This window comes from Asanoa siamensis, from assembly GCF_016862555.1.
Taxonomy (GTDB): Bacteria; Actinomycetota; Actinomycetes; order Mycobacteriales; family Micromonosporaceae; genus Asanoa; species Asanoa siamensis.
The window spans coordinates 1-57,671 of record NZ_BONE01000051.1 but is presented as its reverse complement, the minus strand read 5'-3'; the positions used below and the strand labels follow the sequence as shown (position 1 = coordinate 57,671).

General features: G+C 68.8%; 48 protein-coding genes and 2 pseudogenes (1 of these 50 running past the window's edge). 23 read left to right on the top strand and 27 right to left on the bottom strand.

Going from position 1 to position 57,671, the window contains the following annotated elements:
* The 4 genes in view from Asi02nite_RS27520 to Asi02nite_RS27505 are tightly spaced (at most 7 nt apart) and all read left to right on the top strand, a layout consistent with a single transcriptional unit that may run on beyond the window.
* A protein-coding gene (locus Asi02nite_RS27520) for a TIGR02677 family protein (RefSeq protein WP_203716823.1) crosses the window boundary here: on the top strand, positions 1–834 show its 3' portion. It extends 723 nt beyond the left edge of the window; 834 of the gene's 1,557 nt are visible here — the last part of the coding sequence; the start codon falls outside the window, past its left edge; the stop codon is at positions 832–834.
* Positions 831–2,159 (top strand): TIGR02678 family protein, encoded by a 1,329-nt coding sequence (locus Asi02nite_RS27515; protein ID WP_203716822.1) that lies wholly within the window; start codon positions 831–833, stop codon positions 2,157–2,159. Before Asi02nite_RS27520 ends, Asi02nite_RS27515 begins: the two co-directional genes overlap by 4 nt.
* 7 nt (positions 2,160–2,166) lie before the next feature.
* Positions 2,167–6,177, top strand: coding sequence for a TIGR02680 family protein (locus tag Asi02nite_RS27510; RefSeq protein WP_239127150.1), 4,011 nt, complete (start codon positions 2,167–2,169; stop codon positions 6,175–6,177).
* A complete protein-coding gene (locus tag Asi02nite_RS27505; protein WP_203716821.1) occupies positions 6,170–7,348 on the top strand; it encodes a TIGR02679 family protein in 1,179 nt (392 codons plus the stop codon). The genes Asi02nite_RS27510 and Asi02nite_RS27505 overlap by 8 nt, the downstream gene beginning before the upstream one ends.
* A 371-nt stretch (positions 7,349–7,719) precedes the next feature.
* On the opposite strand, the gene Asi02nite_RS27500 is transcribed toward Asi02nite_RS27505, so the two are convergent.
* The 4 genes and pseudogenes from Asi02nite_RS27500 to Asi02nite_RS27485 form a co-directional block, all read right to left on the bottom strand.
* Positions 7,720–8,577, bottom strand: coding sequence for a cytochrome c biogenesis CcdA family protein (locus Asi02nite_RS27500; RefSeq protein WP_203716820.1), 858 nt, complete (start codon positions 8,575–8,577; stop codon positions 7,720–7,722).
* Between the two features lie 6 nt (positions 8,578–8,583).
* Positions 8,584–9,162 (bottom strand): annotated as a pseudogene (locus Asi02nite_RS27495) (redoxin family protein).
* Between the two features lie 389 nt (positions 9,163–9,551).
* On the bottom strand, positions 9,552–10,340 hold the full coding sequence (locus Asi02nite_RS27490) for an ABC transporter permease subunit (RefSeq protein ID WP_203716819.1): 789 nt from the start codon (positions 10,338–10,340) through the stop codon (positions 9,552–9,554).
* A complete protein-coding gene (locus tag Asi02nite_RS27485) occupies positions 10,333–11,247 on the bottom strand; it encodes an ABC transporter ATP-binding protein (protein WP_203716818.1) in 915 nt (304 codons plus the stop codon). The genes Asi02nite_RS27490 and Asi02nite_RS27485 overlap by 8 nt, the downstream gene beginning before the upstream one ends.
* A gap of 148 nt (positions 11,248–11,395) precedes the next feature.
* Here Asi02nite_RS27485 and Asi02nite_RS27480 point away from each other — a divergent pair, with 148 nt between their 5' ends.
* Positions 11,396–11,776: a GbsR/MarR family transcriptional regulator gene (locus Asi02nite_RS27480; protein WP_239127148.1), complete on the top strand. Its 381-nt coding sequence runs from the start codon at positions 11,396–11,398 to the stop codon at positions 11,774–11,776.
* A gap of 903 nt (positions 11,777–12,679) precedes the next feature.
* Here the strand turns inward: Asi02nite_RS27480 and Asi02nite_RS27475 are convergent.
* The 3 genes from Asi02nite_RS27475 to Asi02nite_RS27465 form a co-directional block, all read right to left on the bottom strand.
* A complete protein-coding gene (locus tag Asi02nite_RS27475; protein ID WP_275410393.1) occupies positions 12,680–12,994 on the bottom strand; it encodes a type II toxin-antitoxin system PemK/MazF family toxin in 315 nt (104 codons plus the stop codon).
* A complete protein-coding gene (locus tag Asi02nite_RS27470; RefSeq protein ID WP_203716816.1) occupies positions 12,991–13,239 on the bottom strand; it encodes a hypothetical protein in 249 nt (82 codons plus the stop codon). The genes Asi02nite_RS27475 and Asi02nite_RS27470 overlap by 4 nt, the downstream gene beginning before the upstream one ends.
* 773 nt (positions 13,240–14,012) lie before the next feature.
* Positions 14,013–16,328 carry a helicase-associated domain-containing protein gene (locus tag Asi02nite_RS27465; RefSeq protein ID WP_203716815.1) on the bottom strand — a complete coding sequence of 772 codons (2,316 nt, stop codon included), beginning with the start codon at positions 16,326–16,328 and terminating at the stop codon, positions 14,013–14,015.
* A 1,189-nt stretch (positions 16,329–17,517) separates the two neighbouring features.
* Between Asi02nite_RS27465 and Asi02nite_RS27460 the strand changes: the two genes are divergently transcribed.
* The gene (locus Asi02nite_RS27460; protein ID WP_203716814.1) at positions 17,518–17,943 is read left to right on the top strand and encodes a hypothetical protein; all 426 of its coding nucleotides are present in this window, start codon (positions 17,518–17,520) and stop codon (positions 17,941–17,943) included.
* A 255-nt stretch (positions 17,944–18,198) separates the two neighbouring features.
* Positions 18,199–18,774, top strand: a complete 576-nt coding sequence (locus tag Asi02nite_RS27455) for a hypothetical protein (RefSeq protein ID WP_203716813.1) — start codon at positions 18,199–18,201, stop codon at positions 18,772–18,774.
* A gap of 134 nt (positions 18,775–18,908) precedes the next feature.
* Here Asi02nite_RS27455 and Asi02nite_RS27450 read toward each other — a convergent pair whose 3' ends face one another.
* Positions 18,909–19,358, bottom strand: coding sequence for a hypothetical protein (locus Asi02nite_RS27450; RefSeq protein WP_239127147.1), 450 nt, complete (start codon positions 19,356–19,358; stop codon positions 18,909–18,911).
* 152 nt (positions 19,359–19,510) lie between these two features.
* Between Asi02nite_RS27450 and Asi02nite_RS27445 the strand changes: the two are divergent.
* A pseudogene (locus Asi02nite_RS27445) lies at positions 19,511–20,718 on the top strand (IS3 family transposase).
* Between the two features lie 15 nt (positions 20,719–20,733).
* Here the strand turns inward: Asi02nite_RS27445 and Asi02nite_RS27440 are convergent.
* The 3 genes from Asi02nite_RS27440 to Asi02nite_RS27430 form a co-directional block, all read right to left on the bottom strand.
* A complete protein-coding gene (locus tag Asi02nite_RS27440; RefSeq protein WP_203716831.1) occupies positions 20,734–21,120 on the bottom strand; it encodes an NUDIX hydrolase in 387 nt (128 codons plus the stop codon).
* A gap of 242 nt (positions 21,121–21,362) precedes the next feature.
* Positions 21,363–21,695 (bottom strand): PPC domain-containing DNA-binding protein, encoded by a 333-nt coding sequence (locus Asi02nite_RS27435; protein WP_203716812.1) that lies wholly within the window; start codon positions 21,693–21,695, stop codon positions 21,363–21,365.
* A complete protein-coding gene (locus Asi02nite_RS27430; protein WP_203716811.1) occupies positions 21,692–22,678 on the bottom strand; it encodes a hypothetical protein in 987 nt (328 codons plus the stop codon). The genes Asi02nite_RS27435 and Asi02nite_RS27430 overlap by 4 nt, the downstream gene beginning before the upstream one ends.
* Positions 22,679–23,360: 682 nt before the next feature.
* On the opposite strand from Asi02nite_RS27430, the gene Asi02nite_RS27425 reads away from it, so the two are divergent.
* The 3 genes from Asi02nite_RS27425 (at position 23,361) to Asi02nite_RS27415 (ending at position 28,654) form a co-directional block, all read left to right on the top strand.
* On the top strand, positions 23,361–23,495 hold the full coding sequence (locus tag Asi02nite_RS27425) for an FxLD family lanthipeptide (RefSeq protein WP_203716810.1): 135 nt from the start codon (positions 23,361–23,363) through the stop codon (positions 23,493–23,495).
* Between the two features lie 88 nt (positions 23,496–23,583).
* Positions 23,584–26,082: a lantibiotic dehydratase family protein gene (locus Asi02nite_RS27420; RefSeq protein WP_203716809.1), complete on the top strand. Its 2,499-nt coding sequence runs from the start codon at positions 23,584–23,586 to the stop codon at positions 26,080–26,082.
* Positions 26,000–28,654, top strand: a complete 2,655-nt coding sequence (locus tag Asi02nite_RS27415) for an AfsR/SARP family transcriptional regulator (RefSeq protein WP_203716808.1) — start codon at positions 26,000–26,002, stop codon at positions 28,652–28,654. Before Asi02nite_RS27420 ends, Asi02nite_RS27415 begins: the two co-directional genes overlap by 83 nt.
* A 241-nt stretch (positions 28,655–28,895) precedes the next feature.
* Here the strand turns inward: Asi02nite_RS27415 and Asi02nite_RS27410 are convergent, their stop codons facing one another.
* Positions 28,896–30,704 (bottom strand): S9 family peptidase, encoded by a 1,809-nt coding sequence (locus Asi02nite_RS27410; RefSeq protein WP_203716807.1) that lies wholly within the window; start codon positions 30,702–30,704, stop codon positions 28,896–28,898.
* Between the two features lie 32 nt (positions 30,705–30,736).
* Here Asi02nite_RS27410 and Asi02nite_RS27405 point away from each other — a divergent pair, with 32 nt between their 5' ends.
* Positions 30,737–31,711 (top strand): GNAT family N-acetyltransferase, encoded by a 975-nt coding sequence (locus Asi02nite_RS27405; protein ID WP_203716806.1) that lies wholly within the window; start codon positions 30,737–30,739, stop codon positions 31,709–31,711.
* A 414-nt stretch (positions 31,712–32,125) separates the two neighbouring features.
* Here the strand turns inward: Asi02nite_RS27405 and Asi02nite_RS27400 are convergent, their stop codons facing one another.
* Positions 32,126–32,542: a PRC-barrel domain-containing protein gene (locus Asi02nite_RS27400; protein ID WP_203716805.1), complete on the bottom strand. Its 417-nt coding sequence runs from the start codon at positions 32,540–32,542 to the stop codon at positions 32,126–32,128.
* A 214-nt stretch (positions 32,543–32,756) separates the two neighbouring features.
* On the opposite strand from Asi02nite_RS27400, the gene Asi02nite_RS27395 reads away from it, so the two are divergent.
* The 4 genes from Asi02nite_RS27395 (at position 32,757) to Asi02nite_RS27380 (ending at position 36,909) form a co-directional block, all read left to right on the top strand.
* Entirely contained in the window at positions 32,757–33,380 is a 624-nt protein-coding gene (locus tag Asi02nite_RS27395; RefSeq protein WP_203716804.1) for a fasciclin domain-containing protein, read from the top strand.
* Between the two features lie 81 nt (positions 33,381–33,461).
* A complete protein-coding gene (locus tag Asi02nite_RS27390; RefSeq protein WP_203716803.1) occupies positions 33,462–34,982 on the top strand; it encodes a molybdopterin-dependent oxidoreductase in 1,521 nt (506 codons plus the stop codon).
* 196 nt (positions 34,983–35,178) lie between these two features.
* Positions 35,179–36,051 (top strand): DUF4394 domain-containing protein, encoded by an 873-nt coding sequence (locus tag Asi02nite_RS27385; protein WP_203716802.1) that lies wholly within the window; start codon positions 35,179–35,181, stop codon positions 36,049–36,051.
* A 90-nt stretch (positions 36,052–36,141) separates the two neighbouring features.
* Positions 36,142–36,909, top strand: a complete 768-nt coding sequence (locus Asi02nite_RS27380; protein ID WP_203716801.1) for an AfsR/SARP family transcriptional regulator — start codon at positions 36,142–36,144, stop codon at positions 36,907–36,909.
* Positions 36,910–36,950: 41 nt separating this feature from the next.
* Here the strand turns inward: Asi02nite_RS27380 and Asi02nite_RS27375 are convergent, their stop codons facing one another.
* The 4 genes from Asi02nite_RS27375 to Asi02nite_RS27360 form a co-directional block, all read right to left on the bottom strand.
* Positions 36,951–37,607, bottom strand: a complete 657-nt coding sequence (locus Asi02nite_RS27375) for a class F sortase (protein ID WP_203716800.1) — start codon at positions 37,605–37,607, stop codon at positions 36,951–36,953.
* Positions 37,608–37,613: 6 nt separating this feature from the next.
* Positions 37,614–38,399 (bottom strand): GVDTG sorting domain-containing protein, encoded by a 786-nt coding sequence (locus tag Asi02nite_RS27370; RefSeq protein ID WP_203716799.1) that lies wholly within the window; start codon positions 38,397–38,399, stop codon positions 37,614–37,616.
* Between the two features lie 93 nt (positions 38,400–38,492).
* On the bottom strand, positions 38,493–39,986 hold the full coding sequence (locus tag Asi02nite_RS27365) for a serine/threonine-protein kinase (protein WP_203716798.1): 1,494 nt from the start codon (positions 39,984–39,986) through the stop codon (positions 38,493–38,495).
* A 52-nt stretch (positions 39,987–40,038) separates the two neighbouring features.
* Positions 40,039–40,830: a ferritin family protein gene (locus Asi02nite_RS27360; RefSeq protein WP_203716797.1), complete on the bottom strand. Its 792-nt coding sequence runs from the start codon at positions 40,828–40,830 to the stop codon at positions 40,039–40,041.
* A 107-nt stretch (positions 40,831–40,937) separates the two neighbouring features.
* Between Asi02nite_RS27360 and sigK the strand changes: the two genes are divergently transcribed.
* The 3 genes from sigK (at position 40,938) to Asi02nite_RS27345 (ending at position 42,535) form a co-directional block, all read left to right on the top strand.
* The gene (gene sigK / locus Asi02nite_RS27355; protein ID WP_203716796.1) at positions 40,938–41,561 is read left to right on the top strand and encodes an ECF RNA polymerase sigma factor SigK; all 624 of its coding nucleotides are present in this window, start codon (positions 40,938–40,940) and stop codon (positions 41,559–41,561) included.
* Positions 41,558–42,295 (top strand): anti-sigma factor, encoded by a 738-nt coding sequence (locus tag Asi02nite_RS27350; protein WP_203716795.1) that lies wholly within the window; start codon positions 41,558–41,560, stop codon positions 42,293–42,295. The genes sigK and Asi02nite_RS27350 overlap by 4 nt, the downstream gene beginning before the upstream one ends.
* A gap of 66 nt (positions 42,296–42,361) precedes the next feature.
* Positions 42,362–42,535, top strand: a complete 174-nt coding sequence (locus tag Asi02nite_RS27345) for a hypothetical protein (protein WP_203716794.1) — start codon at positions 42,362–42,364, stop codon at positions 42,533–42,535.
* A 27-nt stretch (positions 42,536–42,562) separates the two neighbouring features.
* Here the strand turns inward: Asi02nite_RS27345 and Asi02nite_RS27340 are convergent, their stop codons facing one another.
* On the bottom strand, positions 42,563–42,958 hold the full coding sequence (locus Asi02nite_RS27340) for an STAS domain-containing protein (RefSeq protein ID WP_203716793.1): 396 nt from the start codon (positions 42,956–42,958) through the stop codon (positions 42,563–42,565).
* Positions 42,959–43,098: 140 nt separating this feature from the next.
* Between Asi02nite_RS27340 and Asi02nite_RS27335 the strand changes: the two genes are divergently transcribed.
* From Asi02nite_RS27335 to Asi02nite_RS42810, 3 genes are read left to right on the top strand one after another with little or no spacing between them, the layout of a single operon-like run.
* Positions 43,099–43,509: a response regulator gene (locus Asi02nite_RS27335; RefSeq protein ID WP_308440182.1), complete on the top strand. Its 411-nt coding sequence runs from the start codon at positions 43,099–43,101 to the stop codon at positions 43,507–43,509.
* Positions 43,510–45,477, top strand: coding sequence for a GAF domain-containing SpoIIE family protein phosphatase (locus tag Asi02nite_RS27330; RefSeq protein ID WP_275410392.1), 1,968 nt, complete (start codon positions 43,510–43,512; stop codon positions 45,475–45,477).
* Complete coding sequence (locus tag Asi02nite_RS42810) at positions 45,378–45,815, top strand: ATP-binding protein (protein WP_203716790.1); 438 nt, start codon at positions 45,378–45,380, stop codon at positions 45,813–45,815. Before Asi02nite_RS27330 ends, Asi02nite_RS42810 begins: the two co-directional genes overlap by 100 nt.
* 95 nt (positions 45,816–45,910) lie before the next feature.
* Here Asi02nite_RS42810 and Asi02nite_RS27320 read toward each other — a convergent pair whose 3' ends face one another.
* The 5 genes from Asi02nite_RS27320 to Asi02nite_RS27300 all read right to left on the bottom strand — a co-directional run bounded on the left by Asi02nite_RS27320 (position 45,911) and on the right by Asi02nite_RS27300 (position 52,100).
* Positions 45,911–47,140, bottom strand: coding sequence for an EAL domain-containing protein (locus Asi02nite_RS27320; RefSeq protein ID WP_203716789.1), 1,230 nt, complete (start codon positions 47,138–47,140; stop codon positions 45,911–45,913).
* A 219-nt stretch (positions 47,141–47,359) separates the two neighbouring features.
* Positions 47,360–49,189 carry an alkyl/aryl-sulfatase gene (locus tag Asi02nite_RS27315; protein ID WP_239127145.1) on the bottom strand — a complete coding sequence of 610 codons (1,830 nt, stop codon included), beginning with the start codon at positions 49,187–49,189 and terminating at the stop codon, positions 47,360–47,362.
* A gap of 607 nt (positions 49,190–49,796) precedes the next feature.
* On the bottom strand, positions 49,797–50,531 hold the full coding sequence (locus Asi02nite_RS27310; protein ID WP_203716787.1) for an HpcH/HpaI aldolase family protein: 735 nt from the start codon (positions 50,529–50,531) through the stop codon (positions 49,797–49,799).
* 393 nt (positions 50,532–50,924) lie between these two features.
* Entirely contained in the window at positions 50,925–51,482 is a 558-nt protein-coding gene (locus Asi02nite_RS27305; RefSeq protein WP_203716786.1) for an NUDIX hydrolase, read from the bottom strand.
* 6 nt (positions 51,483–51,488) lie between these two features.
* Entirely contained in the window at positions 51,489–52,100 is a 612-nt protein-coding gene (locus Asi02nite_RS27300) for an adenosylhomocysteinase (protein ID WP_203716785.1), read from the bottom strand.
* Between the two features lie 133 nt (positions 52,101–52,233).
* On the opposite strand from Asi02nite_RS27300, the gene Asi02nite_RS42420 reads away from it, so the two are divergent.
* The gene (locus Asi02nite_RS42420; protein WP_275410391.1) at positions 52,234–52,356 is read left to right on the top strand and encodes a hypothetical protein; all 123 of its coding nucleotides are present in this window, start codon (positions 52,234–52,236) and stop codon (positions 52,354–52,356) included.
* A gap of 512 nt (positions 52,357–52,868) precedes the next feature.
* On the opposite strand, the gene Asi02nite_RS41835 is transcribed toward Asi02nite_RS42420, so the two are convergent.
* The 4 genes from Asi02nite_RS41835 to Asi02nite_RS27285 form a co-directional block, all read right to left on the bottom strand.
* Entirely contained in the window at positions 52,869–53,768 is a 900-nt protein-coding gene (locus tag Asi02nite_RS41835) for a carbamoyltransferase C-terminal domain-containing protein (RefSeq protein WP_239127143.1), read from the bottom strand.
* Positions 53,765–54,586, bottom strand: a complete 822-nt coding sequence (locus tag Asi02nite_RS41830) for a carbamoyltransferase N-terminal domain-containing protein (protein WP_239127141.1) — start codon at positions 54,584–54,586, stop codon at positions 53,765–53,767. Before Asi02nite_RS41830 ends, Asi02nite_RS41835 begins: the two co-directional genes overlap by 4 nt.
* Positions 54,587–54,615: 29 nt before the next feature.
* The gene (locus Asi02nite_RS27290; protein ID WP_203716784.1) at positions 54,616–55,542 is read right to left on the bottom strand and encodes a thymidylate synthase; all 927 of its coding nucleotides are present in this window, start codon (positions 55,540–55,542) and stop codon (positions 54,616–54,618) included.
* A 616-nt stretch (positions 55,543–56,158) separates the two neighbouring features.
* The gene (locus tag Asi02nite_RS27285) at positions 56,159–57,040 is read right to left on the bottom strand and encodes a hypothetical protein (RefSeq protein ID WP_203716783.1); all 882 of its coding nucleotides are present in this window, start codon (positions 57,038–57,040) and stop codon (positions 56,159–56,161) included.
* Positions 57,041–57,671: the final 631 nt, after the last annotated feature.

Sequence of the window (57,671 nt, the reverse complement as noted above, 5' to 3'; positions counted from 1 at the left end):
GGCCTCGAGCGACTCGTGGAGGCGGCGGCCGAGGCGGACGATCGACTCTTCACGACACCCGTCGGGCGGCTCGATGACTGGCGCCGCCGCTGGGCCGGCCTGCGTTCGTGGCTGGCGCCCCCGGGCGCCGACGCGCCGAGCGAGGCCGACCGGCTGTCCGGTGCGACGATCGAGGCGATCGGTGATGTCCTGGCGCTGTTACGCCGGGTCACCGACGCCCGTCGTGGCGGGGTGAGCCGGGAGTCGCAGCTGCGGCACCTGGCCGCCTGGTTCACCGATGCCGGTTCCGCGGAGGCGGCGCATGCGCTGTTCGACGCGGTGTTCGGCCTGGGCGGGCCGCGGCATGTCGCGGTCGCGCACGACGATCCTGAGTCGATCGCGACGCGGCTGTCGTGGTGGGACGCTCCCGCGGTGGAGCTGTCGCGCACGTTGGTGCAGTTCGGGCGGGCCCCGGGGCAGGGCAACGGCCGGCCCGCGCGGGTCGACCGTTCCGACGCGGCGCGGCGACACCTGCGCGAGCGCCAGTTGGTGGAGGAACGGCGGCAGGTCGAGGCCGCGACGGCGTTGGCCGACAACGATGCCGACCTCGACGAGGCGCAAGCCGGGGTGTTGCGCCGGCTGCTGGACATCGCGCTCGCCTCACGCTCCGCCGGCCGGGCTGACGCGCCGCTGGCCGCCGCGGCCTTCGGCGTCCGGCTCACCCTCACCCCCACACCAGGGAGGTTCACGACCGTGTCCACGAAGTTCGGCCGGCTGCACCTCGCCGGCTACGCCCTCACCATCGCGGATGCGGCCCACACGAGGGCCACCCCGAGGCAGCGGAGCGCGACGTGAGGTTCGCCGCTGACATTTCCGAGCTCGAGTTGGGCGACTACCAGCGGGCAGTGCGCCTGCTGCTGCGCAGCCCGCTGATCACGGCGGCATGGCCCGACGAGCGAGCGCTGCCGAGAATCCGGCGGTTCTCCGCACAGCTCCGTCAGGATTTCTCCGCAGCGTTCGGATACCGCCTCGAACTCCACGGCAGCACCGCCCGGTTGGTCCGCGCCCTCGACACCCTCGACCCGCAACGGCCCGCCGTCACCCGCACCGGCCGGCCCTTCGACCGGCGCCGCTACGCGTACCTCTGCCTGGCCCTGGCCGTGCTCGGCCGGGCCGGCATCCAGATCACCCTGAGCGAGCTGGCCGACGCCGTCGCCAGCGACGCCAACCGGATCACCGGGTTGGGGTTCGACGCCGACGCCGGGCCCGACCGCCGGGCGTTGGTCGACGCTGTCGGCTGGCTGGAAGAGCGGGGAGCGCTGCGGCTCACCGACGGCTCGACCGCGTCCTGGGCGGGCGACCCTGGAGTGGGTGAGGCGCTGTACGACATCGCCCGCGACGTCACGCTCGCGTTATTCCGGCCGGCCCGGGTGCTGCAACACCTCGGCTCGGTCACAGAACTGCTCGAGCGGTCGATGAGCGACAGCGGCAACGCCGAGCGTCGGGCCGCCGCGCAGGCCGCGCGTCGGGCCGTCGTTGACTCCCCGGTCGTCTATTACGCCGACGTGCCGCCAGACGTGGTGAACCACCTACGTGGGCCAGCGCTCCCGGCCGACATCCACCGGCTCACCGGGCTGCGGGTCGAACGCCGGGCCGAAGGTGTGCTGCTGGTCGACACGTCCAGGCTGTCGGTGGAGCAGTTCCCGGGCACCGGTTCCGTGGCGCAGGCCGCGGTGCTGCTCGCGACGGCGATGGCCGACCGTGCCATCGACCCCGACCGCCGCCGGGTACGCCGGATGGCCGCTCCCGACCGCGCGGCCGGCCAGGCCGCGCTGGCGGGCCAGGTCGACGCCGGGCTCCCGGCTCCGGTCCGGATGGACGGCGACCCCCCGGCCACGTCGCCGGAGCACGGGCGGGGGCATGAGTCCGACGACGTCGCCCGCCACCCGTTCATCACGGACAGCTTCCTGACCGAGACGGTCGTCGACATACTCGACCGGTACGGGTCGGCGTTCGGCGCCGCCTGGCATGCCGAACCCGACCGACTGCGCACCGAGGCGGTCGCGCTGCTGGCGCGGTTCGGCGCGGTGACGCCCGTGCCAGGCGGGGTGCTCGTGCTGCCCTTGACCGGCCGCTACCGCAACACCGTCGCCCACGTCCGCCAACGCGCCCTCTTCTAGGATTGACGTGTCACGATTTTCGCCGACCCGCGCCGGGGTGATCAACCTCTGGGACTACCGCGACGAGGAGTTCCTGTTCGTCGACGGCTGGCTCGTGCTACGCGGCCCGAACGGTTCCGGCAAGACCAAGGCGCTCGAGGTGCTGTTCCCCTTCGTGCTCGACGGGCGCATCGAGCCACGTCGCTTGAACCCGTTCGCGGGCGAGGACCGCACCATGAAGTCCAACCTCCTCTACCGGGGCCAGGAGTCGGCCCACGCGTACGTGTGGATGGAGTTCGGCGACGGCTCCCGGCACGTGACGATCGGCATCGGCCTGCGGGCGCACCGCCACAACGACCGCGTCACCCGCTGGCACTTCGTCACCGACGGCCGCATCGGCGTCGACCTGTCCCTGCTCGACGTCGATGACCGGCCGTTGACCCGCAAAGATCTGATCGAGTCTCTGGGGCCGGAAGCCGTCCGTGACTCGGCTGAGGAATACCGCCATCTGGTCGACGCGACACTGTTCGGGTTGGGCCCGGCCCGCTACGAGCAGCTGCTGGATCTGGTCCTGACGTTGCGCAAGCCCCAGCTCGCGAAGGACCTCAACCCGGTGGAGTTGTCCCGTACCCTGCAACGGGGGCTCCGCCCGCTCGACGACCACCTGCTGGTGGAAGCCGCGCGCTCCTTCGATGACATGGAAGCCGTCGCCCGTACCCTCGAAGGGTTGATCGAGGCGGACCGCGCCACCGCCGCCTTCCTCGGCGTGTACGCCACCTACCTGCGCACCCACGCGCGGGCCGCCGCTGACGCGCTGACCGCCCGGCGCGCGGACGCCGACGCCCGGCGGGCCGAGCTGAACGCCACGCGGTCGGCCGCCACCACCGCCGAGGAGGCGGTCCGCGCGGCCGACGAGCGGCTGCGGGCGGTGGCCGGCGAACCGGGCCGCCTGCGCGCCCACCTGGACGCGTTGAGGAGCTCGGCAGCATACCGGTCGCACGAGCAGCTCGCTGACCTGGAACGGCACGTCGACGACCTGGCGGCGGCCGAGCGACGGGCCGACCTCGCCGCGGCCGGCGAGGTCAGCTCGACAGCCCGCCGCCGGGACGAGTGGGAGCGCGCCCTGGTCGCGATGCGGGACGCGCGGGCGCTGACCGGCCGGCTGGCCACCGAGCTGGGGGCTGACGCGGACGCCGCTGGCATCGTGTGGGAGGACGGCGACGGCGATCCAGGCGGGCTCGCCACGCGGGTCTCGGCGCGGGCCGCCGGGCGGCGCGCCGACGTCAGGACGGTCCGGCAGCATGCCGACCGGCTCGATCAGTCCGGGCGGGAACGCGCCGCCGCGGCTGACGCCGACCGGTCCGCGCGCGACGCGCTCGACGCCGCGGCGGCCGCACACGTCACGGCCGAGAATGGGGTACGGGTCGCGCGGCAGGAGGTGGTCGACGGCGTCCACCGATGGGCGGCCGACCATGCCGGCATGCTGACCGAACTCGCCGTACCCGACGTGGTCGACCTCCTCGTGGCGTCCGTCGACGCGGCGTCGCTTCGCGAGTCCTACAGCGACGCCGTCGCCGCCCCCGTGGCCGCGCGCCGCGAGGTGATCGCGGCGCTCGACGCGCGCCTGGCCACCCTTGACGGCGAACGTGCCGCGATCATCTCGGAGCGCGACGAGATCGCCGCCGAGCGCGACGACGCGCCGCCGCCGTCGCCTACGCGCCCGGCGGAACGGTCGGCACGGGCGGGGGCGCCGCTGTGGCAGCTCGTGCGTTTCGCCGATGACGTGGCCGAGCCCGACGCGGCCGGCATAGAGGCCGCGCTGCACGCGGCGGGGCTGCTCGACGCCTGGCTTCATCCGTCCGCCGAGGAGACGTCCGCGGCCCTCGACGGCGGGGTGCGGGACGCGTACCTGCGGGCGGGGTCACCGGTCGCGGGACCGAGCCTCGCCGACGTCCTGGTGCCGGAGGTTCAGGAGAGCGTCTCCGCGGACCGCATCGTCGAGGTGCTGCGGTCGATCGCGCTCGACGGGTGGGACGGAGTGGCCGCGTCGGGCCGATGGGGGCAGGGGGCCGGTGTCGGACGGTTCGCCAAAGATCGGTGCGAATACATCGGGGCCACTGCCAGGGCCGCTCGCCGGGCCGCCCGCATCGCCGATTGTGACCGGCGCATCGCCGAGCTCGACGGCGTCCGCACCACGCTCGACGCCGAACGTCGCGCCGTCGTCGACGTGCTGGCGCAGGTTCAGAGTGCGGCGGCGGCGTTGCCGCCACTGACGGGAACACATGCCGCGCGGCGCGACCTCGAACGGGCGGTGGCAGCCCTACGCGTGCGGGAGGAGGCCGCCGCCACGGCGGCCGGTCGCCTCGATCTCGCTGTCGCCGAGCAGTCCGCCGCCGCCCTCGCGCTGAGTAAGGCGGCTGCCGACCGCAACCTGCCGGTCGACCGTCTTGACGCCACCGAGGAGGCTGTTGACCGGTTCGACCGTCTCGGCGTCCGGCTGGAGGCCGGCCACCGCGCCGCGGCCGCGGCGGCCAGCGCCGCCGACCAGGCCGGCGATCGGCATACCGAGGCGATGGAGCGGCTCGACTCGGCCCAGGCCGAGGCAGAGTCCGCGCGGATGAGACACCAGGAGAAGGCCGAGGAACTCGGCACGCTGCGGGCGGCGATCGGCGCCGAGGCGCAACAGGTGCTCGACGACGTCGCCTCCACCACCGCGGCGATCGAAGACGCCGAGGCGGCCCTGGATTCCGCCCGCAGTGTCCACAGCGTCGCTTTGCAGGACCGCGCGGCCGTCGTCGCCCGGCTCGAGCTCGGCACGCGGGCCGTGGAGGCCGCGCTGGTCGAGGTCCGGCGGGAGGCCCAGCGGCTCCGCCCGTACGCGCACGCTGATCTGCTGACGTTGATGCGCGCTCCGACACATCTGCGGTGGCCGGGCGACGCGCTCGACGACGCCGTCGTCGAGTTGCACGAGGCGATTCTCGCCGCCACCCGGGACCTCACGCCCACCGAGACGTCGCTCAAGCAGAGCACCACCCGGCTGACCACCGCGCTCGGCGAGCTGCAGGCGCAGTTGCCCGCCGCCGGCCTCGACCACCGACCCGAATGGGACACCGACGAGGGCGTGATCGTCGTCCGCGTCGCCGACGAGCAGGGGCTCGCGCCGGTGGCGCATTTCGCCGAACGCGTCGCCCGGGAGCGACGGGACCAGGAACAACTCCTCACCGACGCCGAGCAGCGGGTCTTCGAGGACGCACTGCTCGGACAACTCGCCCGGCAGATCCACCACCGCACCATCGAGGCACGGGACCTGGTCGATGCGATGGACGAGCAGATGCGCGCCCGGCGGATGTCGTCGGGTCTCACCGTCGGTGTCGGCTGGCGGCTCGCCGACGATCTCGACACCGAGCAGCGTGAGGTCTGCAAACTGTTGGAACGCGACCCGGCCCGCCTCGGTCCCGCTCAACTCACCACGATGCGGCGGCATTTCGCCCAGCGCATCAAGGTCGCCCGCTCCGTTTCTCCGGACAAGCCGTACCGGGAGCTCCTCGCCGACGTGCTCGACTACCGTCAGTGGCGAGTGTTCGCGTTCGCTCTTCACCGGCCCGGTGGCACGACCGAACCCCTGACGCGGGCCCGGCACAGCCAACTTTCGGGCGGGGAGCAGTCCGTGTCACTGCACCTGCCACTGTTCGCGGCCGCGAACGCCCTCTTCGGCTCGGCCCGGCCGGACGCGCCCCGGCTACTCGGCCTCGACGAGGCGTTCGCGGGCGTCGACGACAACGGGCGCGGCGAGCTCATGTCGCTCGCCAAACAATTCGACCTGGATCTGTTCATGACCGGATACGACCTGTGGGCGACCCATCCGTCCGTCACGGGCGCCGCCCACTACGACCTGTCCCATTCGGCCGTCGACCACACTGTCTCCACCGTCCTGCTCGTGTGGGACGGCTCCGTCAATATCGCCGACTTCGACGGGACGCTGGCCCGCGCGCTCGGCTCCCCCGAGACGCGGCGCGCCCCAGCTCTCGCCGATGGCTGACCTCGTCACCCACCCGGCCTGGCGGCGACTGCTGGCCGCAGCCCGGCGCAGTCTGGAACGCACCGGCGGGCGGCTCGACGGGGCGGTCTCCCTGTCCGCGCCGTCGGACGCCGAACGGCTCACCGTCATCGGCATCACGGGAGTGCACCGCCCCGCCAGCGTCGGGCGGCTCACGGTGCGCCTCGCCGAACTCGACGAGCACCTGCGAGCCGTGCACGGCGCCGGCCTCGCCGCGACGCTCGGTCCACTGCGCGACCGCCCACACGAGCGCGAAGCGGAGTCGTCGGGCCGTGACACCGTCCTCGCGTTCGCCGCCGGCTCGCGACACGCGGGCGAACAGTGGTTCGCCGACTGGCTGGAAGCGCTGCGTCGAGACGGCACACTCACCCGGATCGTCCGTGCTGGCTTGCCGTACCAGCACGTGTTCGCGGTCCTCGACGCGCTCCCCGCGCCCGAGGAGCCGATGCCCGCGTTCGCCGAACGCGTACTCGGCAACACCAAGGCGCTCGCCGCCGGTTTCGTGCCCGGCCTGGTGCTGCGCGCTCTCGGGGCCTGGCACGGTGTCGCAACCCCGGCCGGCGCCGAACACGAACGAGGGCTGTGGGAACTGGCCGGCGTCGTGCCCGACGACCTGGCCAGCCAGGTGCTCGTCCTAGGGCTGCGTGCCACCGGAGGGATCGTCGGCGACTGGCTCACCGCTGCGGCGACCGCGGGCGTGCCGTTCCGCCTCACCCTCAACCAGTTACGTCTCGCCCCGCTGGCACTCGACCACACCGACATCTTCGTCTGTGAGAACCCCGCCGTCCTGCGAGCCGCCGCGGCAGCGCCGACCCGCCCGCTCGTGTGTACGGAGGGCGTGCCGTCGGTCGCGGTGCACACCCTTCTCCGCGCGGCCCGACCCGGAACCCGAATCCACTGGCACAACGACTTCGACTGGACCGGTGTACGGATCACCGCCGCGGCTCTCGCCCGTTATCCCGACGCCGCGCCGTGGCGAATGTCAGCAGCCGACTATGCCATCGGCGCACCGCATGGTGTGCCGTTGACCGGGGCGTCCGCGGACACGCCGTGGGATCCGCTCCTGGCTGCCGCGATGCGCGACAGCGGACGAGCCGTCATGGAAGAACGGGTGCTCGACTCGCTGCTCCAGGACCTTCACCGGACCGCGTGAGGGCGCACGCGCGGGCGGATGGCCACGTAACGAGATCGGCATTGCAGCTCCCGCCGGAACCGGCCCCATCCTGATCTGCCGTTATTAGGCGCGACGCGGTGTCACCGAGGAGATGGGCACCGCGTGGGCGAGGTGCCGGGACAGCGGAATCTGTTCGGGATGCCCATTCCGAGGGCGGAGCTGTCGACTGGCTCTCGCCTGGCCTCATCCGAGGATCGATGGTCCACAAGCGACGTCACGTCCGATTCTGCCGCGTCCTGCGCATGGGCACGCGTGACGTCGCGGCTACCTCAACTCAAGCACGATGCCGTCTTGGCTTCCTCGCCGCCGGGGCCGTGCTCGCGAACGATCTCGACAGCTCAGCGCGGGGGTTAGCGCCGGGTTCGGCGAACTACCTCCACCGCCGCGGTGGCGGCGAGCAGGACCGCGACGGCGACCCCGACGGTTGCCGGTCCGATGCTGTCCAGCCAGCTTGCGGCGGTGGATTGCAGGTCGGCGGCGGTGTCGATGATGGGGTCGGTGGTGTCGCCGTCGCGGAAGACCCGGATCTCGTACCAGCCGTACCAGGCCACATACGCGCCGGCGATCAGCAGCAATGCACCGGCGGCGCGGCTGATCAGTGGGGCGGCGCGGCGCAGCCCGCGGACCAGCGACACTCGGGCGAGGGCGACGGCGAGGGCGACCGCGCCGACGACGAGTGCCATCCCGGCGGCGTAGGCGAGGAACAGGCCGATCCCGGCGGTGATGGAGTCGGTGCGGAAGCCGGCGACCACGACCGCCAGGAACGGGCCGACGGTGCAGCCCAGCGAAGCGATCGCGTAGGAGGCGCCGAACAGTGCCATGGATCCGAACCGGCGGGTCACCTGGGGACCGGTGCCGATCTTGATGCCGAGCGTGGGCAGTTGCCGGCCGGCCAGCAGCCAAGCGCCGGCGGCGGCCAGGATCAACCCGATGGCGATGCTCACCCACGGCAAGTGCCGGGCGGCCGCGTCGGCGGCGGGCGCGGCGAGCAGCCCGAACGTACCGAACACCGCGACGAACCCGACCGTCATCGCCGCGGTCAGTGTCAGGGCGCGGCCGACCGCTCGTGCGTGGCCGCCACCGTGGGTGGCGCTGTCTTTGTCGAGGACGAGGAAGGACAGGTACGCGGGCAGCAGCGCGAAGCCGCACGGGTTGACCGCGGCGAGCAGCCCGGCGGCCAACGCGAGGGCGTAGGGTGCGTCGAGCACGGTCGCTCAGCCGGCCAGGGCGGTGACCCGCTCGCGTAGCTCGTCCGGGGTCAGCGGTCCCTTGTGGACCACGCTGCCCGCGGTGTCCAGGAGCACATAGTACTCCTGGGTGGTGACGCCGAACCGCTGCCAGACCTGGCCGTCGTCGTCGGCGAGGTTGACGAACCCGCCGATGCCCCGGTCGGTGACGAACTGGCGCATCGCGTCCTAGCCGCTGTTGAGCCCGGCCACGCCGACGACGTGGACTCGGTCGGTGAAGTCCTTGTCGATGCCGGCCACGTCGTCGGCGGCAGCGCGGCAGCGCGGGCACCAGGCCGCCCAGAACCACAGCACGACCGGTTTTCCGGCCAGGGTGGCGGCGTCGAACTGTTTGCCGTCCACCGTCCGCGTGGTGAAGGTCAACGTCTGCGGCACCGGTCCGGCGGTCGTGGTCGGCGTTGCCACGGGCACGGTCGATGCTGGCGGTTGGATCGACGGCCCGGTGGTCCGGTCGCTGACGGCGGGTCCGGACGCCATGTCAGCGCCGCAGCCCGCCAGCGCCAAGGCCACACAGGCAACCGATAAGGCGTAACCAATCCGCGACATGGACGACCCCCGCTCTGTTTGTGGACGCGGCGGGATCAGCTAACCATGGCGCCGAATGACGAACCCTTACCAATCCGTTACGCCTGCTCGCGGTCGCGCCCGGCCGCTGTCAGGTGGGGACGAGGACGAACGCGCGCTGGCGTCCTTGGGCGTCGGTGCCCGCTAGGCCGGCCTCTCGGCGACCAGCAGCGCGTACCCGGCGGACCGGTGGCCACCGCCCGCGCCATCAGCTCCAGCGCGCGGTCGACGTCGGTCAGGGCTGACGACCGCGTGATCCGGTACGCCCGCAGGCGGGCGTCGATCTGGGTGACCGGTGGGTCTCCCGCGCGGTGACGCAGCCCGCCGCGGCCAGCAATGCCGCGTACTCGTGCGTGTTTCGTCGTGTGCGCTCAGCTGGTCAGGTCGCGGCGGCGGAAGGCGGCGGTGGCGATGAGGACGAGCACACCGACCGCTGCGGTGAGGATGCCGAGGTCGGCCCATTGGAAGCCGTTACGGAGGGGTTCGTTACCGATGTAGTAGTGGAACGGGGAGATGTAGCGGAGGCCGTCGGCGCCGATCTGGCTGGCGAAGGTGTTGGTGGCGTAGGCGAGGACGCCGATGGCGGCGCTGCCGGCGAGTGCGGCGGCGCGGCTGCCGGTGGCGGCGCCGATGGCGATGGCGATGGCGCCGAAAACGGTGCAGAGCAACGCCAGCGCCACGGACTGGGCGGCGAACTGGCCGATGCTGACCGTGTCGAGTTGGGCGCTGGGACGGACGGCGAGCATGGCGAGCAGGAGGAGGGCGGCGAGGCCGAAGGCCCCGATCGCGAGGGCGGCGCAGCGGTGCAGCAGGAGTCGTGTTCTGCCGACCGGATGGGCGAGGAGGAGGTCGAGGTAGCCGGCTTCCTCGTCGCCGGCGATCGCGCGGGTGCCGGTGGCGATGCCGTAGATGACGGCGATCAGCGGCACGATGATGCCGTAAACGCTGGAGCCCAGGTAGCCGGCGGCGCTGGCGATGTCCTCCATGTTGAGGGCTTCGCGCAGGGCCGGGGAGAAGCCGTCGACCGCCTCGCCCATCGCCCCGTCGGCGACCTGCGGGTAGAAGCCGGCGTACATGGCGCCGACCAGGGCGGTGCCGACGGCGAAGCCGGCGAGGCTGCGGCGGGAGTCCCAAAGGGTCTTGGTCAGGATGTCAGGCACGGGCGGTCTCCTTGGCGGCCTCGGTGGTCCGGTAGTAGGCGAAGAACAGTTCTTCGAGGTCGGGTTCACTGGCGCGGAGGCTGGCGACCTGGTGTCGGGCGAGGACGGTGATCAGCTCGTTCGGGTCGGTCGCCAGGGCGAAACCGGCGGTCGGGCCGTTGATGGTCAGGTCCGAGATGCCGGGAAGCGCGGCGAGGGCGGCCTGGTCGATCGGGCCGGTGAAGGTGATTTCGAACCGGTGTCGGGCGTGGTCGCGGAGCCGGGCGACGGTGTCGAGGGCGACGAGCCGGCCCTCGCGGATGATTCCGACGCGATCGGCGACCGCTTCGACCTCGGTCATGATGTGCGAGGACATGAAGACCGTCTGCCCGGCCGCCTTGGCCTCGCGGACGAGGTCGAGGAAGGTCTGTTGGACGAGCGGGTCGAGCCCGGATGTCGGCTCGTCCAGGATCAGCAGGTCGGGCCGGTGCATGAACGCTTGGACCAGGCCGACCTTCTGCCGGTTGCCCTTGGACAGCGCCTTGATCCGGGCGGCCAGGTCGAGATCGAGGCGGGCGGCGAGTTCCTCGATTCGCGCTCGGGGTACGCCGCCGCGCAGGTCGGCCAGGAAGGTCAGACACTCGCCGACCCGCTGACGGGGGTTGACGACGAAATCGCCTGCGAGGTAGCCGATCCGGCGGTGGAGCTCGACGGCGTCCTCGCGGGGATCGCGGCCGAACAGCCGGGCCCGGCCGCTGGTGGGACGGATGTGATCCAGGAGCAGTCGGATCGTGGTGGACTTCCCGGCGCCGTTCGGGCCCAGGTAGCCGAACACCTCGCCGTTGGCGACCGCGAGGTCCAGTTCCAACAGCCCTCGGCGGGTCCCGTACGTCTTGGTCAACTTCTCCAGCTGAATCACTTCTTCCATGACGTACACAGTATCGAGTTTTCAAAGATCTCTGAAGATTCAGAGCTGTTAAGATTTCGTCAATGGCGACGGGAGGACCGATGTGTCGGCGTTGAGCGATCCGGGGGAGCGCCTTGCCTTGACCCTGACCCAGGGAGGGATGCAACGCATGACCGCACGGGTGCTGTCGGCGCTGCTCTTCACTGAGCGGGACACGCTGACGGCGGGCGAGATCGCGGAATCGCTCACGATCAGCTCGGGCAGCGTCTCGACGGCGTTGAAGTCACTCACCACGGTCGGGCTGATCGAGAAGGTGCCCGCACCCGGCAGCCGCCGGGAACACTTCCGCTTCCGCGAAGGAGCCTGGGCCACCCTGATGTCGGAGCAGAACCAACTGGTCAAGGTGATGCGAGAAGCTGCCGAGCAAGGCATCGCGTCCACCGGCGAGGACAGTCCGGCTGGTCGCCGTCTCGCGGAGATGCGGGACTTCTACGACTACCTGTGGCGAGAGCTTCCGGCCCTGATCGACCGATGGAGGGCCCAGAAGTAGATCGAAGCAGGGACGCCACCGCCCTTCGTGGGATACGGTCTCCACCTTCATTCGATGGTTTGGACCGGGTTCAGTTTGACAGGATTCTGTTTGAGGCGGTCTCTGCCTTCGGCACCGCGGGCCTGTCCACGGGTATCACCGCTGACCTGCCACCGGAGGGAGCGCTGCTTCTAGCTGACTCTCGCCTCGGCGCTCGCGCTGCGTGAGGACCCCGCCGGTCTTCCCGAGGAAAGACGATCGTTGACTGAAAGCACGGCAGAGATTAGTGGTGGTGGCCGGCCTCGGTCGCTTTGGCGGCGCGCTCGCCCTGGTACTGCACCGGCAGGGCACCGAGGTACTGGCTGTGACCATCGTCCGAAGGTGATCCAGAGCTTCGCCGGACACCTGCCGCACGTGGTTACCGCCGACACCACCGACATCGAGGTGCTGCGGCAATCGCAGCGCCGTCGCCATCGACACGACTTCAGTTCGGGCGATGGAAGCGCGGCGCGCACGTTCGAACTACGCTCCTCGAGCCAGGCGCGTCCGCAAACGCAGCCCGCGCTAACAGATCCTGGTGAGTGGATCGAGCGCAGGTTCATGCCCCACCTAGACGCGGCTTCACGACCCGAAACGCGCCCCCAGACGCGCCGAGGCATAGGTCCTGAGCTGGGCGGATACCCGTGGAGGCGCAGGTTGATCTCGAAGGCGGGATACAGCCCACAACTGCGCATCGTCCAGGCAGTTGTCCCTGGTCGCGGACGTCTACGTCGGCGACTGATCAGGCCGCAGGGTTGCTGGGTGGGGCAGCTGGTGTGGAGGACCTGTGCACGCGGCAGGGTGGGGTGTGGATCATGATGGGTTCCAGAATGTCAAACACCGCCTCCGCTTCTGCCGACGAGCCCGAACCTGGTGCTCGCCTCTTTACGGAAGTTCCAAGAATTCGCGGAGCGCGGCCTCAACGGCGTTCATCGTGGCGTAGGAGACGAATCCGTGGTCTTCACGCAAGGCGGTGCGGTCCAGGATCTGTACGACACTGTGAATGCGGACGTACGCGCCGGAAAGTGGATCACCAGCGGCCAGGCGCACGGTGAGATGGTTGGCGTGCGGCACGTCGCGCACGATGGCCAACGCCCAGACGGCGAGTTCCTCCACGTCGTTGTACTCGTCGTTGCTGATCACCAGGACGCGATGCTGACTACCGCCGCGCAGCAGCGTGTAGACCTGCCCGCGCCTCACCACTGCGCGTCGCGGAGGGCGATGTCGTTGCTCTGCTCGATCAGTGCCCGCTCCTCGGCGCGGTCCGCAGCGGAACGCTCGCGCAGGTAGGCTCCGTATGTTTGAGCCGCTTCACGCTGTCGGGCGCGACGGGCCTCCGGCTGGACGCGGCGCACGGCATCGACAACCGCGGCGGAGGCGTTCCCCTGGCTCTGCAGGTATGCAGCGACATCGTCGGGGACGCTGATACTGAGCTTTACGGTCATACTTTTATCCTACCACCGTCCTAGGTGGCCCATCCCGCTCGCCGACAATGACACCAACCGTCAATAAGCGGACGAAGCAAGCATCGCCCCAGACCGCCGCGCACGTCGAATGACAACTGGGCGGTGCGTGCATTTGCCGCCGATCGGGGTGCGCTACCTGTTGGCAGTTGCCGTCACATTGCGTGGCTGGGGTTCAGCCCGGCCGGTTTCCCGAACTGCCGATAAGCGGAGTTCTGCTGTCCGTCTCAGTGGCGCGCGTCGAACTGGTTCCGGACCGAAGAACGGCGGAGCGAGGTCAAATCATTGGGTGACCCGGACGGGGCAGAATGCGAAATCGGTTGTGGGGGCTGCGGGTGACCCGCTGCTGCCAGCGGTGGCCGGATCGCGGGTTGCGGTGATGCACCGCGCCGGTAACGGCGCTTAGCCGACGTGGTCCGACGGCCAGGTTTCTGGACCGCGAGCGCCAGGTCCATCACCGCGGACCAGACGCTTCAAGGGGCGGTTTCCTCCAGACGCTGATGTCGGGAATCCGGCCGCCGTCGCCATCCGGTCCCGGGATTCTGACGCCTACCGCCTGGAGCACCTGTTCTGCCGGCCACCCGCCTGATGAGGCACGCGAACAGGCGGCTCGCGATCATCGCATGCTCGGAGTCGGGTGGTGGCATGACCGACAGGACCCCTTCGACTGGTTTCGTGGCGATGGCCGTTCGGGTCGGCAGGATCCGACGCTGAGTTGCCGGCCCATCGCTCCGCCCGGCCTGGTGCCCGTTCGATTATGGGGGGTTGGCGGGTTCGACGGCGGTGATTCGTTTGAGGTTGAACCAGCGTTCGCCGTCGCGGAGGCGGCACCATGCCAATAGGGAGCCGTCGGTGAGCTCGATGATGTCGATGGTGCGCCTGCTGGGGTTGCCGTCCCGGTTGACGTAGCTGATCGTCACTGGTTGGCGGTGGTCGATCGCGTGGGCCAGGATTCGCGCTTCGCTCGTCGTGAGGCGGGTCGCGCACAGGCGTACCGCTTCCAGCGACGGTGTGAGCGGTATCAGTGTCTCGTCGGGCGCGGCGAGCAGCTGCCGGGCCAGGTCGGCAGGCTCAGGGCGGGTGGCTGCTTGGCGCGGTCTGGCTGTCCGGCTTTCTGCGGGGGTGTTGGCGCGTGCTTGGCGGGGCGGGTCGGCGGATGCGCGGTGGTCGATCGCCCGTTCCACGATCGGGGTGCCGTCGGCGGCTTCGGCAACCGGTGCGTAGCCGGCGTTGCGGAGCGCGGTGAGGACATCCTGTAGCGGGGCATCGGCGGCGAGCACTGTCGGGACGAGCAGCCGCAGCCCGAGGGCACGCAGCCGGCGGTCCGCGACGATCTCGTTCAGCAGAGCGGTGTCTTCACTGCGTAGGCAGCAGGCTACGGCGCTGGCCCGCACGGTGCCGTGTTGGCGGGCGCCGTCGGCGACCAGGTAGCGCAGCGGTTGCGGCAGCTCGCCCACCGAGATGTCGGCGAGCGCGTCGAGCAGGCTGCTGGCGGTGTGTCCGGCATCGAGTGCCCGCCGTACGGTGGCCGGGCTGAACCGCCACATCCGCGCGACCCCGCGGGTTTCGGGATCGGCGGCCACGTCGAGCAGCGCGCTCAAGGCGGCGTCCGGGCTGCCGGAGACGACCGCGGTGAGGTCGGCCTGTAGCCGGGCGTGGTGCTGGGTGGTGCCGATGTCGCCGAGTACAGCGGTCAGGTCGTCCGCACCGCCGAGCAGCGCATGGCCGGCCGCGGTGACGGCGCCCGCGCCGGTCACGCCCAGCAGAGCGGCTTCCCGCCAGCAGGCGACGGCCTGGTCTGCCGCGGTACCGGGATCGCCGAACGCGAGCGGTTGCCGCCAGATGACCAGGTCGGCCAGGGCTTGAGGGTTGTCAATGGTGGTGGCTTCCGGCTCCGCGGCGGCGGCGATGACGGCGGCACGTAGTTCGACGATGCCGGCACGAACCTCGTCAGATGTGACGGCGCCAGAGACAACCAGCGGCGCGGACGGCGATCGCCACCACGCAGTCAGCAGCGTGGAGAGCTGGCTGGCCGGCTCTCGCCCTCGCCATCCGTCGTAGTCGGCGGTCGGTGCCGCCTGCCCGCCCCGCAGCGACAGCAACCCGGCGTGCGCGGCGACCGACAGCCCCAACCGCAGGTCAGGCTCGGCGCAGCCGAGCACCTTCGTCAACCGCTTCAGCTCTCGCAAGCCGATCCCGCCGGTGCGAAGCGTGGGCACCGGCTTTTTGCCCGCCGCCTCCAGAAGATTAGCGACCAGCCGGACCATCGCGGCGCCAGAGGCCGCCGCGGCGCGCTCCGTCGTCGTGGGATCAGCCGCCGACCGCACGACGGATGGCGGTACGGCGTCGAACGGTGCCGCGTACCCCGAACCCCGTACCGCCAGCGCGACCTCGGCAGGCATGCTCAGCTCGCCGCCCGACTGAGCGGTCCGGGCCAGCAGGCCGCGCTCGATCGCCCAGGCTTGTGGTGTTCGCGGTCGGCCGCCGTACGAGCTGTAGTAGAACGGATCCGACTCGATCTCATCGCCGGCTGCGGCTTTCTCCAACAGGTCGCGAACGTCGGGCGGAGCCCCAGCGACGAGGGTGCGTATCCGTTCGCTGTCACGGAGGTGGGCGAGCACGTGACCGAGAATGTCGGCCTTGCGACCAGCCTGGCTGACACCCAAATGGCGGGCCATGCTGCGGAGCTTATCGGCGGTGAGGTATACTAGGCCCGTCGCGACCGGGTCGCCGAGGCCAAGCGGACGCGTCCAAGCCGCTGCGGCGGTGGCAACGAGCTGCTGTGCGCCGTCATCGAGCACGAGCGCGTTGGCCCGAAGCGTTTCCAGCGCACGCGTCACGTTTGCTCGTCCGCTGTCCGTGGTGGCGCCGAGCAGCCGGTCCAAGACCGCCCGCTCAGCCCGGCCGCCGAGTGCCGCCAACGCCTCAGCCACCTGCAAGGTCGGACGGTCCAACCGGCGCACAGCAGCGATCGTCGCAGCCGGCGTCGCCAACCGTTCAGCCAGCTCACCCAACGACACCGGCGGCGGCACCGCCAACCCCTCCGGCCGCCGCCGCAGCAGGTCCGCCAATCCATCCTCACCGAGGCGCCTCAACCAAGCCGCAGTGACCACGCCGCCTCCGTCCGTTCTGACCCGGATGCACTGTAGTGGCCAGAACCCCTCGTTGACCCTCAGAGCCCGGCGTGGGTCAAGCGGTGCCACGGGGTCGCGAAGAATCGGCCGGCCCCTTCCTGCGTCCAGCCGCCGCGGCGAGGTCAGCAACGATCTGTTGGTCCAGCGGAGCGCTTCAGCCGGTCCAGACAGGCCATCATTTGGATTGAGGTGGCGCGCACCGAACCGAACCCGGCGCCCGGCCGAGCCCGGCGGCGAACACAGCCAAGCCGGGTGCCGCCGCCCGGACGGCGCCAGCGGCCGGACTTGGCAAATCCGTTCACATCCGATTCCACTCGGGGTGGCTGGCGCCGATCTGGAACGGCAGGCCAGTGGCCGTATAGCGGTGGGGCAGCGGTGCGTTGACCTGGTCGCACTCGGTCTCGGTCAGGGCTGAAACTCCCAGCGGATCCGTGCACGTAAATCGTTCGCGGGCAGCTGAGGTTCGGCGGCGAACCGGCGGCAACCGTGAACCCGGTGCTAATAGATCCTGGTCGGTGGATCGAGCGCAGGTTCGAGCCCCACCTCGACAGGACCTTCAGACCCGAAACGCGCCCCCAGGCGCACCGAGGAACAGGCCCTGAGCTGGGCGAATACCGGTCGAGGCGCAGGTTGATCTCGATGGCGGGATACGGCCCACAACTGCGCACCGTCCGGCCGGTTGTCCCTGGTCGCGGACGTATACGTCGGCGTTTGACCCGGCCGTAGCGGGTTTCTGGGTGGCAGCCGGTATGCGGACTTGTGCAGGTGCGCGGCGTGCGGTTGTGGATCATGGGCCGCGGAATGAATCGACTAAAACAACACCGCATTCCCTTCGCCCTGAGACACCGCCCAAGCGAGCGGATTCCGTGTATCGATGTTTACTGTCACCAGCCGAACAGCCCGAGCTGGTTTCAACCTGAGGACTCCGCCAGACCGCGGCAGTGGTTGTGTGTCGGTGTGAGGTGGGGCGGGCGGGCGGTGTTGACAAGGCACGGCTCGGCGCCGGTTAGCTCCTATCGCGACTTGTCCGAGCGCGACGTTCACCTCGCTAGGTTCTGTCATATTCCTCTGCCATGCTGACCGTGCGGATAAATGACGGTCACTTTCCTCGGGGGGCGATCTGGAGATGTCGGCTCCGGCCGCGCCGCGCATCACCTATGTGCTGCGCTATGGTGCCCAGCATGTGTTCGTCGGCACTTTGCTGGCCCGTACCGCCGACCGGCTGACCGGCGAGCAGGCCCGCCAATGGGCGAGCCCATGGGTCGGCGACACCACGATCGGCTGGGAAGCCCATCCTCTACACGGGCCGCCGGACAGCGGCTGGGCCACTATGGATTTCCTCAGCGGCGAGCAGTTCATGCTGCACCGTTACCCGGACGGGTGGCGGTTGGTCCGGGCACTGTCCCGCGGTGATGGAGTGAACGTGGGAACCGATACCGAGGCCCTCGTCTGGGCCGACAAGGTCGTCGAGTTCAAAGACAACGTCACCGGCCTGCGCTGGTTGCCCGGGCCGACTCCGGACGGCATCACCACCCTGTACGCCACCGCCTGAAGTCGATTCGCGGGGATCGCGACCGAGAAGTTGGGGGCTACTGGGGGCCTGCTCCGGCCACCGGCCGCGCCGGTGGCGATCCGCTGCACGCTGTCTGCAGTTCAGCGGGACTGGCCGACCTTGAAGTCGAGAACCCCGTTAGTGGGTTCAAGCGCATCATCATGCGCAGCGCCAAGTTGATCTCGCCGAGAATCGGTGGGGTTCGATACAATATTTCCCTCCGTGATCAGATGACCACGAGGAGCGAGGTGACGCATGAAGTGGTTCGGCAAGTCGGGGTCGGAGCCCGATGATGATCAGCAGGTTGTCCGGGAGATGCTGGACCCCTATCGCCACCGAGCAAGCATCAGCGACGGTGACCGGCTGATCCTGCAGCCGGGTCAGGTGCTTGAGAACATCGCTCTGGCGATGGAGCGACTGGACAATGACATCGACACGCCGATCAGCATCGAGGAGGATGTTGTCCCGCTCGACGAGTTGCTGGCGATGGTCCGGAGCCTGCGTCTGGGACCGCTGATCGTCGTCCATGTGGTCAATACCGCGATGAGGATCATGTCGGCCCGCTATCCGATGGAGTTGGTCCGCCGCCCGCTTCCACCGGAGTTCGACCTGCGCAAGCTGCATGCCTTGAGGTACAGCGACGAAGAGCACGAGACAGCGAAGACGATCTTCAACCAGCGCACAAGCAGCGCCGGCGACCTGGATGAGGAGGACATCCGGCCAATGATGGAACCCCTGGCTGCCGATCAGCAGGTTCAGATCTTCACGGCCTTGCTCTTCATGTTCGGCAGCAAGGTCGGAGCGATGAAGTACCGCACCGGGATTCCGTGACGGTGTTCAGCCGAGGCCCCTTTTGGCATTCAAGGCGGCGCAGTACCTGGGCCACCGAGGCGTGCTCGGCGTCCAGCGTGCAGGTCGATGAGGGCGGCGTTGAAGGTGGCGGGGTCTTGGGCGGTGCGGGCGAGCTAGACCAGTGCCGGTGGCCGTTGGCCGGTGCTGGCGATGGCGACGGCGTGGGCGAGTCGGACCAGGGCTGCGTTGACCCTGCCTGCCTTGCGCAGTTCGTTGCCGTGTACGCGCAGGATGTAGGCGTGCAGGTCGGTGTCGTCGAGGTGTCCGGCGGCGCGCAGGGCCCGGCCGGTCCAGCGAACAGCGAACGCTACTCGCTCCTCCGGCAGGACGTAGCCGAGCGAGACGCCGAGTTCGGCGCGTGCGCGGGCGATCAGGAGCAGCATGTCCTTGTCGGCGATCCCGTCGGCGGCGCGGGCTTCGAGCCGGGCGACCAGCGGCCACAGCTCGTTGACGGCGGCGGCGCCGTAGCCGGCTTGGCGAGCGATGGTGGCAAGGCACAGGGTTTCGAGACAGCGCGCGCAGGCTCCCGAGGGCTGCCCATGATCGCGGCGCAGGCTTGGCACAACGGCACGCCACCAGGTTCGTCGACGACGGTGCCGCAGGCATGGCAGCGCAGGGCTATCCGTTCACCGGTGTCTCCGGGAGTTGCCCCCTGATCTTGGACACTTGAACCTGGGATCGTGAGGTCCTGGGAGATCAGGAGTCCTGGAACACCATGGTGAACAAGCACTATCCGGCCGAGTTCAAGGCTGATGCGGTGGCGTTGTACCGGTCCCGGCCGGGCGCGACGATCGCGCAGATCGCCGATGACCTGGGCGTCAACCGCGAGACGCTGCGGAGCTGGGTCCGGCTCGATGACTAGAGGCGCGGCGAGGCTGCCCGCCCGGCGACGTCGGCGGGGACGCAGCCGGCCGGCATGGTCGAGGAAGAGAACGCCGCGTTGCGCCGTCGGGTCCGTGAGCTGGAGGAAGAACGGGACATCCTGCGTAAGGCAGCCCGGTATTTCGCCGGGGAGACGCGCTGGTGAACCGCTTCCAGTTCGTCGCTGATCACCAGGCACGCTACGGCGTGAAGCGGTTGTGCCAGCTCGTCGGGGTCGCCCGTTCGAGCTTCTACTACTGGAAGGCCACCGCACCCGACCGGGCCGCACGAGAGGCGGCCGACGCGGCTCTGGCGGTCCGGATCCGGGCGGTCCGGGCGGCGCATGACGGCACCTACGGCGCGCCAAGGGTCACCGCCGAGCTGCACGACGAGGGCGTGCTGGTCAACCCCAAGAAGGTCGCGCGGGTGATGCGCCGCTACCGCATCCGCGGCCTGCGGCTACGCCGGCGGGTGCAGACCACCATCCCGGATCCGGCCGCGGTCAAGGCCCCGGACCTGATCAAAAGGGACTTCACCGCCGCAGCGATCAACCAGCGCTACGTCGGTGACATCACCTATCTGCCGGTCGGCGATCACGGGTTCCTCTACCTGGCCACCGTCATCGACCTGCACTCCCGGCGCCTCGCCGGCTGGGCGATCGCCGACCACATGCGCACCGACCTGGTCGTTGACGCCCTCACCGCCGCCGCGCGGACCCGGGGCAGCCTCGACGGAGCGATCTTCCACAGCGACCACGGAGCCCAATACACATCGAAGGCATTCGCTGCCGCCTGCGCGGCGGCCGGGGTCCGGCAATCGATGAGCAAGGTCGGCAGCAGCGCCGACAACGCCCTCGCGGAGTCGTTCAACGCCACCTTCAAACGCGAGACCCTACAAGGCCGCCGCGCCTTCACCGACGAACGCGAAGCCCGACTCACCGCGTTCCGCTGGCTCCACCGCTACAACACCGTCCGCCGCCACTCCCGACTCGGACAGCAATCCCCGATCACCTACGAGAACAGCACCCGACCCACGCCGACTACGCTGGCGCCAGCCGCATAAACCCCGTGTCCAAGATCAGGGGTCAAGGCCCTCCAGCCTGGCGAACCAGTCGTGGACCGAGTGCCGGTACTGCTCGGGCATGGGCAGGCCCGGGATCTCGTTGGCGGTGAACAGGCGGGCTTCCTTGTGTTCGGAGCTGACGGTGATAGGGGAGTCGTCGTCGACGAAGCAGCCGTAGGTCGCGATCAGCACGTCCACGCCGTCGCGGATGTGGTACTGCCAAGAGTCGAGGATCGGACCGACCCGCACCGCCCAGCCGGTCTCCTCGCTGATCTCACGGCCGACGCAGGCGGCCGGGTCCTCGCCCAGTTCGAGCTTGCCGCCGGGCAGCTCCCATTCCTCGCGCTCGTTGCGGAGCAGCAGAACTCGACCGTCGCGGACGCAGACGCCTTTGACGGACACCGGAAAGGCGTGGGGCCGGTACATGGTCGCCTCCTGCGGCCGGCTGTGAGCGGACCGTAACACGGCGACGACGCGGTAGCCGTCGCCGCAGGCGGGGGCGCCTTGACAATCCGTCACTTGATTGACCGGCGCTACGAGCTCAGCAGGACATTCCGTGCTCCTGATCTCCATAGAGGAAGTCAATCTATGGGCCGCGTGAGGCGCACACTCTTCTGCCGCTGGATCCGTTCCCGGCGCTCGGCTTACAAGGGCAGGACGTAGGCGTTGACGAAGAAGTGGTCGACGTTGCCCCAGTGCAGGTGTCCGGCCTTGGCTTCGTCGCCTTGTCGGCCTAGTACGACGTGGACGTGTACCGCTCCGTCGCGGATCTCGCCGGTCCCGGTCAGCTCCATGGGTTCGGTGTACTCGGTGACGATGTCTTTTGCGTAGTCGTCGGCCGCCATGGTCGAGATCGCGCACCCCTCGAGGGCCCCGATCAGGGACACGATGGCGCCGTTGCGGATGCCTTGCGCGGCGACCTCGTCTGTCAGGGTCCGGATGACCTCTTGGCCTGCGCCGACCTCGATCAGGATCATGGTCGCCTCCCGTTCGTCGTCGTGATGGGGTCGGCGCCGGCGAGAAGGGCGGCCATGGTCCGGAGATTCTCGGGCGACGCCTCGGTACGGAGGGCGTCTGCGACGGCCGCCTTCACGGGTTCGGCGGCGGCTTCGCCGGTTTGGTGGAGCAGCACCGCTGAGCACCAGCGCGCGGCGGCGTCACGCGGATTGCGCAGCTCGCCGGAAAGTCGGGTTGCCGAGTCGTGAGGCGGCGCTTGCGTTCCGCTGGCGAGCTTCGTGGCGGCGTCCCAGGGCATGGCCAGGACCCGGCTTGCGACGGCGGTCAGGTAGAGCGTGCGCGCGGCGGAGTCGACCCGTAGAGCCGCGATTACCCGGTCTGCGATGTCAGGAGCCGCGACCTTTGCGAGGATGCCGGCCGCGTTGACCCGCAGGACATCGGTACCGCCGTCGGTCATCCATCGGTTCAGGGCTGCGACCGCTCGCGGGTCGTGTTCGACGAATTCGCGGATCACGAGGTCGGTCGCGTGCGTTGTCTGTGCCGTTTCGAGTGTGGCCGAGGAGCCCGCGGCGACGCCGTCGAAGACGCGCCGCCCGATGTGGAAGTCCACGAGGCCGGGATGTGGGAACCGGATAAGCCCGGCTGCGGTCCGCACGACCCTGCGGCGCCGTACGAGCAGTGACAGTCCCGGCCGTCGGTCCGCCGGGATCTCCGTTTCGTGTAGGTCGCGTCCGGCTGTCCAGGTCTCCCAGGCGAGCCAGTCCGCGCACTCGTCCGCGTCGGGCCCTGTCGCTGGGCCGGCCGCAACCGCTCCGGCCACTGTGGCGCCGGCCAGGGCGAGAAAGTCTTTACGCCTCACGGCGCTAAAGGTAGGCGACGCGGCTTCGCCCAGGGCTTCGTTTACTGCTCGTTGGTAGAGCGCGACGGTTGCCGGCGAGACGGCGCGCTCGCCGTTTTCGATCCGGGACAGGTGGCTGGCGGACACCTCGCCAATGGCCGCCACCTGGGAAGCGTGAGATTCGCTGCCCGGCGTGCGTGCCTCAGCTGCTGACCGCTGTCCATGCCTTCCGTCCCTTGCCGCAACTTTCTTGCGGCACCCGTTGCTGCTGACTGCGGGTGACGCAAACGTCACCCTCGAACGTAGGAGCACGGGGCGGGCGCTATACAGCGTCGCGCGGTGAGTCGAACGAACCGTGCGGCGCCGCGGCCCCGTTTCGTGGTCTGTCCAGTTCACACGGTAGGCCAGTGCCTGGGACGTGTCGATACGCCCCGGCTGCGCCATCACACCCGGGGAGACGGAAATGGCGGATTGGCTAGATCGTCGCCGGCCACGCTTATTCGCGGCCACGTTTGGCAGTGGGGAGGGACACCGCATCGCCACGTCCGCCTTCTTCGAATGTCGCGGGTTGAGCTCCGATGCAGGCGCGAGTCGCGGCCTATCCGTTCGGCAGGGTCGTGCGGGTGTCGTCGTGGAAACGCTGACCATGCCATGCGCAGGTGCTCGTGTGGATCAGGTGTGGCTGTCCCGGGTGATGGCGGGGATCCATGCCAGTTCTTGCCTATCGACACGACCTCTACACGGCCTTCGCAAGATTCGTTCGCGTCTCGTTTGCGGCACATCGTCATCGCGCCGGTAGCCACGGGGGCTACCCGCCCGTCACCTCGAATCCGCTGGGAGGGAAAGCATGAATGACCACCTCGACGACGGTAGCGACCCGTTCGAACTCGACGTGCAGATCGTCACAGAAGGCCCCGCGACCGCAGCGTTGCTGTCCAGCACGGACGACGGCTGCGACACGGTGAGGGGCAGCGACTGCTAGTCCCACGCGCGTGCCGGCCCGCTCGGCGACCCGAACCCGACCGGGCCGGCACCTTCCTCAAACACCGACGATCAAGGAGGTGCCGACGGTGAGCGTCACCGGTTTTCGACGGGTCGATGCCGCGACGATCCGCATCTCCGCTCATCGCTGGCCGGATGAGCCGACCGCCTGGCCGCGTTGCGGCGACGCCACGGCAATTGTCAGCTGGCTTCGTGCGATGTGGTCCACCGGTGGGTTGGCCGATGCCATCTGGGCCGGCAGCCCGCAGCTCGCCTCCCGGGTGGAGGCAGCTTGCTCGGGCGCGGAGCAAGACGTGGATCGCCTTTGGCGGGTGGCGCTGTCGGTGGCCCGCTATGTGGTGCGGGCTCAGCGACGGTCGACACCGTTCGGGCTGTTCTCGGGCGTCTCGGCACTACGTTTTGGCACGGCCGTCGCAGTCAGCTCCGCCGGCGTGGTGGCTACGCGGGTGCGGCCGGATGCGGCCTGGCTCGCCTCGTTGGTCCAGCGACTTGAGGCCGATCCCGAGGTTCGTCGCCGTCTGCGCGTTCAGTCCAACAGCCTGGCTGTTGTTCAGGGAGGGCGCGTCGTCGTGCTACGACGACCGCACGCGTCGGTGCAGGCGGAGAGCAGCTGCTCGGTCAGGTACACGCCAGCCGTGCAGTTGGCGCTGTCGTCAGCCGCCGCACCGATGGCATGGTCGGACTTGGTCGACACGATCGCCGCCGCCTTTCCCCGATCCCCGGACAAGTCCGTGCAGATGCTGGTCGCCGATCTTGTCTATCATGGAGTGCTGGTGTCCAACCTGCGGCCGCCGTCGACCTGCACCGACCCCATCGGTCATCTCCTCAGCCACCTCGACGGGTATGAGGCTGACGACCGCCACAGCCAGCGGCCCATTCCACTGAGATCGCTGGCCGCCAAGGGCGAAGCGCGCGTCGTGCGCCCTGCCGAACTGCGTTCCCTTGCCGAGCAGATGCACGGCTTGAACAGCATCGACCAGCCGCTTGCGGTTGATCTGCGGGTTGCCGATCGCGTCACGCTTCCCGAACAGGTTGCCGCCGACGTCGTGGTGGCGGCGGAGGTCCTGCGACGGTTGACGCCGGACCCGACGGGTCGGCCGCAGTGGCGTGCCTATCGCTCGAGGTTCGTCGACCGTTACGGGATGGCCGCTGTCGTCCCTGTGGCGGAGGTGGTCGATGCCGTCACCGGTCTGGGGTACCCGGCGCATTTTCACGCACCGACCGACCAGGCCGCGCCATCCGTGTCGGCTCGAGACGAGCGGTTGCTGGCGCTGGCACAGCAGGCGTCGATCGACGGCGTACGCGAGGTCGTACTCGATGACGCGGCCGTGCTGGCGCTGGCCGGCGCCGACGGCCATGGTCACCGCGTCAGCGCACACGTTGATGTCTCGGCAGAGATACGGGCGGCGTCGTTGGACGCGATCACAGCCGGGCGGTACACCGTCGCGGTGGCCGGGATGGGCCGCTCGGCGCTCGCGACATCAGGACGGTTCCTTGATCTGCTGCCCACCGCCGACCAGGAGAGGATGGTCCGGGAGTTCGTCGGATTACCGGTGGCCGTTCAAGGGGCGATGCCGGCGCAGGTGAGCTTCCCTCCGCATAACCTGCGCTCGCAGAACGTTCTGCGCGGCAGGCAGGTACTGCCATGGCTGATCTCGGTCGGCGAGTATCGACCGCCGGCGGTGGGCGCGATCGGTGTTGATGATCTCGGGGTTGCGGCAGGCGTCGATCGGCTTGTTCTGGTGTCGATGTCGCGTCGGCGGGTGGTCGAACCGACGGTGGCGCATGCCGCCGCGGTGCATACGATGCCGCTGATCGCCCGGTTTCTTGTCGAGTTGCCACGGGCCACTGATGCGCGGCTCACCCCCTTCACCTGGGGAACGGCCGCGTGCCTGCCGTTCCTACCCGCGTTGCGATATGGACGAATCCTGCTCACCCCCGCGCGATGGCGACTCGAACCGGGCTCCCTGCCCGACATGCAGGTGGCAGAGGCCGAGTGGTCGGCTGCCCTCGATGCGTTACGTCAGCGGCTGGGCCTGCCAAGGTGGGTTCACATCGGCCACGGCGATCAGCGGCTTCGCCTCAACCTGGATCACGCGATGGACCGGGCACTCCTGCGTGCTCACCTGCACAGCAGACCGGGGGCTGTCACGGTCGTGGAGGCGGCCGGCCGGGACGACTTCGGTTGGCTGTCCGGCCGGGCACACGAGGTCGTGGTGCCGGTCGCCTCGACCGTCGCGCCCGCCCCGCCGCCTGCCGCGGTCGTCGCCCGGTCGACGTGGCCCCCGCCCGCGCCTGCCCAGCCGATGATCCCAGGCTCTTGCGGCTTGGTGTCAGCGTCACTCACGGGCGATCCGTTCATGATGGACACGCTGCTGACGCGCGAGCTGGCGTCGCTGCTCGCCGAATGGGACGAGCCGCCGTCGTGGTGGTTCGTGCGTCTGCGACATCCGGTCCCGCATCTGCGGCTTCGCCTGCACACTGATGACTACGGTGACGCCGTCGAGGGCGCGGGCGGTATTGCAGAGCCGGATCTCCGAAGTACGGGCGACGCTGGCGGCAGTTGATCAACCGGACGCGGGTATCCGGCTTCTGACCAGCGGCAGCGGCTACGTCCTCGAAGCGCCGCCTGACCGGGTCGATGCTCACCGGTTTCGCGACGATGTGGCTGCCGTTCGCGATGCCGTCTCCGACGAGCAGGCGAGGGCGTTGGTGCGCTCCGCGCTGTCGCTGTGGCGTGGGCCGGTCCTCGATGGATGGCTACATCCGAACTCACGTGCGGCGCTGGGCCAAGGGCTGGAGGAGCTGCGGCTTACCGCAACAGAGGAGCTGTTCGACATCGAGTTGCGGCTTGGAAACCACCTGGCAATCGTTGACGAGCTGGGAGAGCTCGCGAGGGCTCATCCAACGCGCGAGCGCCTGGTCGGTCATCTGATGCTCGCGCTCGCCCGATCTGGGCGCAGCGCCGAGGCGCTGCAGGCTTTCGACAAGCTTCGGCGTTGGCTACGCGATGAGCTGGGCACCGACCCGTCCACCGAGCTTCAGTCACTACACGTCGCTGTCGTCCGCGGCGAAATCCCCGCGTTGCAGGCCATCAGCAGCGAACCAGCCGACACCTTTCCTGCAGCCGTCCCGCGCACTCTTCCCGCTGACGTCGCCGACTTCTCCGGTCGTTCCCGCGAGACCGCCGAGCTGCGCGGAATCCTTGTCCGCGAGAGCGTATCGGCTCGAGTCGCCGCAGTCACCGGCCCAGCCGGGGCCGGGAAGACCGCGTTGAGCATCCACGTCGCGCACGCATTGTCCAATGAGTTCCCCGACGGGCAGCTTTACGCCAACCTGCACGGCATCGACACCGGTCGCCCGGATCAACCTGGTCAGGTGCTGGACCGTTTCCTTCGTGCCCTTGGTGTCGACGGCCTATCACTGCCGGCCACGCTCGACGGGCGAGTCGACCTCTACCGAGGGCTGCTCGCCGACCGCCGGCTGATCGTCCTGCTGGACAACGCCGTGGACGAGGAGCAGATCCTGCCACTGATCCCGGGTAGCGGCAGTTGCGCGGTCATCGTGACCAGCCGGACCCGTCTCGGCGCCGCCGTCGGTGCCGAGACCGTCGCACTCGAGGTCATGGACTCTGCGGAGGCAATCGAGCTTCTGGCGCGCATCGCTGGGACCGCGCGCGTCAGTCGAGAAGCGGACGCGAGCCAAGAACTTGTCCGGTGGTGCGGTCATCTTCCGCTGGCAATCCGGATCGCGGGTTCCAGGCTTGCCGCCAAACCCCACTGGACGATGGAGAAGCTGTCCAAGCTGCTGTCCGACGAGCGCAGCCGCCTCGACCGCCTGTCATACGGCCACTTGGACGTGCGGGCAAGTATCGAGCTGAGTTACCGGAGCTTGAGCCCGCAGGCACAGATTCTGCTGCGGCTGCTCGGCGGCACGGACACGGTCGAGACGAGTATTTGGCTGGCGTCTGCTTTGCTCGGCAGTTCCGCTGCCGCGGCTGAGGAAGCGTTGGAAGAGCTGATCGATGCTCAGCTGCTCGACTTCGCCGGGCCCGCGAACAGTAATCAAGCGCGATACCGTTTGCACGACCTGGTAAGGCTGTTCGCCAAGGAACGGGATGACCGGGCAGACCTGGTCGACGAGGCGAAGGTCCGCGTGTACGGCGCCGCTCTGTCAACCTTGGACCGGTTGTTCAACGCAATGTACGGCCAAGACAGCCTGACCATGCATAGTTCGAGCCCGCGGCAGGCGATCGATGACCCCCAAATCAGGAGCTCGCCCGCCAGTCTCATGGAATGGTTCGACGCCGAGCGGCCGGTGATCATCCGCCTCGTCGAGTGGTCGGCGAAGGAAGGCCTGAGCGGTGTGGCATGGGACCTCGCCTGCACCTCGTCACCCCTATTCGCGATGCACCATCTTTACGACGACTGGTCGCATACGCTCGACATCGCCTTAACCGCCACCCGGCGGTCCGACGACATTCGCGGACAGGCGGCGACCCTGTACCGGTTCGGGATGCTGCACACCGACCGCCAAGAGATGGACCAGGCCAAGGACATGTTCGTCCAGGCCGCGCAGCTGTTCAAGCGGGCCGGCGACGACCACGGTCAGGCGGTCATCACCGCCTACCTTGCGATGATCCACCGTTTCCAGCGGCGGCCGGAGGAAGCTCTGTTGCAGTACGCGACCGCGATCGACGGTCTCGAAGCAGCCGGGGACCGCGGCGGTGTCGCCTTCGTCCTCCGCGGTCTCGGGCAGGCGTCCATGGATCTCGGCGACGACGTGGCCGCCGACACGCATCTGGCCCGGTCCCTGTCGATCTACCGGGAGATCGGCTCGCCGCCGCTCGGGCTCGCCCAAGCCCTCTTCTGGTACGGCATGTTGCTGCTACGGCGGGACGCTCACGAGAAGGCCGAGCCATTGTTCGCCGAAGTGCTGGCGACCGCCCGCACCTTTGGCGACCGGCACGGCCAAGCGCAGGCGCTGCGCGGGCTGGGCATCTGCCACTACCGATCCGGCAAAAGGGAACGGGCACACGCTGATCTGACCGAGGCTCTGCACCTCGTACGACAGACCAACTCGTCAATCGTGGAGGCGAGAGTCCAGCAAACGATCGAAGAGCTGTTCCCGAACGGCTAGCCTTCGCCGCAGCATGCGCTAACATCGACGCTGGTCTGTTAGCGCGGAATGAGGAGGCTATGTTGTCGAGAAGAATCGCCGCTGTACTCGCGGCAATCGCCCTCGCAGTGGCCGCGGCGGCACCCCAGATGGCTGCGGAAGGTAACGAGCGCATTCAGGCAGGCCAGGGCTGCGACTGGTGCGCCTCGCCCAAATAGGCTGGCTGAGGTGCACGCCGCTGCACCCCCGAAGGATGCGGCCGTCAACTGGTCAGATGCTTGATCAGAAACTCGCCGGCGTCGGAGTACGCCGTCGCCTGGTTTTCCCTCCGAATAAAGCCGTGACCCTCGTCCGGGAAGACCTCGTAACGCACCTCAAGCCCTCGGTCGCGTAGCCGCGCCACGATCTGGTCGCTTTCAGCCTTCGGCACGCGCGGGTCGTTGGCGCCCTGGATGACCAGCAACGGCGCCCGGATCTGGTCTGCGTACGTCACCGGCGAGCGATCCATCAATCGCTCCGCGTCGGCATCGGGATCCCCGATCACCGCGGCGACCAGCGACCTCCAGGTCGGCGGTGACTTCTTGGCCAGGGTGACAAGGTTGCTGGGCCCGCAGATGTCAACGCCAGCGGCCCAGTCCAGTTCGGGTAGCCGGCTCAGGCAGGACAGCACCGCGAACCCGCCATACGAGCTGCCCATGACCGCGATACGCGCCGGATCGACCCAGCCGAGGCCACGCAGAAACGCCACGGCGTCGGCGAGGTCGAGCAGGTCGCCGCCACCCCAGTCTCGGTTGACCTGGTCTGAGTAGGCACGGCCGTATCCCAGAGATCCCCGCACATTGGGGGCGAGCACCGCAATGCCGTTACCAGCCAGGTACTGATAGAAGCCGTCGTACTGGTAGCCCGGACGCTCCTGCCAGGCCGGACCACCATGGATCATGATGAGAACCCCGGCCGGCTCGTCGCGCTTCGGTCGGTACAGGTAGCCCGGAACGATCTGGCCGTCCCGGGCCGGGTAGCGGATCAGGGTCGGCTCGATGAAGGTGCCCGGGTCGGCAGCAGTCGGGCGGGCGTCGCTCAACCACGTGAGTTTCCCGGTCTCGAGGCCGATCACGGCGAGGTTCCACGGCTGCGTCGGAGTGGACACACGCAGCACAACGCAGCGGCCATTCGGGGAGATCGTCAGACCGGTTGCCGCCCCCGGCAGAGCGGGAAGGGCGAGGTCTTGGCCGGTGGCAAGGTCCCGCGCTCGCAGGTGCGAATAGCCGTCGACGTTGATGTTCCATGCCAGAGTTCGACCGTCGGCCGACAAGGAGACCTCTTCGACGTCCCACTCCGGCGTGTCTATCCAGTTCAGCTGGCCGGTCGCGGCGTCCATCAACGCCAGGCCGGTGAACTGCCGTCCCGCGTTGGTCAGCACAAAGAAGCCGCTGCCGTCAGGCATCCACGGGCCCAACCCGTACGTCGCCACCTCATCCCGCGGCGTCAGCAGCGTCGCGGGCCCGCCGTCGATGGGGACGACGTAGACCAGGTGGTCGCTGTTGGTGGTGCGCCATTCGGCAACGCTGAGCTTGGCGCCATCGGGTGACCAGTAACCAGGGAAAACGCGTCCGCTGCCCACGTCGAGCCGGCGGGACTCACCAGTACGCGTATCCAGCACCAGCACGTCCTGGTCGGCCGGGCTGCGCTCGTTCCCACAATAAGCAACCCAGTTCCCGTCGGGAGAAAGCGGATCACCCAGGGCAAGGGCGTACTGCACGCCAGGGTTGTCAGTGAGCTTCAGGGGCTCGCCGCCGTCGGCGCCCACGCGGTAGAGCTGGGTGACCTCGTTGCCTTTCTCGTCTGCGAGAAAGATGAGCCACTCCCCGGCCGGGTGCCACGCCACCTCACGGACCGCGGACTCGAGGTACCGAGTCAACCGGCGCGTGCCAGCCGAGGAGATTCGCCGAACCGCGAGGTTGAACTGGCCTCCGTCGCTGTCGTCGACGAACGCGATCCGGTCGCTGTCCGACGCGATCGACAGGGTCGGCAGGAACCTCAGCGCGGGCTGGTAGTCACGGTAGGCAGCCATGAAACGGATTCTAGTAACATAAGCTTGCCTCGATGGACGCCATTCGTTGGAGAGCGGCCGCCGCCGGCGACGCCGCAGCCCTTGCCAACCTGTTCGCCTCGTCTGAAGCCGTGGCAGCAGTGGAACTTGAGACGAGCGCCGAACGCATCCGATCCCGGCTCGCACACCCCGGACTCGACCTCGACCGATACACCACGATCGGACTTGGTCCCGACGGAAGCGCTGCCGCGTATGCCGAAGTTTGTGACATGGGCGTGGCAGCGGATGCGCTCCGGCTCCGCCTCACCAGGGCCATCCGCCCCGACATCGGCGACGAAGTCGACTCTCATTTGCACAGCTGGCTCCTGGAGAAAGCCGGACGGTTACACCGAGAACGGGCGCCCGAATTGGACGCGATTCTCGGCACTCGCTGCGGCGATTCACAGCAGACGCTAAGCAGCCGGTTGACCGATGCCGGCTTCGAACCGACTTGGCGCAAGGTCGACATGGTCCACGACCTCAACACGCCCCGCCCGACAGATGCACCGACGCCGCCCGAGCTCGTCATCGTGCCGTTCGAGACCCGCTACGACGAGCGCACCTGGCGCGCGCACAACGACGCATACGCCGCCAGCCCTTCCGCAGCCGTCCTCGATCGCGAATCCTGGCAGCAACACGCCACAGGACTGTCGTCCTTCCTACCAGGCGCCTCCTTCGTGGCCGTCACCCCGGAAGACGACGTAGCGGCGTTCGTGCTGACGGTCCGCGACACCGATGACGATCGGCGGAACGACGCTGTATTGGAATGCGTCGGTACCCGAGTGGCCTGGCGTCGTAGAGGGCTTGCCCGCACACTCGTCGCGGAGGCCCTGCGCGCATGCCGCACTAATGGCTTCGAACGTGTACGCCTACAGGCGGACAGCGCGAACTCTGCAGCCATCGAGCTGTACGTCAAGCTCGGGTTCATCGAAACCGGACGAGGCTACTCGGTTCTGACGCGTCGTCTGAAGGCCTCTGGGAACACTTAAGAAAGGCCGGCAGCAGTCTTCGGTCCTGCGAGATGCGAGCTGCACTGTCGGCAGGTCATGCTATTCAGAACCGTCACTTGGCGCCGCGGCACCTCACGGGAAGTGACGAGCGCGCTGTCAGCCCGTGCGATCTCAGCGGCGGATGAGTGCACTCATCCGCCGCCCGTCCGGTCGCGACGGGCTACCTTGGCGATAGCGCGATGCGTGTCCGAACACGATCTTGCCCAGGTTACGGTTGTCACATCCTGTTCGCGTGCCTCGGCGACCTGCGCTCGACAACGACCACTGCTTCCCGATCCGGTAGCAGCCGCCGACCTGCGCGCTGGCCGCAATCTATTCACATCCGGAGCGCGTCCTCCTCCGCCAGCGATCGAATCGCGCGAGGCGTTCGCCGAGTGAACCCGCTCGGCTCACCTACCGCTGCCGCGGCGGGAACGGAGGGTAGATGTACCCGGCCATCCAGAACGGCGGGTAGCCGTAGTAGCCGTACACGCTCCCGTAATACTCGCCTTGGTCACTCAACTCCGGGTCGTACCGTGGCGCTCCGGCGACGTGGTCCGAGGACTGGGTGATCCGGACCTCCCCCTCGGCGACCTCAGCGACCGACTCGACCGGCACGAACGACGCTGTGGCGCCGAAACCCAGAATCCCGCCGTGTTCGACCCGCAGGAACTGCACCCGTTGCTCGTCGGCGTCGATGAGCAGGTCCTCGACCGTGCCGATGTCGGTGCCGTCGCTGTCCTTGACGTGCATTCCGCGGATGTCCTCCCATGGGTCCGCGACGGTCTGCGTCGTGTCACTCAGGTTTATCAGGACCTTGTTCTCCGGCATGACGGGTCCCCTTCGACTCGGCTGACCGTGTACGGGCTACCCATGGCGTGTCGCCGCGAAACGGTCAGGAGCGCGCGTCCAGGCACTGGCCATCCCGACCGCTTTCGACAGCGACGGGTGTCCACGGGAGGGGGACATCGGATCCGGCACCCATCCGGGCGGGTGTTGGTTCCGAATCCCTACCGCACACCCGTACCTTCGAAGGGATTTTTCAATGCGTCTCCCCAAGTTCGTCGCCGTTGCCGCAGTGGCGGTGTTCGCGTTCTCCGTCGCCGCGTGTGGCAGTGGCGACGACGCGCAGACCGCGAGTCCGCCGGCGCCGTCGGCCGCGATGTCGTCGGCTCCGGCTATGGCTGACGGCGAGTTCGGAGCCGGTTGCGCCGCCGTGCCGACGGACCCGAACAACGCGGGCAGCTTCGAGGCGATGGCGCAGGTGCCGGTCGCGACCGCCGCGTCCGGCAACCCGGTGTTGTCCACGCTGGTCAGCGCGGTCAAGCAGGCCGGTCTGGTCGACTCGCTCAACGGCGCTGCGGACGTGACCGTGTTCGCGCCGACGAACGACGCGTTCGCGAAGATCCCTAAGGCGGACCTCGACGCGTTGCTGGCCGACAAGGAGAAGCTGACTCAGATCCTGACCTATCACGTGGTCGCCGGCGGTCAGCTCGCCCCGGAGAAGCTGTCCGGGATGCACGCGACTCTCGAGGGACAGCAGGTCGACGTGAAGGGCAGCGACACCGACTTCACCGTCAACGGAATGTCGAAGGTCGTCTGCGGCAACGTCAAGACCGCGAACGCGACGGTGTACATCGTGGACAGCGTGCTGATGCCGCCCGCCTGACGCTGACCAGCACCGAGCCGTTCGCCGCGCCCGGCCGTCGAGCCACGACGGCCGGGCGCGCCCCTGACCAAGGAGGACTTCGTGCGACGCGCGCTCTGGTCGTGCTATGCCGGCGTGGTTTGCGCCGCGATCGGCGTGTCGACGGGTCAGGTGGTCGCCGCCGTCATCAACCCTGAGTCGGGACCGGTGTACGCGGTCGGTGCCATGACCGTCGACGCGACACCGGCGCGGGTCAAGGATTTCGCCGTCCGCACCGCCGGCACCTATGACAAGCCGCTGCTGCTCGCCGGAGTCGTGGTCCTGCTCGCCGCCGTCGCGGCGTTACTCGGGCTCGCCGCCGCCCAGCGGCGCTGGGCCGGTCCCGCGGGAATGGCGGCGCTCGGCGCCATTGGAGTCGCCGCGGCGCTGACACGTCCGTCGGCCTCGCTCGCGGACGCCGTCCCGGCCCTGGTCAGCGCCGCCGTCGCCACCGCCGCACTGCTGCTCATGCTGCGGCCCCCGGGCGCACCGCCCGACGCCTCGCAAAGGCCGCGATTGCTCGACCGCCGCGCGTTCGTCGGTGGCGTCGCACTGGCCGTCGCGGGCGTCGCCGCGGCCGGTGCCACCGGAACGTCGCGCGTCGCCGGCCGGGCAGCCGCCCGCAGCCGCGACGGCGTGCGCCTGCCGCGACCCACCCGGCCGGCGCCGGCGCTCCCGACCGGTGTCGAGCCGGGTTTCGTGACCTCGAACGCCGACTTCTACCGGGTGGACACGGCCCTGACCGTTCCCCGCGTCGACGTCGACCGGTGGACGCTGACCGTACGCGGCATGGTCGATCGCCCTTTCGAGCTTTCTTTCGACGAGTTGCTCCGCGAGCCGATGATCGAGCAGTACGTGACCTTGAACTGCGTGTCGAACGAGGTCGGCGGACCCTACATCGGCACCGCGAAATGGCTCGGCGTTTCACTCGCCGAGCTGCTGCGTCGCGCCGGCGTCCAGGCCGGCGCGGACCAGATCGTCGCCCGCTCGGTCGACGGCATGACCATCGGGACGCCGACCGCGACCGTCCTGGACTCCGGGACCACACCCGGCACCCAACCCGCCCTGATCTGCGTCGGGATGAACGATGAGCCGCTGCCCCTCGATCACGGCTTTCCGGCCCGGATGCTGACCTCCGGTGTGTACGGCTACGCCGGTTCCTGCAAGTGGATCACTGAGATCGAGCTGTCGACCTTCGGCGACTTCGACGCCTACTGGGTACGCCGCGGCTACGCCGCACAAGCGCCCGTCAAGACCAGCTCCCGCATCGACCGGCCCGGCCCGTTCGCCCGCCTCGCCGCAGGGCGAGTCGTCGTCGCCGGGGTGGCGTGGGCGCAAGGCACCGGAATCTCCGCGGTCGAGATCCAGGTCGACGACGACGCCTGGCGCCCGGCGACGTTGCGCCCCGAACCGAATCTCGACACGTGGGTCCAGTGGACCTACCTGTGGCAGGCGGCACCCGGATCCCACACGCTGCGCGTCCGCGCCGTCGACCGCACCGGAACTGTCCAGACCGGTGAGCGGGCACAACCGTTCCCGAACGGCGCCACCGGCTGGCACAGCGTCGCGGTCACCGTCACCTAGCCGCCCAACACCCTACGGATGGAATCGTGCCTTCGGAGGGCTTCCGCCGTATCTCCCCGTTACTTGCCGGTAAGAAACTTTTAGTGCATATGAGATGGTTTCATGTGGGTGAGCCCGTTACCGGACCTTGCGGGTTATCCAGCTAGGAGAGGTGCGTACCATGAAATGTTCGCTGAATAGGCGAATCGTGTCGGCTGTGGCGTCCGTGGCGCTCGGCGTGGGCGGGTCGGGCCTGGTTTCGGGCAGCGCGATGGCGGACGACGGACCTCGGGGTGACTCGTACGGGGATTCGTGGGAGAACTCGTGCTCCGAACGGCACGACTGGTGGCGCGAGCTGACCGCTATCGGGCTCACCGACGACAGCAAGCTGATCATGTTCGACGTCAACGACACCGACGACGCGTGCACGATCGGGCAGGTCCAGCTCGGCGACGACACGAAGCTGATCGGCATCGACTACCGGGTGCAGAACGGCAAGCTGTACGGCGTCGGTGACCAGGGCGGCGTCTACGTGCTCTCCACCGACGACGCCTCGGCCGAGAAAGTCAGCCAGCTCAGCGTCGCCCTCGACGGCAGCTACTTCGGTGTGGACTTCAACCCGGCTGCCGACCGGTTGCGGGTCGTCAGCGACAAGGGGCAGAACCTGCGCCACAACGTCAACGACAACACCACCGTCATGGACGGCACGCTGACCTACCCGCCGTCGACGGACGCCGCGATGGGTATCACCGCGGCCGCGTACACCAACAACGATCTCGACGCGGACACGGCGACGACGTTGTTCGACCTCGACACCAGCCTCGACCAGATCGCCATTCAGGTGCCTGCCAACGCGGGCTCGTTGTCGCCGACCGGCAAGCTGGGCGTGGACGCCGGGATCGACGCCGGCATGGACATCTACAGCATCCTCGACGAGGGGAAGACGGTCTACAACAAGGCGTTCGCCGTGCTCCAGGTCGACGAGCACAGCACCCTTTACCGGGTCAACGTCCTGACCGGTCAGGCGTACGAGCTGGGCGGCTTCCACCAGAAAGTGGTCGACATCTCGCTGCCCCTCGACGAGGACTGAGCACCGCGACCACGCTACGGCGAGATGGGAAGGCCGGCACATGCCGGCCTTCCCATCCCTCCGCGTTTGAACAACGTCCACAGGAGTGCGATGCGCTACCACGTTCTCGGTCCGCTCCAGGCGCGATCCGATTCCGGTGACGCCGTTGGTCGGTTGACCGCGGCCAAGCCACAGAAGCTTTTCGCGCTGCTGCTGTTGCACGCCAACTTGGTCGTCCCGGCCGACACGCTGATCGAGGAGCTGTGGGGTTACGAGCCCCCGGCCACCGCGGCTGCGACGCTGCAGACGTATGTCATGCAGGTCCGGCGCATGCTGACGACCGTCCTGAGCTGCGACGGCGACCGATCAGCGCGCGATGTACTGCTCACCGCCTGCGGCGGCTACTCCCTGAACGTCGCGCCTGGCGAGTTGGACCTGCACGACTACGAGCGGCTGGTCGCCGACGGCCGACAGGCGCTGCACGGCGGTGACGATGTGGCCGGCGCCAAGCTGATGGGTGACGCGCTCGCGCTGTGGCACGGCAACGCGCTGGCCGATGTTCGGCTCGGCCCGGTGCTGCGGGTGGAGGTTGGGCGCCTGGAGGAGGTACGGCTGGCTGTGCGCCGCGAGCGGATCGCCGCGGACCTGCGGGCCGGCGGGGGAAACGATGCTCTCGGCGAGCTCGGCTGGCTCGCCGCGAGGCATCCGCGCGACGAGGACCTCCACGCGCAGTACATGCTGGCCCTCTACACGACCGGACGTCGGGCCGACGCGTTGGAAGCATTCCTCCGTCTGCGTAACACGCTTCGCGACGATCTGGGTCTCGAGCCGTCACCTCAGGTCCAGCGGCTGCAGCGCACCATTTTGGTCGGTGACTGAGCCGCAGAGATCCGGTCGCACCCACTGCCGGCGGCGCGGGTTCAGGTGTCGGCTCGCTTGAGTGCGGCGTAGACCACGATGTTGTCGCGGTAGTGGCCGCTGTTCTCGTCGAAGTCACCGCCGCACGTGATCAGGCGTAGGCCCGCGTGGTTGATCGGTCCGTACACGTCGCGGGTCGGGAACTCGTCTTTGGCGTAGCGGGCGACCGTCGTCACGGCGAAGGTCGCGGCGGAGTGGTCGGCTCGGTTGACGGTGATGGTGTCGCCACGTTTGAGGGTGTGCAGGTCGGCGAAGGCGCCGTCACGGCCGCGCCAGTTGATGTGCGCGGCGAGGACGGCGGGGCCGAGTGCTCCTGGCGTCGGCGCCTTGGTGAACCAGCCGACCGTGGCCGCGTCGTCCGGGACCTGCATGGCTCCGTTGGGTTGGAGCCCGAGCGGGATCGGAGCGGTGTCGACGTGCAGCTTCGGGACGATCACCCGGGTCGGCTTCGAGGTGGACATCAGCGGCCCTACCGTCAGCTCGGACGCCCTCGCGCGAGGCTCGACGGACTCGGGCGTTGTGGGGCTCGCGGCGACTGTCCGCTGCGGCTCACGGCCGGTCAAGGCAACGGTGACGACGACGGCGAGCAGGGCGACGGCGGCGGCCGCCGCCAGGAGCGTGGTGAGCTCCCGGCGGCGGCCTACCCAGGTACGGGTCATCGCGTGTTACCGACCGGCGTTCGGGGCCAGGCGGCGGCGGAGCGCCAGCACGGCCACACCGGCCAGTGCCAGCCCGCCTGCGGTGTAGAGGGCGATGCTCGTGCTCGTGGGGCCTTCGGTGCTGCCGTCGCCGGTGTCGACGCCGCCGGTGGGCATCGAGCCGGCCGCCGCGCCGGTGACCATGCCGCAGGTCGCCGGGTCGGTCGCTTCCTCCGGGATCCCGTCTACACCGAGGGACTTGGCGAACGTCGACTCACCGAGGGCTTCCATGTCGTACGTGCCATTGTCGTTCACGTCGATGCCGTGCTGAACCACGTGCAGATCCTTGAGATGTTCGATCGTGCCGGGCGGCAGATCCGCGGCGGGGATAACCCGCTCGTAGGTGAGGTTTCCCTCGGCGTCGGCCTTCGGCATCCGGTCGACGGCCAGCCCGCTGGCCTTGGTGGTGTCGCCGGTGGTGGTCAGCGAGAGGTGGATGTCGCCGTACTTGGGCAGCCCTTCCTCGGTGCTGACGTAGCCGTTGCCGTCCTTGTCGTCGGACTTGTCGGGGCACATGAAGTCCATGCCCGTGGTGGATCCGTGGATGTGCTGGGCATGTGGCGCGTTCGGGGTCATCCCGCTCGCTTTGATCGTCACCGCCAGGTCGCCACTGTCCGTGGCGGTCAACATGGCCATACCTTCCGCGCCGGTCCCGTTGAGGTCCTGCATCGCCACGTGCACGCTCTCGTCGGCGTGCGCGGCGGCCGGGACCGCGAACAGGGCCACCGCGGCGGCGGCGACCACAAAGGGCACTCGAGACACCTTCACTGCGATCGACTCCTTCCTGAGTCTCACCAGTGATTCGATCCCGTACACGGGACGGATTGGTCGACCGGCGAGATTTCTTCAGGTGTTGCCGCGGTAGCTCGTCATGACCAGCCGGAACAACGGCTCGTCGAGGGGCCAGTCCGTGTCGTCGGTGAACCACGACAGGGTGTACGCCTGGCCCGGTGCGGTGGTGACCACAATCCGCCGGGCATGTCGTCGCGTTCCGTCTTTGGTTTCCCATGTGGACTCCCACTCGGCGCCGCCGGATCCGGCGAGGACTGGGCCGATGCTGATCTTCGTGTAGCCGGGCAGGGCGCCGGCGGCCCGCGAGGCCGTCTCGGCGCGCCGCCAGAAGGTGGTGGGATCGGTGGTCGGGGTGACGGCGGTTTCGACGGCGAGGGTCCTGGTGCCTCCAGGGTCTCGGAAGCACACGGCTGTCGCGGACTGGAAGCGGGACCAGGATGCCGGGATGGCAGCGGTGAAGCCGGCGTCGTCGGCGTGCCAGTCCCAGCCGCCCGGCAGCGCGTACGGCCCGGCCCCGGCGTTGATCGACGAGGTTCCGACGGGTGGCGACGGCACGAGACAGTCCTGCACGGCAGGCGCCGCCGCGGGCGTCGCGGGCGCATCCGGCGATACGCGCTCGGGCAGTCCCACGGCCGCGGCCGTACCTGCACCGGCGAGGACGCACGCCGCGGCCGCCGCCAACACGGCACGCCAGCGACGAGGCACCCAGCGCCTCCTGGCTTTCGGGAGCGGTCGCGTGGCGCTCCCTGTCATGACCGCGCGCAGCAGCAGCCCAGTCTCGATGACGCCCGGGCGCCTTCGCGGGTCGCGGTTGAGCAGACGCAGGATCACCGGCCCGATCGGCCCGGCCCGGGCCATCGGGTCGGGCGGGTCGACGGCCAGCGCGGCCAGGGTCGCGACCGCGGTCGGTCGATGGTACGGCGAAACGCCCTCGACCAGGGCGTAGAGCGTCGCGCCCAGCGACCACAGGTCGCACTCGACGGTCGACACGCCGTCGCGGGCGCATTCCGGTGCGACGAACTCCGGCGACCCGAGTACCTGCTGAGGGACGGTAACCCCACCCTCGGCGATCACCGCCAGCCCGAAGTCGGTCAGCACCACCCGCCCGTCCGCCGCCAGCAGCACGTTGTGGGGTTTGACGTCGCGGTGGATAACACCGGCGCGGTGGGCGGCATCAAGCGCGGCCAGGATCTCCAGACCGAGCCGCGCCGCGTCACGGGCGTCGAACGGGCCGCGTTCGGCAAGCACCGCGTCCAGGGACCGCGCCGGCACGTACTCCATGATGATCCACGGCCGATCTGTCTGAAGCACGTCGAGAACGGCGACCACGTTCGGGTGCCGCAGCCGGGACGCGGCCTGCGCTTCACGAAGGCCGTGCTGCCATCTTTCGGCCGCCCCCGCGGTCAGCCACGGCGGGGAAAGGATCTCCTTGACCGCGACTGGACGGCCGAGGACCCGATCGTGGCCACGCCACACCCGGCCCATCCCGCCGGCGCCGATGACCTCTTCGAGGACATACCGGTCGGCAAGGACGGTTCCGGTGCTCACAGCAGTGATTCGAGGCTGCCGCCCGGGTGGATGGGTCCGGGTTCTCTCGGGTTCATCCGACGCCGTGGCTTTGGGCCGCCCGGGCGACCAGGCCGAGACCGTCGAGTCCGGGCAGGTGGTCGATCTTGCGGTCGAGCTGGGCGACGATGTCAGCGCCCGGCGCGCCGTCGAGCAGGTAACCGAGGAGGAACCTGGTCTCGAGCTCGGGCATGACACCGGAGCCGACCGGCGCCCAGAACCGCCGTAGCGCGAAGCGGGTCAGCCGCCGCGCGCGGCCGGAGCCGGCGAGCCGGTCGCGGGCCTGGCTGGCGTAGAACGCCACATGGCGGGTCTCCTGGCGCATAATCCGGTCCAACAGCGCCGACAGCACGGGATGACCGGCGCGTTCGGCCAGGCGCGCGTACCCCGCGTGGGTTGACCATTCGTTGATCGCGCCCCAGGTCATGTGCACGGCGACGAAGTCGACGCCGACGAGGTTGGCGATCACCGCCTGTTGGATGGGTGCGATCCGGTCGCGGCGGCCGAGGCGGACCCGAACGGATCGGATGTGGTTCGGGCCGGTGGCGATCCCGTGCGCGGCGAGTACCGTGGCCAGGGCTTCTCCGTGCCAGTACTCCTCGTACGCCCACATCGTCAGGAAGGCGGTCACCGCGGGGTCGGCGTGCGACGGGGTGACCAGCAGGTCCCGCAGGTAACAGACCGTGTGGCTTTCCACGTCACACATGTAGCGCAGGCAGCGCAGCACCGCGGGGTCAAGCGGCCGGTCCCGGAACGAGTCGTAGTCGATGTCTTCGTCGGAGACCGGTGCGGCGGTGCGGGCGTACGCGTCGATGTCGAAGGCCATGCGGGTGATTCGTCGCCGCCGGCCGCACGGATGGGTGTCAACCGGGACCCATCCGGTGCCGTTCCGGCTCCGAATCACCGGGTGGAACGCGATCGCGAGGGAGCCGCATGCAACGACATCGACGTGACCAGGCGTCACGGGCCGAGCGGCTCTCGGTCGTCCCGCCGACCCCGGACCGGCCGGCGAACGCCGACGGGCTGCTCACCGCCGTCGGTCGCGGTGACGAGGCCGCCTTCGCCACGCTGTACGACGTGGTCGCCCCCCGCGTGTACGGGCTGATCAAGCGGGTGTTGCGGGACCCGGCGCAGGCCGAGGAAGTCGCCCAGGAGACCCTGGTCGAGGTATGGCGCACCGCCGCCCGCTTCCGCGCCGGGCAGGGCTCCGCCACCGCGTGGGTCTTCACGATCGCCCACCGCCGGGCGGTGGACCGCGTCCGGGCCGAGCAGGCCGCGACCCGCCGCGAGGAACAGACCGCGACCTGGGCCGCTCAACCGCCTTACGACCAGGTCGCCGACGAGGTCCACGACCGGCTCGAACGCCAGCAGGTCCGCCGCTGCCTCGACGGGCTTACCGAGCTGCAACGCGAGTCGATCACCCTGGCCTATTACCAGGGCTGCACCTACCCCGAGGTCGCCCGCATGCTCGACGTCAGCCTCCCCACCATCAAGAGCCGGATGCGAGACGGCCTCATCCGACTGCGTGACTGCCTCGGCGTGGAGGTGCGGCCATGACCACCAGCGACGTCCACGCACTGTCCGGCGCGTACGCCTTGGACGCCCTCACCGACACCGAACGAGCCTCCTTCGCCCGCCACCTCGACGACTGCGCCACCTGCGCGCTCGAGGTCGCGGAACTACGGGAGGCGGCGGCCCGGCTCGCCGACCAGTCCTGGGCGGTGCCACCGCCGGGCCTGCGGACCCGGGTGCTCGCCGAGATCGCCAACACCCGCCAGGAACATCCGGGATCTCGGCCCCGCGCCCGCCCGCCTCGCAGCCGCCTCGCCCGCCATCTGCTCACCGCGGCCGCGGCCGTCGTCGTGGCCGCCGGAGCCGCAGCCGGCACCTATGCCATTCAGGAACGACGGGTCGACGAACAGCGCGCGGCGACCGTGGCCGCCCGGGCCGAGAGCGAACGCGTCAACGCGATCCTGTCCGCGCCCGACGCCACCGTCCGCTCCGGCCCCGTCGACGGAGGCGGCCGGATCACCGTGGTCACCTCCGCCATGCGCGACGCCGCGGTAGTGACCTTGGCCGCGGACCACGCCCCGGCCGGCGACCACGCCTACCAGCTGTGGCTGACCGGCGCCGGCCGAGCGATGCCCGCCGGGGTCCTGCCCGTCGGAACCGCCACCGTCACCAGGGTCGTCTCCGGCACCGCCGCGGCGCAGGGCATCGCGGTGACCATCGAACCGGCTGGCGGATCGCGCACACCCACGCTCCCGCTCGTGGCCAACGTGCGCATCTGATCAACACCCGGCCAAGTCGCGGCGCGGAAACCGGACCGTGCCCGCGACCTGACCGATACTCAGGTCATGACGCTGCCGAACCTCGACCCCGACCGGTACCCGCCGATCGACCCCCGCGAGCCCGCACCCGACGACCCGGCACAGCTCCTGCCCGACTCGCGTCAGGACCTGCCGGCGGCCCCGGTCGAGCCGATGCCGGACGATGACGACGGCACCGACGGGGTCCGCGAGCAAGCCTGACCGCACGCAGCGACGGGCGATGGTGGATCAGGCCGGGTCGTCACCGGTCAGCAATGCCAGCACCCCAGCGATCTCCAGGACCCGACGGACCGGCCTTGCGCAGTCGGTCACCGTCAATGTGCCGCCGCGCTCGGCCGCCTCTTGGCGCCCACGTACCAGGACGTGGATGCCCTGCGAGTCGAGGAACGTGACGGCGGACAGGTCGACGGCGACATCCGGTCCTCGGCGCAGAGCGTCACGGATCGCCTCGAACAGCTTGCCAGCCGTGTTCATGTCTACCTCGCCGGCGGCGGTGATCGACCCGCCGCCCGGCGCTCCCGACACGGTCACGGACAGCCCACCGTCAAGATCGCCATCGCGATCGAAGATCCCAGGCATCGCAACCATGATATGCCGGCAAATACTGCCTGTCAGCAGGACCACGGCCGGATCGGCGAACCAACACCATCGAACGGGGCCGTTACGCTTCGGTCTCGCTCGTTGAAGAGGTGGCACGTTCCCGTCGTGCGCCTATGATTGCCGCGAGGCAAGTGTGGGAGGTCGGAGCGATGGCTGGTGGGCGTGTGCTGCGGGTCCTGGTCGTCGACGACGATGACGCTGACGCGATGATGATCTCGGAGGCGTTGGAGGCCGGCGGCGCGCAGGTGAGCATCGGTCGCGCCAGCGACGGGCAGGCGGCACTAGACCTGCTGCGCGCCCCCGATGACGACGCGCCACGTCCAGATCTGATCCTGCTGGACCTGAACATGCCCCGGATGGGTGGCCTCGCGGCATTGGCGGAGATCAAGAGCGACGATGACCTCAAGGCGATACCGGTGGTCGTGCTAACCACGTCCGACGCCACCAGCGACGTGGTGAACTCATACCAGCGCCAGGCCAACGCGTACGTGACCAAGCCGATGGAGCTCGACGCGTTCGAGGCGGCGGTGGCAGAGATCAACAAGTTCTACCGTGACGTGGCGATCCTGCCGTAGATGGACTCACCGACCCCGTCCCATCCCGGACCCGACATAACGCTTGCCTCCACTGGACGGCTGGCGGCGGTCGACTCGTGCGGCCTGGATGCTGGTGGGGACGCGGAGTTCGACCGGTACGCCGCCATGGTTGCCAAGGTGCTTGAGGTCCCCGTCGGCCTCGTCACGCTCGTCGATGCCGGGCGGCAGTTCTTCCCCGGCGCTGCGGGCCTGGCCGAGCCGTGGCAACAGTCACGCCAGACCCCACTCTCGCACTCGTTCTGCCAACTCGTGGTCACGTCGGCCGGCCCAGTGGTGATCCCGGACGCACGCGCCGACCCGCGCGTGCGCGACAACCCGGCCATCGACGCGCTCGGGGTTGCCGCGTACGCCGGAATGCCGTTGACCGACGTCGACGGCCAGGTCGTGGGTGCGTTGTGTGCCATCGATCACCGACCGCACGTATGGTCCGGCCGGGAACTCGACCTGCTCGGCGACCTCGCCGCAGCGTGCTCGGCAGCGCTGCGGTCCCGGATCGCCTCGATCGTCGCCGAACGGGCCAGTGCCGCACACCAACGCTCCGAAGCGACCGCCCGCGACCTGGCCCGCGAGGTCCAAGCCGCGCTGGAGCGCAGCCAGATTCTGCTGGCGGCCAGCCAGCAGCTCAGCGACACCGGCACCGTCGAGGACGTGGTCCGAGCCGTCCACAGGCTGGTCAGCGGAGGCAACGCACCGAGCCGGGTCAGCATCTGGACCCGGGAATCACCCGGACGGCGCGCGCAGGTGGTCGGCACGGACGACGCGTCTCACCAGACCCACAGGCAGATCGTCGAACTCGACGACGACACGCCCGTCTCCGACGTGCTCAACACGGGTCAGGCACGGTTCATCACGGACCGCCGGACCCGGTCCCTCGCCTCCGCCCGGCACCCCGAAGACACTGACGGCGCCGCGATGGCCGCCGTACCGCTGACCGGTCCGCACGGCGTGATCGGCGCGCTCACCTTCTCCTGGGACCAACCGCATCCGATCGACATCGGCGAGCAGGCCGTCATCACAGCCCTGGCCGGATACGTCAGCCACGCCCTCGCCCGCGCCACCCACCTGAACGACCGCACGTCCGCCGCCGAGACGCTCCAACGCGCACTGCTGACACCGATGCCGCAGTTCCAAGGCGTCGACCTCGCGGCCCGCTACCTACCCGCCAGCCAGCACGACCGGGTCGGCGGCGACTGGTACGACGCCGTGCCGCTGACCCCCGACGTCCTCGCGTTGGTCATCGGGGATGTCACCGGGCACGACATCAGGGCCGCGTCCGCGATGAGCCAGCTCCGCAGCCTGCTACGCGGCTACCTCGTCGACCGCCACGAACCACCCTCGGCCATTCTGCGCCGACTCGACCACGCCAACTTCGTGCTCGGCGCCCGCACCATCGCCACCGCGATCGTCGCCTACCTCGAACGCACCGACCAAGGGTTCCGCCTGCGCTGGTCCAACGCCGGCCACCCACCACCCATCCTCGTCCACCCGGACGGCATCGTGACCGAACTCGTCGGCAGCAACCCACTGCTCGGGGCCACTCAACGCATCTCACGGACGAACCACGAGGCGGACATCCCGCCCGGGTCCACCCTGCTCCTACACTCGGACGGACTCGCGGAGTCACGCACCGCCGCATGGCACGACCAAATGGCGAAGATCCATGCCCTTGTCGCCGACCGAGCGCAGAACCCGCTCGACGAGCTCGTCGACGCCATCACCGCACACCTGTCGACGGCGCCGGGCGAAGACGACGTAGCGATGCTCGGCATACGTATCGGTGCGCCGGGTAGTTACCAACAGTCGGGATCCCACCCGCCGATACCAGGGCAGACACGAGGTGAGACCCGGTGGACCCCCACAAGCCACAAGGCGCGGGACCACCCGCCATCACCGGCTTCGCCACCGACTTCGCCGCTCAGGACCTCCGCACGGTCCGCCACGCCGTAGCCACCTACCTACACGACGCCCGCGTCGAAAGAGACCTGGCCGAAGATGTCGTCGTCGCCGTCAACGAACTGCTCGCCAACGCGATCCGTCACGGCGGGGGCCGCGGCCGCCTCGACCTTGCCACCGACGACACGACCATCACGTGCAGCGTCACCGACTACGGCGGTGCGGCCGTCATCCCGACCATCACCGAGCCCCGACCCGACGTTCCCGGAGGCCGCGGACTGTGGCTGGTCGACCGGCTCTGCGACACCCTCGACATCGACCCACACCCCGACGGACTCACGGTGACCGTCAACATCCATCTCACAAGCCCGTGGCCAACCACCCGGCGATAAAGGTTCCTCCAACACAGCGGGCATGGCGAGCGCGACAGTCCCCATCTCACCGGTGTTACCGGCGGATCTCCGTGGCTGTGCCGCGCGGCGTCGACTCAGTTCGGCAGTCGATTGACCAGAGTCAGCATCGCCTCGATGACCTTGTCCGCGTCGTAGCAGACACCAGCCCGGTACCCATCCAGAGGATCGGTGCTGCCGCGGTGGGCGAACGCGCCGCTGCCGTAACGACTGCCGACGAACAGGACGGTTCGTTCGCGGACGAGGGGATCGTTGGCCGACAGCGGGACACCACGAATGCGGCCGCCAGGTTGGGGGGTGACTCGGCTGCCCAGGATGAAGACGTCGATGCCTCTGGAAGCGAGCTGGTTGTAGCCGATCCGGGCGTCATCGCCGAGCTCGCCGTCGCCCAGATTGACCGCCAAGATGCCGGGGTTGGTCGTCTGCGCCGCCTGCATCTCGATGTTGCCGGCCATCGTCGCGTACATCTCACTCGTGCATGGATGCACCTGCGCGTCACCAGCCAGTACCTCGAATGGCGTGGCGCGGACGTGGCCACGTGGCCTGACACGGGCCAGCGGTTGGTCCGAACGCGCGATCCGCTCCGGGAGCGGTCCCGGGCGACCGAACAGCCACCCCTGTCCCAACGTGGCGCCCAACGCCCGCGCGACGTCGAGATCTTCGCGGCGCTCGATGCCCTCGGCCAGGATCTGCGCGCCGCGCCGTTGGGCCTCGTCGAGCACCGCGTTGACCACTTGCGAAACCGCCCACGGACGCGACCGGCTTTGGATGACCGAGCGATCGAGCTTGATGATGTCCGGGTTGATCAACGGCATGGCCGCCAAACTCGACGGGTCGGCGCCGATGTCATCCAACGCGATCCGAGCCGAGCGGCTACGGGCATCGATCACCGCGTTCAGCAGCCGAGCGGGTTCGCGCATCACCGACTGCTCGGTGATCTCCACGACCACCTCGCGCTCCTGGGTCAGCTCCATGTAGGCCTCGACGAGCTCGTCCGGCGGGTCGGTGCCCAGCGTGTCGGGATTGAGATTCACGAACAGAGCCAGACCAGGGACATCCGCTTCCCGGTAGCGGCGACCGGCCACGTCCGCACACAGCCAGTCCAACTCCGCCGACCTGCCCGCACGCGCCGCAGCAGCGAACAACGCCGGCGCCTCATGAAATCGGCCTTCAGGTCCCCTGGCCAAGGCCTCGAATCCAACCGGGCGCTCGTCAGAAAGAGCGACGACAGGCTGAAACACAGGTTCAACCAACCGCCCGGCAAGAACGGCATCGAACCCGGCATCGGCCGAAAACGGACTTCCCATATAGCTCGTTGACCCCACACACCTCGGAAATTGTTGATCCAGCGCAATTACACGTTGTGTGTTTCCCCGACGGCCGCGCGTAAACGACCTTGAGACTGATGTGCGCGGCCCGAGCCCGCAGCCAACAGCTCGCGGACCAGCCAAGGCAACGACCCGACCCAGCTCGGCGGGCGAAGGATCTCGCCCTGGTGTTGATGACCATGCGCCTCGGGGTTCGACTCAGGGTTCGATGATGTTGAAGTTGGGGTCGCCGGGGTCAAGGATGCCGGCGAGGCGGTGCAGCACCTCGCGGTCGCCATCGAGGCCCATGCCGGCTGCAACCGCGGCGTCGACGTCGCGGGTGGCCAGGTGAGGCAGGGAAGCGCGCGGTACCGACAGCGTGAGGTCGACGTCGCCGCGGCCGTTCTCGACATAGGTGAAGACGCCGTTGTGCAGGGTCGTGCGGTAGGTCTCGCCGTGGTCAGGGAAATGCCACCGCATGGCCAGGTCCAGGTTCCAGGCCTTCGGACCGTCGACCTGCACGGCGATAGCGTCGAAGAACATCCGTGGAGGCAGCTGCGCGAGCACGTCGGGCGAGGTCGTGGCGGTCGGCGTGCCGAAGTTGCCCTGCCGAAGCTCGGCGGCGCCGGAGAGGTAGTTGTTGCGCCAGGTGCCGTTCTCGCAGCCGAAGCCGAGCTTCTCGAGCACATCGGCGAGCAACTCCCGCGCTGCGGCGTGGTCGGACTGGGCGAACACGACATGGTCGAGGACCTGGGCCGCCCACCGCAGGTCGCCGGCATCGGCAGACCCGCGCGCCTTCTCGACGACGGCGTCCGCGCCGCCCATGAACTCGACATAGCGGAGGGCGGCCGCGTGCGGTGGGTGCTGCCAGAGCCGGGCGGGGTTTCCGTCGTACCAGCCCATGTAGCGCTGGTAGACCGCCTTGACGTTGTGGCTGAGGGATCCGTAGTAGCCGTGGGTGTGCCAGGCGGCGCGCAGGGCAGGCGGAAGTTCGAGCAGTTCGGCGATTTCGCTGCCGGTGTACCCGAGATTGATCAGCCGGACGGTCTGGTCATGCTGGTAGGCATACAGGTCGCGCTGCAAGCCGAGGAACTCGGCGATGGTGTCGGTGCCCCAGGTGGGCCAGTGGTGGGACGCGAACACCACGTCGGCCTTGTCGGCGAACAGGTCGATCGCCTCGGTGAGGTGACGCGCCCAGGCGTGTGGGTCGCGAACCAGGGCACCGCGCAGGGTGAGCAGGTTGTGCAGCGTGTGGGTGGCGTTCTCGGCCATGCACAGCGCCTGCCGGTCGGGGAACAAGAAGTGCATCTCGGCCGGCGCCTCGGAGTCCGGGGCGAGCTGGAAGACCATCCGTACACCGTCGACCGTCAGCTCCTGACCGGTCTCGGTGATGTTCACGGTCGGCGGGATGAGGCTGACCGAGCCGGTCGAGGTCGTCTGCCCGAGCCCGGCGCCGACGCCGCCGCGGGCGTTGCGAGGCAGGACCGCGCCGTACATGTAGCCTGCCCGGCGGGCCATCGCGGTGCCGGCGTAGACGTTCTCCGAGATCGCGTGTTCGAGGAAACCGGTGGGCGCGATGACCGGCACCCGGCCGGTGTCGACGTCGTCCTGCGTGACGACACCCCGGACGCCGCCGAAGTGGTCGATGTGGCTGTGGGTGTAGATCACGGCCGTCACCGGGCGGTCACCGCGTCGCGACCGGTAGAGGCCCAGCGCGGCGGCGGCCGTCTCGACCGAGATCAGCGGGTCGATCACGATGACGCCGGTGTCGCCTTCGACGAACGAGATGTTCGACAGGTCCAGTCCGCGCACCTGGTAGATCCCGTCGACGACCTCGAAGAGGCCCTGTTCGACGACCAGCGACGACTGCCGCCATAGGCTGGGATGCACCGTGTCCGGCCGGTCGCCGGCCAGGAAGGCGTAGGAATCGCTGTCCCACACCACCGTCCCGTCGGCGGCGCGGACCACCGCCGGGTCAAGCCGCGTCAGGAAACCACGACGCCCGTCGGTGAAATCCCGCTGATCCGCGTACGGAAAGACCTCAGCCACGGATACTGACATTACCGGCAATTCGACCCGCGAGAGGGGCTAGCCAACTTCAACTTCGTCGAAACCGTGACCCCAACGGCTACCGTGCTGACACTTCGTCCCGGCCCGATGGTCGTCGGAGCAGAAGATCGGTTACAGTCCCGGATCCGGATCGTCCCGCAAGGAGCCGGCCACTTCATCGGCACGAACCCGACCGGCGCATTACCGGCTCGTCGGCTGAGGTCCGCGGGATGGTCGGTCAGACGCGATGAGGGTGGGACACCAAGACTCCTGGCGTCTCACTCTCAGATCTCGCGGTCAGGACGTCCGATGAGGGCGGGCACCCCGGCGCCGTCACGCACTCTTTTCGGCCAGATCCGGTCGCTGCCCACACGCGTTAGGTCGCGTCCAGCTTCTACGGAGAGTGGGTCGGCCCCACCAGTTGGCGGCCCTCAACGGCCGCCGCTACTGCGAACATCAATCAAAGCGGGTGGCCCGTTGCGCGCGCCAAGGCCAAAGCCATGTGGCACCTCGCCGATGACGGGCGACACACCCGGCTGCTGGGTTTGCCGACAACTGCATCGGCGTCGTGAAAACCGTACTGTCGACGATGATTGGTCGGGGTCGCTCAATACGCGCGTCGTGGCTCAACGAGCGGAAGCCTGTCCGATGGACCGCGCAACTGGGCGAGTGCGGCGTGGACCGAGTCGGTCAGCAGGGTCAAGTCGGTGCCGACTGCAAGCAGATCAACGCCCCGATCGGTCTGCTCTACCGCAGCGGTCGGGTCGGGAGCGAAAACGCCTATCGGAACCCCAGCTTCGCGGCAGCGGACGCGGACATGGTCGATGGCGGCGATCACGGCTCGATGGTCGGGTGTGCCTGGCCATCCCATACTGTCCGACAGGCCGGAGGGCACAACGAATGCTGCGGCAACCCCCGGAACCGCGAGAATCCCATCGGTGTTGTCGACGGCAGCCTCGTCCTCGACCTGGACGATGACGGCGATGGGGTCGTTGGCGGTCCTTAGATACTCGTCGAACCTGGTACCGTAGCCGTGTGCGCGGGCGACGCCGACCCTGCGGCGGCCAGCGAGCGGATATTTCGCCGCGCTGACAGCCCGTACGGCATCGGCAGGGGTCTCGACGTTCGGAATCAGCACGCCGTCGCAGCCCGTGTCCAAGGCCATCCCAATCCAGGACCCATCGTTTGCTGGCACCCGCACAACAGTGCGACAAGACGGGGGTATGGCTTGGATGATTCGTTGTACGCGACCTGCGTCCAGCGTCGGAGCGTGCTCCATGTCGATCAACAGCCAGTCCAAGCCGCAGCATGCCAGCGCCTCGGATACCTCCGGCGAGTCCACGGTGACTACTGTCCCCAGCAATGGCCCGGCTCGGCCTGACCTCGTTAGCCAGCTCGGACTCGATGCCTGCCGACCTACCATCGAGTTGGTCTGGCCGGAGTGGGAACCAGCATCAGACTTGCCGACAAGGACTCCATATCGACGGCATCCCGCCGATCTCTGCGCTCGCGCACTGCGAGTTACTCCTCTCGGCGGTTCTCATCGTCAACGGCTGACGCTTCTCGCGAACTGTGGGGTTCGCCGGGGCAGCTGCAACGCGCTGCGACGTCGCCGATACCGTCAATGCGGGATCGGGGCCGCGGGTGACTCCCAGCCATTGACGACCGCGACCTCGTCCGGGCTGCGCGACGCCCCGACCAAGAAGGTCCGACCGGGCGGTGGCCGACGAATCGATCACCAGGGCAGTAAAGAGAGCTTGGCGCCGACCGTGGGCGAGGCCAGATCGGCGAACGCTCGCCATTCGTAGTCGTCGACTTCCTCCTTTTCGAGGATCACCGCGTGTGTGCCGGGATAGAGGAGGAAGGCCCAGCGGAAGTCGACGTGGTAGTGCGCCGGCTCGCCCTTTAAGGGGTTTGCGCCGATGGGGTGCACGTCGATGTCAAGGGGGACGTCTTCGTAGCCCGTGAGCGGGGCGACCATGTCGTCCGATATGCCCGCCTCCTCGTGTAGCTCGCGCACGGCAGCCGCTCGGAGGTCGCGGTCGTCTGGCTCCATGTGTCCGCCCGGCGCCAGCAGTTTGCCTGTTGCCCTGTGGACGACGTGAAGCACGCGGCGGTTGTCATCGATGACGACAGCGCTACAGGTTACGTGGGCGGGGTAAGTCTTGCGGTTCGTGGGGTCGGCCGGGGCGGCTAGGGCATTGAAGAGGGTCGAGAGAGCATCGCGTTCGTGTGGATGGCGATCGAGGTAGGCGTTGGATACGGATCGGATGTGGTCGACGGCGGGCGGCATGGAGCTTTACCTCTCGAAATGGTGGAGCCAGGTTCTGGCGATGGTGTCGCGGTCGGTCGCGGGGATTTCGCGGAGTCCGGGTTGGAAGCGGGCGTGGCTAAGTGCGGCCGTCGCGGCGACTATCTCGGCCTGGACGAGATGGATGTACGCGCCGACGGCGGCGCCGTGGACGAAGTTGACTGCTCCGCCGTCAGCCAGGACGTAGAAGTAGTGGCCGGTGACCTCGTATCGCGTCAACGCGGTGCCGGCGGAGCTGCGCCGGTACAGGTCGTGGAGGAGCTGGAGTTCGAGCTCGTCTTCGGAGGAGGTCACAGATCCGAGATACGCGCCGTTGCGCAGGGCGGCGAAGTCATCCTGGCGCAGGGCGAGGTTGCCGGTGGCGCACAAGACGAGGTCCGCGTCGCGGACGCCTTCGGTGGTGGACGCGCTCGTGCGGAAGCCGAGGGCGTGCGCTTGGACCCGCTTGATCGGATCGCTGTCGTAGACGGTGACGCGTAGATCGTGGGCGCGCAGCGTCTGGGCGATGGCGCGGCCGATCTTGCCGAAGCCGATGACGCAGGCGTTGCGGCTGGTCAGGATATCTCCGCGGGCCCGGACGAGGGCATCGGTGGAAAACACGATTGACCGGCCGACGAGGTGGTCTTCGCAGTCTTTGAGGGGGGAACGGGCGACGGAGACGACCGGGCACGGCAGGGCACCGAGGGCCGCGTAGCGCTGGTGTCCGTTTTCGGTGTCCTCGACGACGCCGAGGATGCGGCCGGAGAACTTCGCACCGGCCGCCGAGCGGGTCGAGCACCTGGTCGCCGGGGAACCGGTCGAAGGATTCGTCGCGGTCGTACTGGTTGCCCACGTAGGCGAGTGCGAGGTCGCGTGAGCGCGCAGCGAGGACCGAGGGTTCGGCCTGAGCGAGAAGATCCTCGGCGACAGGAAACAGTAGGGAGTGTGCTCCGGGAGTCGGTGCGACGGCGGCCTCGCAGACGAGGACGTGTGCTGTGCGACGCCACACGCTGTCGGCCGGCAGAGTACGGTCCTTGTCCCAGATGACGGTGGGCGTCTGGTAGCGCACGGTGTAGTGGCGGATGAGCTGGGCCTGGCGGTGCAGGTCACAGGTGTGCCCTGCACTGCCGCACGTCGTGGTGTTGCGGCCGGCGATCGCCCAGCGCCACTCCAGGAACAGCAGGTCGATATCCGGCAGGCCAGAGCCGAAGGTGTAAAAGCTCCCGAGATCCTCGCCGGCCTCGAGACGGTCTCGGTCGGCCTGCAGGAAAACGATGTCGTGCCCCCGGCCCGCAAGAGCATCGATGAAGGGACGGCGGTGGCTCCGGCCGCCATCCGGGGTGTCGGTGATGCCATTGCCAAGGAAGCCCCAGAAGCTATATCCGATCCTCACTTGGTGATCCACCGCCCTTCGAGGAGGAGCGCGTCGAGCCCGGAGCTGGCCAGGCAGTCCAGCGCCATCTCTGGTGTCCCGCAGATCGGCTTGCCCTTGATATTGAGAGACGTGTTGATCAGCACGGGCACACCAGTACGGCGGCCGAAGGCGGAAAGAACCGCGTGCATGAAGGGGTTCTGCATCCTCGTGACGGTCTGCAGGCGGGCGGTGCCGTTGGCGTGCACGATGGCCGGCACGAGCTCGCGGGTTTTGTCAGTTACACCGGAGGCCATGGACATGTACGGCGCCTGCTGGCCTAGGGTGAAAAACTCTCCGGCGCGCTCGGCTAGGACCATGGGGGCGAAGGGCCGGAACGGCTCGCGGAACTTGACGGTGGCGTTCAGCCGCTCGACGACGCCGGGTTCCAGCGGGGAGGCGAGGATCGAGCGGTTACCCAGGGCGCGAGGTCCGGCCTCGACGGCACCGTGGAACAGGCCGACGATGGTGCCGCGGGAAAGTTGGTCCGCGAGGAACTCAGCCTGGTCGTTCTTCAGGGTTCGCTGGCTGAGGCTCGGCCAGGGCGTGAGGTCGACGGGATGGTCGTCGTAGGACGGGCCGAGGTAGCAGGCATCGGCGACACCGGCTATCGGACGAGGGCTGCGGCTATCGACGTGCACGGCGAGGGCGGCTCCGATCGCGGTCCCGGCGTCGCCGGGCGCCGGCGGCACGAACACCTCGTCGAAGATGCCAGCCTCGATGATTCTGCCGATGCTGACGCAATTCGTGGCGACGCCGCCCCCTAAGCACAGTCGCCGGGATCGGGTGATGACACGGGCGCGGCGCGCCAGGTGCACCATGACTTGCTCGGTTCGCTCCTGCAGCGCCGCAGCAAGGTCGCGGTGGACATTGTTCAAAGGCTCGTCCGGATTGCGGCTCGGGCAGGTCTCGGCGACGAACCGGCGCGACGTCCGCTCGTACCCGACGTGAGGGTGCGCGGGGGAAAGTAGACGGGGTCGATGTGGAAGCCGGTCGCCGTGGTGCGGATGGCTCGGGCGAACAGGGCGCGGAAGCGGTCCGGGTCACCAAGGGCGGCCAGCGCCATGACGGTGCCTTCTTCGTCGCCGCGACGCCAGCCCAGGTGCTCGGTGACACCGCCGTAGACGTACCCCAGCGAGTCCGGATCGTTGATCGCCTCCAAGGTCTGCGTGCGAGGTGCCAACCCGGTGTGACCTAGGGCAATGGTGGTGGTCTGCCGCTCGCCTAGGCTGTCGACCACGAGCACGGCAGCGTCGTCCCAACCTGAGGCGGCGAAGGCTGCGAGCTGGTGGGCGCGGTGATGAAGGATCGGCCTGACCTGGGCGTCGGGGAACCGTCGGCCAATGGCGCGTGTGCGCCGCCGGGTTCGCATGGCCACCTTGGCGAACCCGTGAGCGCGGGCCAGAGCCCGGCCACCCGTCGCAGGAAAGAATGCCTTTTGCAGTGCAGCGGACGACTCGAGGAGGTAGTGGACGGGTTGGAAGTTGTAGGCGACTGCATCCACGTGGCCCGCGGTTAGGTTGGCCCGGTCAAGGAGCCACGCGACGGCGGCCTCCGGGTAGCGGCTGGTGTGTTTCGTTGCGGAGAGGCGTTCCTCCTCCACGAAGCCGACCAGCTCACCGTCTACCAGGAGGGCTGCCGACGAGTCGTGGGTGTACGAGCACAGGCCAAGGACGACCGAGTGGACACGGCCCATGTGCGATCACCTCGCCCCGGTCGCCGCGGTCAGCCTGGACGAGTGTCGGTCCAGCTCTCCGTACCAGGCGGTGAGGGCCTGGCCGAGCGGCCGGCGATCTCGTCCGCTGTCCGCCGCGCCTGCTGTCGCTGACCGTCCTTCCACTGTCGATAGCTGCCAAGCGTCTCAGCCATGGAATCCCAGCCCGGGTGTCCAATCACGTCGCGGGCCTCGACTTGGTCGAGCATGTCGTCGAAGCCCGCCCAGGGCGTTCGCAGATCGGGCATGACCGCGCTTGCCGTGACGGAGGTCAGCTCCCCGGCTCGCTCAAGGTGCTCGTCGTAGATGTGCAATGAGCCCACGTGAAGGTGGAACTCGCCGAGCTCCGCGTCGAGCCACCCGGCGACCAACTCATGCAGCACGGTGTAGAAGAAGACGTCGTACGGCATGCCGATCCACACGTCCTGGCCGCGCATTAGGGTCCCCATGTGCAGGCGCCCGGCGCGCAGGTGGAATCGGAAGGCGAGAGTGCAAGGCACATCCTTGTGCCCTGCGGCGTCCAGAGCCGGGTCGTAGAGCTGGATCAACGCGCGCCGGGAGTCGCGATCCTGCTTAAGGACCTCCACGACACGGGCCAGCTGGTCCACCTTGCCTCCCCAGTTGCGCATTCTTGGCCCGTATGCGCCGAGTAGTACGCCGCCGTCTGCGTATTGGTGCAGCCTCGCGTTGTAGTCGAAGATCCATGGCGCGTCCGATCCAGACAGGTGCCAGACTGTCTCGGCGACCGCGAATGCGGGGTTCACGATTCTGGTCGGCGGCGCGTGGAGCAGACGGGCGCGTGGCTGGGAGAGCTGCAGGTGGACGTCCCGGATCTCCCTGGTGGGCATACCTCGAGGGCTGACCCGCTCGCCGGATTGGACCAAGGCAACGGCGCCCGAGAAGAAGTCGGCCATGCTGTCGGCCTTGAGGTGGGTCATCAGGCAGGTACTCCCTCACGGTGGGGCGGAACCGGAGTCGGGCCAGAGGCATCGGTCGATTTGTTTCGGGCGAAGGTGACAGTTCGCACGGGATCTCCTGGTCGAGGTGCCCGGCTGGGGAACGGGCGGTCGCGGCGGCGGGCCTCGAATGCGCTGTAGTCGGAGACTTCGATCATGCTTCCCCCCACCGTGTGGACTCACATCCAGACGACCGCACGTGGTGGTGGCGGATGGTGGTGCTGCCGAGGCGATTGCGGTTACTGCTCAACGCGCGGTGGCGGCGCATTCGTCGCTGTTCGCGGTCGTGGGCTCGGGTGAGCGCGCCGCGGACGTGGTCGATGTTGGGTGCGGACGATGTCCATCTGGGCGCGGTCGCACCACAGCACCGCGCCGTCGACGGCGGAGTGCACGGCTGCCCGCGACCGGTCCGGTAACCAGTGGACGTATGCCGGCCAGTCGCCTGTGAGGGTCGCGCACGTCAATTCCATGAGCTGTTCGCAGTCCAGCCGGATGGACTGCCCCTCGGGCGTCTGAGAAACGGCCGTCCATTCGTGACCGTCGCGGTAGATGGCCCAGCCGCCAGCTCTCGGTGCAATGACCGCCGTGCGACGTTCGGTCACCGGTCCCCCCTGCCTGGCAGCGCCGCTCGCGTCATACCGGCGGCTGCGCTGTCACCTCGCGTGGCTCCCGCGAGGCGGTGGGCTTCAGCCGCACCGCGGGCGGTGAGCTCGAACCGTTTCCGGTCACGGAGACCCCGTCCGTCCCGGCAAGGGCGAATGAGTTTCGCGGTGCGCAGCGTGTACAGGTCGTGCATGGAGTAGCGGCGATCGCCGACTCGGACGACTCGGTCCACGATCCGAGCGCGCAGCACGGCCATCGCGGTGAGCAGGTCGACCTGTGCCGGCGAAAGGTCCAATACCGACACTTCTGCATCCGTTAATGTGGCGGACGCGCCGAGCGGGGGTTGATCAGCGACGGTTGGGGTCCGGTAGGTACTCGGCGAGGATCCCGCCGCTGCGCCATGGCGCAACCCGCCCGCCTGCAACACCACCGACTCGTCTGGGGGTCCCTCCACCGTGGACCGTCTAATCGGTCGGGTGGGTTGTAGGTGGCGCCCTGTACGCAGTTCGTGGGCGAGTGCTGCGATCTCGTCGCGCCACAGGTAGAGGGCGTGGTGTTCTTGTCCGGGTGGGGCGATTCGGGTGACCCAGGAGTTCGGGAGTTCGACGGCAAAGTCGGGTAGTTGCCCGCCGACAAGCGTGCGGTGAAGTTCGGTCCACTGGTGGTGGGTGAGGGTGATGCCGGGTTCGAGGGGCACGCGTCGGCACCTGACCCGCACACCCTCTGATACAGGCTCGATGTCGCAGTGCGACTGCCCCGGCCCAGGCGGCGTGATCGCGGCCTGGCGATCGTGGGTGGCTGCGAGGTCGCGGACCGCGGCCGCCTCGTTGCTCCTGGTGGGCTGGGTGTGGGTGGCGGGTTCGCCGGTGGTGGTCATCCGCGTGCCCTTCGGCCGTTATCGGGTGCGCCGGGGTGTGTCGGGTTCGGTTTCGGCCAGGTGATCGCGGCCATGACCTCGCGTGGTTGCGGACGAGGGTGGTTGGCGGGTGCTTGTTGGAGGCCGGCGGTTTGGACGAAGATCGAGCGACGTTGCACGAGCTGCCCGGTGTCGGACAGTTGGTATCCGTCGAGCCAGATCCAGTGGGTGTGGGTGCTCCACCGGTGGACGTGGAGGAGCAGGAACGCAAACGGGCGTTGGGCGAATTGGACGCTCGCGGGCCGGTCGATCCACAGCAGTTGGCCGGGTTCGAGCGGTACGTGGGGCACGTGCCGTCGGTGCTCCGCTCGATGCCCTGCCGGCGATGCCTGTTGGGTGTTGGGCTCGCGGCGGTTGCGCTGGCCCGGATCGTGATCGTGGGTTGTGTCGATCGGCGTGCCCTGCTCGTGTGCGCGGTGCTCGCTTGGGGGTGTGGTGCGCCGCCGTGGGGGGCGTTGTGGGCGGCGGCGCACCACACCGTCGGCGCCGCACGGCCGTGCCGTGGAGGGGACACGGGCGTGTGGTGCCGGTCCAGGCCGTCGGGTCGCGGCCTGGGGTGCGGACGGGTGATGGTTGTTGCGCGGCCCGCGAT

Bases quoted from the DNA above. Each gene is read 5' to 3' on its own strand.
- Asi02nite_RS27505 (WP_203716821.1), top strand. From the start codon at position 6,170: ATGGCTGACCTCGTCACCCACCCGGCCTGGCGGCGACTGCTGGCCGCA.
- Asi02nite_RS27485 (WP_203716818.1), bottom strand. From the start codon at position 11,247: ATGGAAGAAGTGATTCAGCTGGAGAAGTTGACCAAGACGTACGGGACC.
- Asi02nite_RS27480 (WP_239127148.1), top strand. From the start codon at position 11,396: ATGACCGCACGGGTGCTGTCGGCGCTGCTCTTCACTGAGCGGGACACG.
- Asi02nite_RS27470 (WP_203716816.1), bottom strand. From the start codon at position 13,239: ATGACCGTAAAGCTCAGTATCAGCGTCCCCGACGATGTCGCTGCATAC.
- Asi02nite_RS27460 (WP_203716814.1), top strand. From the start codon at position 17,518: ATGTCGGCTCCGGCCGCGCCGCGCATCACCTATGTGCTGCGCTATGGT.
- Asi02nite_RS27455 (WP_203716813.1), top strand. From the start codon at position 18,199: ATGAAGTGGTTCGGCAAGTCGGGGTCGGAGCCCGATGATGATCAGCAG.
- Asi02nite_RS27435 (WP_203716812.1), bottom strand. From the start codon at position 21,695: ATGATCCTGATCGAGGTCGGCGCAGGCCAAGAGGTCATCCGGACCCTG.
- Asi02nite_RS27425 (WP_203716810.1), top strand. From the start codon at position 23,361: ATGAATGACCACCTCGACGACGGTAGCGACCCGTTCGAACTCGACGTG.
- Asi02nite_RS27415 (WP_203716808.1), top strand. From the start codon at position 26,000: ATGACTACGGTGACGCCGTCGAGGGCGCGGGCGGTATTGCAGAGCCGG.
- Asi02nite_RS27410 (WP_203716807.1), bottom strand. From the start codon at position 30,704: ATGGCTGCCTACCGTGACTACCAGCCCGCGCTGAGGTTCCTGCCGACC.
- Asi02nite_RS27405 (WP_203716806.1), top strand. From the start codon at position 30,737: ATGGACGCCATTCGTTGGAGAGCGGCCGCCGCCGGCGACGCCGCAGCC.
- Asi02nite_RS27400 (WP_203716805.1), bottom strand. From the start codon at position 32,542: ATGCCGGAGAACAAGGTCCTGATAAACCTGAGTGACACGACGCAGACC.
- Asi02nite_RS27395 (WP_203716804.1), top strand. From the start codon at position 32,757: ATGCGTCTCCCCAAGTTCGTCGCCGTTGCCGCAGTGGCGGTGTTCGCG.
- Asi02nite_RS27380 (WP_203716801.1), top strand. From the start codon at position 36,142: ATGCGCTACCACGTTCTCGGTCCGCTCCAGGCGCGATCCGATTCCGGT.
- Asi02nite_RS27375 (WP_203716800.1), bottom strand. From the start codon at position 37,607: ATGACCCGTACCTGGGTAGGCCGCCGCCGGGAGCTCACCACGCTCCTG.
- Asi02nite_RS27360 (WP_203716797.1), bottom strand. From the start codon at position 40,830: ATGGCCTTCGACATCGACGCGTACGCCCGCACCGCCGCACCGGTCTCC.
- sigK (WP_203716796.1), top strand. From the start codon at position 40,938: ATGCAACGACATCGACGTGACCAGGCGTCACGGGCCGAGCGGCTCTCG.
- Asi02nite_RS27350 (WP_203716795.1), top strand. From the start codon at position 41,558: ATGACCACCAGCGACGTCCACGCACTGTCCGGCGCGTACGCCTTGGAC.
- Asi02nite_RS27345 (WP_203716794.1), top strand. From the start codon at position 42,362: ATGACGCTGCCGAACCTCGACCCCGACCGGTACCCGCCGATCGACCCC.
- Asi02nite_RS27330 (WP_275410392.1), top strand. From the start codon at position 43,510: ATGGACTCACCGACCCCGTCCCATCCCGGACCCGACATAACGCTTGCC.
- Asi02nite_RS27320 (WP_203716789.1), bottom strand. From the start codon at position 47,140: ATGGGAAGTCCGTTTTCGGCCGATGCCGGGTTCGATGCCGTTCTTGCC.
- Asi02nite_RS27305 (WP_203716786.1), bottom strand. From the start codon at position 51,482: ATGCCGCCCGCCGTCGACCACATCCGATCCGTATCCAACGCCTACCTC.
- Asi02nite_RS42420 (WP_275410391.1), top strand. From the start codon at position 52,234: ATGCGGCCGGAGAACTTCGCACCGGCCGCCGAGCGGGTCGAGCACCTG.
- Asi02nite_RS41830 (WP_239127141.1), bottom strand. From the start codon at position 54,586: ATGGGCCGTGTCCACTCGGTCGTCCTTGGCCTGTGCTCGTACACCCAC.
- Asi02nite_RS27290 (WP_203716784.1), bottom strand. From the start codon at position 55,542: ATGACCCACCTCAAGGCCGACAGCATGGCCGACTTCTTCTCGGGCGCC.
- Asi02nite_RS27285 (WP_203716783.1), bottom strand. From the start codon at position 57,040: ATGACCACCACCGGCGAACCCGCCACCCACACCCAGCCCACCAGGAGC.